Below are 55,315 nucleotides of genomic sequence, written 5' to 3'. Positions count from 1 at the left end.
TCGCGTCACGGGCGATGTAGCTGAAGCTGGTGGTGAACGTCGCGCTCACCGTGGCCGGTGGCGTATAGGTGATCACGTTGCCGTCGGTACTGACCGTACCGCGCCCGGCCGGGGTCGGCTGGGTGACGCTGGCGATGGTCAGCGGCAGGTTGCCTTCCGGGTCGGTGTCGTTGGCCAGCGCGTTGATGGTCAGTGGCACGCCGAGGGTGGCAACGCTGTCGGCCACTGCAGTCGGAGGTTGGTTCGGCGCGACATTGACGGTTACCGTGGCCGGTGTCGAGTTCAGTCCCTTGGCGTCCTGGGCGCGGTAGCTGAAGGTCGCCACCACGGGCGAGGTTGCACCGCTCGGCGGGGTGTAGGTCACCGAAGTGCTGCCGTTGAGCACCACGCCGCCCAGGCCGGTGCCAGGCTGGGTGAGGTCGGTGATGCTCAGCGGCACGTTGCCGTCCGGGTCGCTGTCGTTGGCCAGCAGGTTGAGGGTGATCGGCACCCCGACACTGGTGCTGGCGCTGTCGGCCTGGGCCACGGGAGCCTGGTTCTCGGTTGGTACCGGGGCGTTGCCGACCACCACCACCGGCTCCACATCGACACCGCCATGGGCCGACTTGACGGTGATGCTGGCGGGTGGCTGGGCCAGGTCGTTGACCGTCAGGCTCTGCTGCACGCCGGACTTGGACATGCGCCCGAAGCCCTGTACCAGCAGGTCGGGCACCACCACTTCATCACTGGAGTGGGCCTCGACCAGCAGGCGCTTGGCGCTCCAGTCGTAGCGCGCGGTGGCAACCTTGACCACGTCGCTGAGCTTGCTCGACAGCGCTGTCGGGCGCGTGGTGCCGGCCGGGCTGCTGGCAGTGACCACCACCACTGACGGCGGCACGGCCTGGCTCAGTTGCTGGCTGAAGAACAGCCCGTTGTTGTCGGCGAGCATGCTGAACTGGCACGGTGACGGCGGCGAGCCGATCAGTGCCAGGCCGTTGCGCAGGCACAGGCTGGCGCTGTTCGGCGCCTTGGCGAAGACCTCGACGCGGGTGCCGGCGGCGTTGCGCTGGTAGGTGGCGCGCTCCAGCGTCACCGGGGTCTGCTGGCGCTGGTCGAGAACCTTGCCCGAGACGCTGAAGACGTTGGTCTGGATGGTACCCGCCGGGCCCTGGATGCGCACGAAGTTGGTGTTGTTCGGGCTGCCGGTCACCGCCTCGGTGATGTTCGGGTCGCCGACGAAGGTCTCGGTGGCGCCGGTGTCCGGGTTGACCTCGGTGTAGGGGCCGCCGACGCCGCGCAGGAACGGGCCGAGATTACCGTTCAGGGCGCCGCTGAAGTTGCCCGGCGCGCCGATGCCGATGTCGCGGGTTATGTTGATCGCCCGCCGGCCGGCGGTGGTCACGTTGACCGTCTCGACGCCGAACGGGTGGGTGATGGTGTAGGTGCCGGTACGCGGCACCGAGGCGCGGATGCGGATGCGGGCGAAGCTCTGCTGGTCGCCGTTGACCGGGTTCTCGGCGGCGAAGGCCGCCTCGAGGCCTGCGACATAGACTTCCAGCTCGTAGCCGCTGTTGCCCACCTGCGGGATCTGGGTCTCGGCCAGGAACCAGAACATCTCCGGCGGCCAGTTGTCCGGGAACACCAGCGGCAGGGCATCGTCGTAGACCCCGGGCTCGGGCAGCAGGGTGCACATGTAGGCCGGGGCGCCTGGCGCGCCCGGTGCCCGCGAGCTGGTGGCGCGTGACTGGCACAGCTCCAGGGCGAGGTTGTTGGCGTCCTTGTACCACATCGGGTAGCCCCCGGTGGCGAAGGTGTAGGGGCCGGGATCGACCTCGCTCAGCGCTGCCCAGGCCGCGCTGCTGACGGTGAGGGTGAAACCAGCGGCGCACAGCGCCCGACGCGACCAAGTATTCATGCGGCCTCCTTGAAGGCGGTGTCTGTTCATGGCACCAGCACCACGTCTTCGTTGTCGCTGCCGCCGTGGCTGCTGGTGACTTGCACCTGCGCCGGCGGGATGGGTGACAGCCCGGTGGTCAGGGACTTGACCGCGCCGTTGCCGCTCAGGTTGCCGATCAGCGTGCCGTTGCTGGTGCGGGCGGTGAGGGCGGGCGGGCTGGTCTCGTCGCTGCTGCTGGCGACCAGGGTCAGCTGGCCGCTGGCCAGGCTGTATTCGGCGCGGCTGATGATCACCAGGTCGGTGAGCGGCATGGCGGCGCTGGTCGGCGTGCTGGTGGCGATGGCCAGGCTGTTGTCGGCGGTCACCTGCAGGGTCAGCGGCAGGGTCGGGTTGAGCGCAGATTGGGCGTACCAGGCGCCGGTGCCGTTGGCCTCGCCCAGGGGCAGGGCCGGTGTCTGACTGGTCAGGGTGACCGTGGCCGGCGCCGGCGGCGCCATGACGAACACATCCTGCTGGGCCCGCAGGTCGCCGTTGACGGTGTGCCGTGAGTAGGTGCTGCGCTGCGGGATCAGCGGTGTCGGGCGGTTGACCGTGGACAGCTTGCCGGAGACGGCGAACAGCTCGGTGCGCAGGTCGATGCCGTTGGGGCCTTCGATGCGCACGAAGTTGGTGTTGAAGGGGCTGCCGGTGACCGGCTCTTCCAGGTTCGGGTCGCCGATGTAGCGTTCGCTGGCGCCAGTGCCCGGGTTGGTTTCGGTGTAGGGCCCGTTGACGCTGCGCAGGAACGGCCCGACGTCGCCCTTGAGCGCGCCGCTGTAGTCACCGGGGGAGCCGATGCCGATGTCGCGGGTCATGTTGATCGCCCGGCGCCCGCCCGCTGGCACGTCGAAGACCTCGACGCCGTAGGGGTGGGTGATCGTGTAGGTACCGGCCACCGGCACATCGACGCGAATGCGCACCCGGGCGAAGCTGACCTGGTCACCGTCCACCGGCTCTTCGGCGGCGAAGGCAGCCTCGATGGCCGAGCCAAAGCTCAGGTCGATACCGCGGGCGGCATCGACGATGGCGGCGTCGGCGGTGAACCAGAAGGCCTCGTCGGGGAAGTTGCTGGGGAAGACGATCGGCTGGGTGTCGTCGAACACGCCGGGGGTGGGCAACAGCGTGCACATGTACGAAGGCGCGCCGGGGGCACCGGCGACTCGCGAGCTCACCGCCTTGGACAGGCACAGGTCGAGCACCCGGCCGTGGCTGTCCTGGTACCAGGCGGGGAACTTGCCGGTGGGCAGGGTGTAGGGGCCGCTGTCGACCGCGTACAGCGCAGCCTGGGCCGGTAGCTGGAGCAGGCCGGCGAAGATCGCCACGGCCAGCGGGTGGGGAATCGGTCGGTGCATGAGTTGCTTCCTCCTGCAAACGGGCCCATGGGTTGGGGCGTCTGGGGAGGGATCGGCAACTGTTGTGCCAGGTTTTTCAGGGGGCGGTTGAAGGGCTCTGGGGTAGGGGTTTCAGCGTTTCTGGCAGGTGTTCGGCTAGGTATGGCGGGTGGGCGGGGGGACCCAGGATTGGGGAATGGGGCAGGGCTTTCAGGGGTTCGCCGATAGCCTTGCAGCGCTTATGAGATCGAGCGCCGTCCGCGCGGCGCTCGATCTCATAAGCGCTGAAAATTCCCCGGCATACACCTCCCAGCGCGTACCTGATGACTACCAACGATTTCTGACGCACACTGCCGAAAAATCCGATGCCCATTGCCCCGCCTGAGCGGGGCACCCCTGGAGCACGCAATGGCGCGACAACTTCCAACAACAACCGCCAACGATCCACTGCAGCAATCCCGTCTGGTCCGCCTGAAACTGGCCAGCGAAGGCGAACTGCCCTCCGGCATGCTGCGTGACGAAATCGATGCCTCCTGGCGCCGCAGCCTCGGCCATGGCCTTGACTGCCTGCAGGGCGAGCAGGTGGGCCTGGGCATTCGCCATGGCCTGGACCTGCGCGCGCTGCTGGAGCACAACCGCCTGCTGATCGACGCGGTCACCCCCGAACTGGACTACCTGGTCAAGCGCCAAGGCAAGAGCGGCATCGTCATCCTCGGTGATGCCCAGGCCAACGTGCTGGCCATCGAGGGCCAGAAGCACGTGCTCGCCCGCGAAGGCCTGCGTGACCTGCACCCGGGCAGTTGCTGGAGTGAGGCCCTGCGCGGCACCAACGCCATCGGCACGGCGGTGGTCGAGGGCCAGCCGACCCTGATCAACTGCGGCGAACACTATCTCGACCGGCTCAGCCCGTTCTCCTGCACCTCGGTGCCGCTGCGCGATCCGCGTGGCGAGGTGATCGGCGTGCTCGACGTGACCCGCGAAGGCGTCATGGCCCAGCCCCAGGATAGCCTCTCCACGTTGCTGCTCGCCGCCGGCAATATCGAAAGCCGGTTGTTCGGGCTGTATCACCCCGAGCACCTGGTGCTGGCCTTCCACAGCCGCCCGCAGTACCTGGCCAGCGCCTGGCAGGGCCTGCTGGCGCTGAGCCTGGAAGGCGAGGTGCTGGCGGCCAACGACAATGCCTGCCAATTGCTGCAGATGCCGCGCCAGGCGCTGCTTGGTCGGCGCAGCAGCGACCTGCTGGGCGAGCGCTCGCCGGCATTCATCGCCCGCCTGTGGCAGGGCGGTGTCAGCAGCGTGCAGACCGCCAAGGGTGAATTCTTCTTCCGCGCCTTGCAACTGCCACGGCATGGCCGCATCAGTGGTCCGGCGCCCAACACCAAACCGGCCGAGCCGGCCAAGGCCCAGGCCCTGGAGGCCCTGGCCGGCGGCGATGCACGCCTGGCCCGTGCCTTGCGCATGGCCCGCCAGGGCCTGGCCAATGGCTTGCCGGTGCTGCTGCTGGGAGAAACCGGTACCGGCAAGGAAGTCGCCGCCCGCGCCTTGCACCAGGCCGGAACGCGGGCCGACAAGCCGTTCGTGGCGGTCAACTGCGCGGCGATTCCCGAGGGCCTGATCGAGTCCGAGCTGTTCGGCTACCGTGAGGGCGCGTTCACCGGCTCGCGCCGCGGCGGCATGGTCGGGCGGCTGATGCAGGCCCATGGCGGCACGCTGTTCCTCGACGAGATCGGCGACATGCCCCTGGCCTTGCAGGCCCGTCTGCTGCGCGTCCTGCAGGAGCGTCGGGTAGCGCCGCTGGGCGCTGGCGACGAGCAGGACATCGACGTGGCGCTGATCTGCGCTACCCACCGCGATCTCAAGCGACTGGTCGCCGACCAGCAGTTTCGCGAAGACCTCTACTACCGGGTCAACGGCGTATCCCTGCGCCTGCCGGCACTGCGCGAGCGCGACGACCTGGCGACGCTCATCCAGGGCCTGCTGGACAAGTCCGGGGCCAGGGGCGTAAGCCTCGATGCGCCCTTGGTGGCGCTGCTGGAGAACTTCGACTGGCCGGGCAACATCCGCCAGCTGGAGATGGTGGTGCGTACTGCCCTGGCGATGCGCGAGGAGGGCGAGCAGGTGCTGACCCTCGACCATCTCACCGACTGCCTGCTCGATGAACTGGCCAGCGGCGCCGCGCCGTCCGGCAGCCTGCGCGACAACGAGCTGGAGCTGATCCGCGCCGCCCTGGCCCGCCATCAGGGCAACGTCTCGGCGGCGGCCGAGGCCCTGGGCATCAGCCGCGCGACGCTGTATCGCAAGCTCAAGCAGTTGCGTGGTTGAGCCATGGGCGGACTGTTTTCCCGATTGATCGAATCCAGTGACCCGGCGCTGATGCGTCAGGCGCTGGCCTGGCTGTATGGCTTCGTGCGTCCACACCGTGGCGCCATTGGCGCGCTGCTGGCGCTGTCCCTGGGCGCCTCGCTGCTGGCCCTGGCGCAACCCTGGCTGGTCAAGACGCTGATCGACGAGGGGCTGCTGGCCAAGGACTACCAGACCCTCTGGCACATGGCGGCGATCATGATTGTCGCCGGCCTGCTCGGTACCGTGCTGGCCGGGGTCAACCGCTACCTGCACACACGGCTGTCCGGGCGCATCCTGTTCGCCCTGCGCGATGACCTGTACCGCCATTTGCAACGGCTGTCGCCGACGTTCTATGGGCAGCGGCGCACCGGCGACATCTTGTCGCGGTTGGACGGCGATGTCGCCGAGATCCAGCGCTTTGCCGTGGATTCGCTGTTCTCGGCGGTGTCGGCGCTGATCGGCCTGGTCGGCGCCGTGGCCTTGATGCTCATGCTGTCCTGGCAGCTGTCGCTGCTGCTGGCGCTGTTGATCCCGCTCCAGGTGCTGTGGCTGCGCTGGATGCGGCGCAAGGTCGAGCGCGAGGTGCGCAGCCTGCGCGAGCGCTCGGCGGACGTGTCGTCGTTCCTGGTCGAGACGCTGCCGGCGATGAAGTTCATCCAGGCCGCCGGCCAGCAGCAGCGCGAGGCCGAACGTCTCGACCGGCTGGGCCAGGGCTACATGGGGCAGTTGCTCAAGGTACAGGTCACCGAGTTCTTCACCCAGGCGCTACCCGGCACCCTGACCTCCTGGTGCCGGGCATGCGCGTTCCTGGTCGGCGGCTGGTGGGTGATCCAGGGGACCTGGCAACTGGGCGCGCTGATCGCGTTTTCCACCTACATGGGCATGGCAGTCGGCCCGGTGCAGAGCCTGCTGGGCCTGTACGTGGCGGTGCAGCGGATGGCCGTGAGCCTGGGGCGGGTGATGGAACTCAAACAAGAGGCGGTCGCGGTGCGCGAGGCGGATGATCCCAAGCCCATGCCGCAGGGGGCCGGCGAGCTGCGCCTGGACCGGGTGTGCTTCGCTCACGACGGCCGCCAGGGCTGGGTGCTGGACAAGGTCGATGCCTGCCTGCCGCCCGGGGCCAAGGTTGCCATCAGCGGCGCCTCCGGTGTCGGCAAGTCGACGCTGATCGACCTGCTGCAACGCTTCTACGACCCCGATGACGGGCGCATCCTGCTCGATGGCGTCGACCTGCGCGAGCTCGACCTGCAGGCCCTGCGGCGACGCATCGCCGTGGTCAGCCAGGACATCGTCCTGTTTCGCGGCACCCTGGCGCAGAACCTGGCCTACAGCACGCCCCAGGCCAGCCGTGACGACCTGGAGCGAGTGGTGCGCCTGACCCGCCTGGACAGTCTGGTGCAGAGCCTGCCGCTGGGGCTCGACGGCCTGCTGGGCGAGCGCGGCCAGCAGCTGTCCGGCGGGCAGAAGCAACGCATCGCCATCGCCCGGGCGCTACTGCAGCAACCGACAATCCTGGTGCTGGACGAAGCTACTTCGGCGGTGGACGAAGCCACCGAGCGCGAGGTGATCGCCGCCATCGACCAGTTGTTCGCCGGGCGCACGCGGATCCTCATCAGTCACCGCGCCTCGACCCTCGCCGACGCCGACCTGCACCTTGAGCTGCACGGCGGGCAGTTGCGCAGCAAGGAGCCCGTCGACCATGGCCGCTGAACCGTGGATTGGCGTGATCGACAGCGGCTGCTCGCCGGAGCAGGCGGCCGGCCTGCTGGATGCGCGACGTTTCTGGCTCGAAGAGGGCAGGTTGCGCGAGGGTGACTCGCTGCCGGACGCCTTGGGCCATGGCAGCGCCGTGCTGGCGCGGCTGCGCGCCGAGTCCGGTGCCCAGCCCGTGCTGCTGGCCCAGGTGTTCGCCGGGCAGGGCAGTACCAGTGCCTTGCAGGTGGCGGCTGGCCTGTTGTGGCTGGTGGAAGCCGGCGCGAGCGTGGTCAACCTCAGCCTGGGTCTGCGCCAGGACCGCCCGGTGTTGCGCCAGGCCTGCGCCGAGGCCGTGGCCGCCGGGGTGCTGCTGTGCGCCTCGAGCCCGGCGCGGGGCGAGCCGGTTTACCCGGCCAGCTACCCTGGGGTCATCCGCGTGACCGGTGATGCCCGCTGCGCTCCCGGGCAGTGGTCGTGGCTGGACACGGCCCAGGCCGACTTCGGCGCGGCGGTCGGCAGCGATGGCGGGGCAGGCGCCAGCCTGGCCTGCGCCGCGTTCAGTGGCCGGGTGGCGGCCCTGCTGCGCGATGAGCCCGGCATGACCCGGGAGGCGCTGTTGCGGTGGCTGAAGCATCACGCGGCGTTCGCCGGCCCTGAGCGCAAGGGGCCGATCGATGCCTGAAGCAAGCATCCTGGTACTCGGCGCCGGGCCTGCCGGCGCGGCCACGGCCCTGGGGCTGCGGCGGATGGGCTACCCCGTCACGGTGGTGTCCGACTGGCGCCGCTTCGCCGCGGTGGAAGGCGTGTCGCAGCGGGTGCTGGAGGGCCTGCGTCATGCAGGCCTGGGCGCCGCCCTGGCCGAGGCCACCACGCCGGCCACGCGCCAGGTGCACTGGAACGGCGAGCGGCTGCAACCGAACCAGGAGTGCCTGCTCGATCGCCATCGTTTCGACCAGGCCCTGCGCGACGACTTGCGCCGCGCCGGTGTCGAGCTGGTCGAAGGGCGTGTGCGCGAGGTGGAGCGGGGGCAGGGGTACCGGATACATCTGGACGACGGTCGCACCCTGCACGGCGAGTTCCTGGTCGAGGCCCGTGGTCGTCAGGCCCCGTTGAGTGAAGGTCGCCTGCGCGGGCCGGAGACCGTCAGCCTGCTCAACCTCTGGCAGGCCGCGCCCGGCACGCCGGTGTCGGCGGTGGAGAGCCTGGACGACGGCTGGGCCTGGATGGCGCGGCTGGCCGATGGCCGCTGTTACTGGCAGGTGACGCTGGACGCGACGACGGCGCAGTTGCCGGGCAAGGCGGCCTTGCCTGAATACTGTGCCGAGCGTCGGCGTGGTTCGGCGTTGGTGGCGCAACTGTTCGGTGAGCGGGCCTTCGCCCCTGCGCAGGTGCATGCGCGCAGCAGCACGGCGATCCTGGCCGGCAACTGCGCGGGCCCGGACTGGCTGCGGGTTGGCGATGCCGCGATGGCGGTCGACCCGCTGTCGGGCAATGGTATCTTCCAGTCGTTGTCCTCGGCGCTCCAGGCGCCCGTGGTGATCAATACCCTGTTGCAACGACCCGGGCAGGCGGACTTGGCGCAGCGCTTCCATCAGACACGGGTCGAGCAGCTGTTCCTGCGTTTCGCCCGGATCGGCCGGGATTTCTACGCGCAGGAAACGCAGCGCGTGGCCCAGCCGTTCTGGGCCCGCCGCCGGGGTTGGCCGGATGCCCAGCCGCTGCACGCGGCGGCGGACTGGCAGGCGGTGCGGGTGGAACGACGCCCAGTGTTGCGCGAAGGCTGGGTGGAGGAGGCCGAGGTGGTGGTGACGGCGGACCAGCCGTTGGGCGTGTGGCACCTGCAGGGTATCGAGCTGGCGCCGGTAGTGCGGGGGTTGCAGGCCGGCATCGGCCTGGAGCGCCTGGTGAAAAAGGCGCTCCAGCCGATGGTCGAGCGCTGGTTACGCGAACAGGGCCATTGACTCAGAAGAACGTCCCGACCACCAGTTGCAGGTAGGTTCCGCTCTCCCGCCCACCCACCTGCACGCCGCCATCCTGCGCACTGCGCTGTGGGGTATAGAACCCCACCAGCGGGCTGATCAGCCAGTGCTCGTTGATCATCCATTCGACATACAGGTCCACCTCGCGCCCACCCAGGTTGCCCTGGTCGGTCTTGAGCGTGTCGAAGTCGAAGTACAGCGCCCCCACGGTCAGGCCCTCCCGCGGCGTGGCCTTGAGCGCCACATGGTGCACCTGGGTGTTGCTGTTGAAGGGACCGGCGTAGTTGGCCGCCACCTCGCCCTGGAACCAGGTGCCGTAGCCACGGCTCAGGCCATAGAACAGCGGGTCGAAATGCTCCGAGAAGCGGCTGTAGCGGTAGGTGGCGGTGGGCGACCAGGGCAGTGCGGAGAAGGTCCAGTTGCCTTCCAGGTACCAGGCGTTCTCGCGTCCGTCACTGCGGTCCTGGGTGACGTATTCGGCGGCCAGTTCGAGGTCTTTGACCCCCAGGTTGCCGCGCCCACGCAGGCTCACCGTGTCCATGCCGTCGCGGTGTTCCAGGCCGAGGATCTCGGCGTAGCGGCGGTCGACATCCAGGCCGTGGATCCAGCTCAGGCCCACGGTGCCTGCATCGGCGACATGTTCGAAGTTGGCCACCGCCATGGAGGTGTCGGCCTGGAACGGGTTGTCTGATTTGAGCCACATCAGGTCGCCACGCCAGCCTTGCTTGCCCCCCAGGCGCAGCACGGCGGTGCGGTCGAAGGCCTTGCGCGCCGCCAGGTAGTAGGCGCCGCCCCGGTCGAAATCGGCGCCCAGGTCGACATTGCCGGCATTGACCGGGTCGCCCTGGATCAGGAAGCCGTCACCGAGGGTGATGACCTGGCGCCCCCCGGAGACATCGATGCCATCCTCACCGAGGGCCGGGAACAGGCTGCCCGAGCGCCAGCCGAGGTAGGCGTCCTCGATACCGGTGCGACGTTCGTTGCCCAGGGTGAAGCCGGCGGCGTCGCCATCGCCCCAGGTGGCCGAGCTGAGCAGGCTGAAGGCACCGTACAGCGTGCCGCTGTCGGCCAGGGCGTGGCTGGCGCTCAGGCCGTATTTGACGTAGCCCTCGCGCCAGTTGCTGCTGCCGGGCTGGCGGTTGCCGAACTGGTCGAAGCTTTCGTCGCTGTGGAATACCCCGAACAGGGCTTCGAGGTTGGCGTCCAGGGTGGTGCCGGCGTTGTTGTAGAGTTCGTGGGCCTGGGTGAGGGGAGAGGCCAGCAGCAGGGCCAATGTGCAGGCGAGCTTGTGCGTCATGGTGTGCTCCATGTTTTTATTGTGTGTTCTGTAAGGTCTGTACCGGCCTCTTCGCGGGTAAACCCGCGAAGAGGCCGGTACAGGAAGACTCAGAGCTTGATCAACACCGACTTCAGCTCGGTGTAGTGCTCGATCGCCGCCGCGCCCATCTCGCGGCCGACGCCGGAGAGCTTGTAGCCGCCGAACGGCAGCGCCGGGTCCAGCGCGCTGTGGCAGTTCACCCATACCGACCCGGACTTGATCCGCGGGATCATCCGGTGCACCGCGGCCAGGTCGTTGGACCAGATGCTCGCGCCCAGCCCGTAGGGGTTGTCGTTGGCCATGCGCACCACCTCATCGAGGTCGTCGAACGGCATGGCTACCAGTACAGGGCCGAAGATTTCCTCCTGCACCAGCCGGTGGCGTTGGTCGACATCGACGATCACCGTTGGTTTGACGAAGTAGCCCGGGCCGAAGCCTTCGCCGCCGCAGGCGATGGTCGCGCCCAGTTCGCGGCCCAGGTCGATGTAGCCGGTGACCCGGTCCTGCTGCTTGGCCGAGATCAGTGGCCCCATCTGCACGGTCGGGTCCAGGCCGTTGCCCAGTTTCATGGCGTTGGCGATGCCGGCGATATCCGCCACCACATTGTCGAAGTGCTTGCGGTGCACGTACAGGCGGGAACCGGCGCAGCACACCTGGCCCTGGTTGAAGAAAATCGCCGTGGCGGCGCCGGCGGCGGCTTCCTGCAGGTTGGCGTCGGGCAGGACGATGGTCGGCGACTTGCCGCCCAGCTCCAGGGTGACGCGGGTCATGTTGTCCATGGCCGCCTTGCCGATCAGCTTGCCGACCTCGGTGGAGCCGGTGAAGGTCAGCTTGTCCACGCCCGGGTGGCGGCTCAGGGCGGCGCCGGCGTTCAGCCCGGTGCCGGTGATCACGTTGAACACGCCGTCCGGGTAACCGGCTTCGCTCACCAGCTCGGCGAGCTTCAGCGCGGTCAGCGGGGTTTCGTCGGCAGGCTTGAGGACCACGGTGCAGCCGGTGGCCAGGGCCGGACCGAGCTTCCAGCAGGCCAGCAGCAGCGGGAAGTTCCAGGCGACGATGGCACCGACCACGCCGACCGCTTCGCGGCGAATGAAAGCATGGAACTCATCGTCGGGCATCAGCGGCAGTGAGGGCTCGACCGTGCTGCCTTCGAGCTTGGTGGCCCAGCCGGCCATGTAGCGCAAAAAATCGATGGCCAACTGCACATCCATTACCTGGGCCACCGCGGCGCTTTTGCCGTTGTTCAGGCATTCCAGCTCGGCCAGTTCCCGGGCATCGCGCTGCATCAGGTCGGCCAGGCGCCACAGCAGGTTCTGCCGCTCGCGCGGGCGTGTTCGGCTCCAGGCCGAATTGTCGAAGGCCAGGCGCGCGGCCTGCACGGCGCGGTCTACGTCCTGGGCCTCGGCTGCGGGCACCTCGCCGAGGATCTCGCCGGTGGCCGGGTTGCGCAAGGTCATGGTGCGGCCGCTGACGGCGTCCTGCCAGTCGGCGCCGATGCGCATCCTGAGCTTGCGTGCGAGGAAGTCGCGGGTGGCGGGTAGGATCGGCAGTTCGGAATGCATGGGCGGTGCCTCTTGTCAGGGTTGTGACCAGGGTCGGGGCAATGGGCGTGCCAAAGGACTCGGGTGGCGGGCAAGGCCCGGCTAGCGGTGGTTTTTGCCGGATTGGGAGTGAATAGAATCAGGGTTGATCTGTTGCATATTGAGATCGGGTGAGACGTCATGCGATACACATGGTTATGCGTTCGGCTCGAGGGTGCTGGGGGCGCAAAGCAGCCCCAGGATTGCCAGCCACGGCGGATGTCTCAAGGTGAAACACCCAGTCGCGAAATGGGACGTTCACCTACAACCCCAGACGCAGGCCCATTCCCGCAAAACATAGGCAACTCACTGATCCAAAACATTTTTGCTACAACTGGCATGCTTCCTGTATCGCAACTGTCACATGCACACCGCTGTATCCAAGCGTGCGAATAACGATAAGAACAACACCGTGGAGGTCTGACCTTGAAGACGACTCGACTCCGGCGGCAGGCGGGCACACTGGCGCTGGTCGCCACCGCACTGCTGTCCGCCCAGGCCATGGCGGCCGAGCAGGGCCCGAGCCTGTTGCAGAACAAGTGCATGGGTTGCCATATCCCCGAAGGCAACGACAGCTACAGTCGCATCAGTCACCAGCGCAAGACCCCGGAAGGCTGGCTGATGAGCATCGCCCGCATGCAGGTGATGCATGGCCTTTCGATCAGCGACGACGAGCGCCGCACCCTGGTCAAGTACCTGGCCGACAAGCAGGGCCTGGCGCCCAGCGAGACCGAGGGCGTGCGCTACGCCATGGAGCGCAGGCTGAACACCGTCGAACACTTCGACGATCAGCTCAGCCAGATGTGCGGCCGCTGCCACTCCGGTGCCCGGGTCGCCCTGCAGCGGCGACCGGCCAAGGAATGGGAGCACCTGGTCAACTTCCACCTCGGCCAGTGGCCGTCCCTCGAGTACCAGGCCCAGGCCCGCGACCGCGACTGGCTGGACATCGCCCTCAAGCAGATGGTGCCGGACCTGGCCAAGCGCTTCCCCCTCGACAACCCGGCCTGGGCCGAGTGGCTCAAGGCACGGCCCGAGTCCAAGGTCCTGGCCGGGCAATGGGCGTTCAGCGGCCACATGCTGGCCAAGGGCGACGTGCGCGGGGTGATGACGGTCAGCGCCGAGCAGGGCGATACGTTCAAGGTCGAGCTCAAAGGCGCCTATGCCGATGGCACGCCGTTCAACGGCAGCGGCTCGGCGATCCTCTACAACGGCTATGAATGGCGCGGCAACGTCAAGGTCGGCGAAGCCAACCTGCGCCAGGTGTTCGCCGCCATCGACGGCCAGATGAAGGGCCGCATGTTCGAGGCCGAGCACGACGAGCGCGGCCTGGACTTCAGTGCCTCGAAAGCCGGTCAGGGTCGCCTGCTGGCAGTGCAGCCGGCCTTCATCAAGGCCGGTGCCGAGAGCGAGATCACCCTGGTGGGCAGCGACCTGGCCGGCAACCCGGACCTGGGCGCGGGTGTCGAGGTGACCGAGGTGCTGGAGTCGACGCCGACGCTGATCCGGGTCAAGGCGCGTGCCGCCAAGGACGCCGCGAGCGGCCAGCGCGAAGTGGCAGTGGGCGCGCTCAAGGGCGTGCAACTGGCGGTGTACGACAAGGTCGAGGAGGTCAAGGTGGTGCCGGCGTTCTCCATTGCCCGTATCGGTGAGAACGGCGCCGCGGTGCCCAAGGTCCAGGGCCGCTTCGAGGCCGAGGCCTGGGGCAGGGACGCCGGCGGCCAGCCGCTGCGCATCGGCTACCTGCCGGCCAGCTGGAAGGTCGAGCCGTTCAACAAGCGCGCGGTCGAGGACGAGGACGTCAGGTTTGCCGGGCAGATGCAGGCCGATGGCGTGTTCGTGCCGGGTGGGGCAGGGCCCAATCCCGCGCGCAAGATGATGACCAACAACGCCGGCAACCTGAAGGTGATCGCCACCCTCGCCGACGGCGGCCAGCAGGGCGAGGGTCACCTGATCGTCACCGTGCAACGCTGGAACAATCCGCCGCTGCCATAGGCATCAACTGACGCATCGAATCCCGGGAGGTCGCCATGGGCGCACTACTGAACCTGGTCGAACGCAACCTGCACGAAGTGCAGGTGGATGCCGACCGCATGCTGTTTCATATCCCCAGCAGTTCGCTGTTCGCCGCCGACGCGGTGACCGGCGGCATCATCGACACCTTGCGCCGCCAGGGCTGCTCCGCCGAGGAGCTGATGCAACGTCTCGGCCAGCAGTTTTCCGGGCAGGACATCGAGGAAACCCTGCGCGAGCTGATCGCCCTTGAAGTGGTCAGCGACGGCTCGCCGCTGACCCCGGAGATCGCCCTGAAGCAGGTCGAGCGTACGGCGCTGAACACTGTGGTGCTCAACGTCAACACCGGCTGCAACCTGAGCTGCACCTACTGCTACAAGGAAGACCTCGACAAGCCGTCGGCCGGGCGCAAGATGAACACGGCCACCGCCGAGGCCTCGGTGGAGATGCTGCTCAAGGAGTCGCCCGACGAGCAGCGCTACAGCGTGGTGTTCTTCGGCGGCGAACCGCTGTCCAACCGGGCGCTGATCGAGCACATGGTGACCTACTGCGAGCGGCGTTTCGCCGAGGCGGGCAAGCAGGTCGAGTTCATCATGACCACCAATGCCACCTTGCTGACCGAGGAAATCGTCGACTGGCTCGACGCCCACCGTTTCGGTTTGTCGGTCAGCATCGACGGGCCCAAGACCGTACACGACCGCAACCGCATCACCGTGGGCGGGCAGGGCACCTACGACGTGGTACGGCGCAAGGCCGACATGCTGCTGTCGCGCTACCGCAGCCGGCCGGTGGGGGCGCGGGTCACCCTGACCCGTGGCATCACCGACATCGAGACCATCTGGAACCACCTGTTCAACGAACTGGGCTTCGCCGAGGTCGGTTTCGCCCCGGTGACCTCCGGCGACATGGCCGACTTCAACCTCACAGGCGAGGAGCTGGTGCAGGTGTTCGCCAACATGAAGGCCCTGGGCCGGCGCTACCTGGAGGCGGCGCTGGAGCACCGCAACATCGGTTTCTCCAACCTGCATCAGCTGATCACCGATATCCACGAGGGCCACAAGAAGGCCCTGCCGTGCGGGGCCGGGTTGAAGATGCTGGCGGTCGACCACGAGGGCGAGCTGAACCTGTGCCACCGTTTCACCGGCTCCAGCTTGCCGACCTTCGGCAACGTGCATCAAGGCGTGAAGCAGGCGCAGCTCAATGATTTTCTCTCGCAGCGTCTGGACCGCAGCGGCACCGGCTGCGACAGCTGCCGCATCCGCAACCTGTGCTCCGGCGGCTGCTACCACGAGAGCTACGCCCGCTACGGCGATCCGCAGCACCCGACCTACCACTACTGCGAGCTGATGCGCGACTGGGTCGACTTTGGCATCGAGGTCTACAGCCGCATCATGGCCGCCAACCCGGCCTTCATCGATCACTACATCACTCCCAGGAAGGCGCACTGACATGAAGCACCTCAAACCGCTGAACAACAAGGCGCGCATTCTTGAACAGGCCGCCGCCGAAGACCGCGTCGACGAAGTGCTGGCCATGAGCGCGGTGGCCGGCTGCACCGCCACCACCGACCCGGGCTGGGAGGTGGATGCCTTCGGCGGCGTCAGCTCGCTGTGCCAGCCGATGGAGGCCGACCTGTACGGTTGCTCCGACCCTTGCTGGTGGCCGGCCCAGGTGCCGGACATGATGAGCACCTACCAGGACTGGAACGCCCAGGCGAGCAACTCCGCCGAAGACTGGCGCAACCTCGGCACCGTATTCCCGAAAGACAAATAGAACGACAAGGGGAAACCGCATGAAAGCTGGATTCTGCGCGCAGCTCGCGCTCACCGTCGCCGCCACGGCCTGCGCCTGGGCGGCCCAGGCCGACGAGGCAAAGGCCTTGAAGGCTGGCCATGAATACCTGATCGCCACCAACTACCCGAACAACCTGCACGTGGTCGAGGTGGCCAGCGACACGCTGTACAAGACCTGCCGCATGCCCGATTCGTTCGGCCCCGGCACGGCGATGATGGCGCCGGACAACCGCACCGCCTATGTGCTGAACAACCATTTCGCCGACATCTACGGCATCGACCTGGACAGCTGCAAGACCACCTTCCACGCCAACCTCTCCAGCGTGCCGGGCGAGGTCGGCAAGGCCATGTACTCCTTCGCCATCAGCCCCGACGGCAAGGAGGTCTACGCCACGGTCAACCCCAGCCAGCGCCTGAATGACCACTACGTGGTCAAGCCGCCGCGCCTGGAGGTGTTCCGCACCCGCGATGGCCTCGACGCCAAGCCCGTGCGCTCGTTCCCGATGCCGCGCCAGGTGTACCTGATGCGCGCCGCTGACGACGGCAGCCTGTACGTGGCCGGGCCGGACATCTACAAGCTCGACGTCAAGACCGGCAAGTACAGCGTCGCGCTGCCACTGCGCAGCTGGAACCGCCCGGGCTACAGCGCCCCCGATGTGCTGTACTTCTGGCCGCACCAGAGTTCGCGGCATGAGTTCTCGATGCTCTACACCATTGCGAAGTTCAAGGATGCCAAGCAGGACCCGGCCACCGCCGAGCCGCTGTACGGCTACCTGAGCATCGACCTGAAGACCGGCAAGGCCCACACCCAGGAGTTCGCCGAGCTGACCGAGCTGTACTTCACCGGCCTGCGCTCGCCGAAGGATCCGAACCAGATGTACGGCGTGCTCAACCGCCTGGCCCGCTACGACATCCAGCAGAAGAAACTGGTCAAGGCCGCCAACCTCGACCATACCTACTACTGCGTGACCTTCGACAAGGCCGGCGACAAGCTCTACCTGGGCGGCACCTTCAACGACCTGGCGGTGTTCGATCCGAATACGCTGGAGAAGGTGAAGAACATCAAGCTGCCTGGTGGCGACATGTCGACCACCACGCCGCAGGTGTTCGTTCGCTAGCGCCATCGCGGGGCAAGCCCGCTCCCACGCCGGCCACACTGGACCGGTGGGAGCGGGCTTGCCCCGCGATAGGGCCATGTCAGGAAAAACAAAGACAAGAGACAGCCCATGCCCCAGCCCAGCCATACCCAAGGCTCAAAAGCCACTCCATTGCTTACCCACTGCATCGGCGACGTCTTCGACGCCACGGTCGCCCGCTTCGCCGACCGCGAAGCCCTGGTGGTTCGCCACCAGCACCTGCGCTACACCTGGCGACAACTGGCAGAGGCCGTCGACCAGCACGCCCGCGCCCTGATGGCCATGGGCCTGCAGGCCGGCGATCGCCTGGGCATCTGGGCACCCAACTGCGCCGAGTGGTGCATCACCCAGTTCGCCAGCGCCAAGATCGGCGCGATTCTGGTCAACATAAACCCGGCCTACCGCACCAGCGAGCTAGAGTACGCCCTGGGCCAGTCGGCCTGCCAATGGGTGATCTGCGCCGACGCCTTCAAGACCTCCGACTACCACGCCATGCTGCTGGACCTGGCGCCCGAGCTCGGCGCCTGCCGGCCGGGCGAGTTGCACAGCGCGCGCCTGCCCGAGCTGCGTGGGGTCATCAGCCTGGCCGCCACGCCCCCCAATGGCTTCCTGGCCTGGTCGGCATTGCAGGCCCGCGCCGGCGAAATCGACGCCGGGCAGTTGGCCGTACGCCAGGCCAGCCTGCACCGGCATGAGCCGATCAACATCCAGTACACCTCCGGCACCACCGGTTTCCCCAAGGGCGCCACCCTCAGTCACCACAACATCCTCAACAACGGCTACATGGTCGGCGAAAGCCTCGGGCTGACCGAGCACGACCGGCTGGTGGTGCCGGTGCCGCTGTACCACTGCTTCGGCATGGTCATGGCCAACCTCGGCTGCATGACCCACGGCAGCACCCTGATCTACCCCAACGACGCCTTCGATCCGCTGCTGACCTTGCAGGCAGTGGCCGAGGAGCGCGCCACCGCGCTATACGGTGTGCCGACCATGTTCATCGCCGAGCTCGACCACCCACGCCGCCACGAGTTCGACCTGAGCAGCCTGCGCACCGGCATCATGGCCGGCGCCACCTGCCCGATCGAGGTGATGCGCCGGGTGATCGACGAGATGCATATGGGCGAGGTGCAGATCGCCTACGGCATGACCGAGACCAGCCCGGTTTCGTTGCAGACCGGTGCCGCCGACGATCTGGAGCGTCGGGTGACCAGCGTCGGCCGCACCCAGCCGTGGCTGGAGAACAAGGTGATCGACAGCACAGGTGGCACCCTGGCACGCGGCGAAATCGGCGAGCTGTGCACCCGCGGCTACAGCGTAATGCTCGGCTACTGGAACAACCCCAAGGCCACCGCCGAGAGCATCGATGCCGATGGCTGGATGCGCACCGGCGACCTGGCGGTGATGGACGATGAAGGCTATGTGCGTATCGTTGGCCGCAGCAAGGACATGATCATCCGCGGTGGCGAGAACATCTACCCGCGGGAGCTTGAGGAGTTCTTCTTCACCCACCCGGCGGTGGCCGACGTGCAGGTCATCGGCATTCCCTGCAGCCGCTATGGCGAGGAGATCGTCGCCTGGGTCCGTCTTCACCCGGGTCAGGCGCTGGGCGAGGACGCGCTGCGAGACTGGGCACGGGCGCGCATCGCGCATTTCAAGGTGCCGCGGCATTTTCGCTTCGTCGACGCGTTCCCGATGACCGTGACCGGCAAGGTACAGAAGTTCAGGATGCGTGAGATCAGCATCGAGGAATTGGCGGGCGGCACCGATCAATAGCCGTCAGCCCTGTGGCCGGGCGCCGTTCAGGAACAGCTGCTCGACCGTCCGCGCGCTGTCGGCGCTCGCGGCGCGGCCACGGTGCTCGGCATCGACCATGCCGTAGACCAGGGTCATGAACGTTTCGGTGAACACCGCCGCGCTGATATCGATGCGCAGCACGCCCAACTGCTGGGCGCGCAGGAAGAACGCGTCCATGGCCTGGATATAGGCCTGCCAGCGCAGGTCCTCGGCGTCGTTGAGCAAGGTGTCGGGGCGGTACTGGAACATCAGGAACATCAGCAACTCGCGGTGCTTGAGGTGTTCGGCGATCAGGTGACGAATACCGGCCAGCGGTTCGATGCGTTCCAGGTCGGCTTCGAGGATGACCTGGTTGAGCACCTGCTCGCCATGGTCCTCGAGCAGCTTCACCAGGTTGTCGCGGGTGCCGCAGAAACGGTGCAGGGTCGCCTTGCTGACCCCGGCGGTTTCCGCCAGCTCCTTGAGGGTGGCGCGGGGGTGGACGACAATGGCCTGGGCCAGGGCTTTGAGCAGGCGCTCTTCCTGGAGGGTTCTACGCATGTGGGACCTCGAGTCCGGATTCGGCGACGAAATATCCACAATTGTATCATATGAGACGAATAAATCTCATTGAGCGCATGATGACCGACATTACGCGATCCCACAGGGATCGCGTATGGCCTGAGGCAATGGCCGGGCTCAAACCGTGTAATGCTTCAACTCACGCGCAATCAGCATGCGTTGGATCTCGCTGGAACCCTCGTAGATCTGGGTAATGCGCGCATCGCGATAGTACTTCTCCACCGGGTAGTCTTCCAGGTAGCCGTACCCGCCATGCACCTGGATCGCCATCGAGCAGACCCGCTCGGCCATCTCCGAGGCGAACAGCTTGGCCTGGGAGGCCTCCGACAGGCAAGGCTTGCCGGCGCTGCGCAGGCGCGCGGCATGCAGGATCAGCAGGCGAGCTGCGTTGACCTGCACCTGCATGTCGGCCAGCAGGTTGGCGATGCTCTGGTGCTCGTTGATCGGCTTGCCGAACTGGATGCGCTCGCGGGAGTAGGTCAGCGCCGCCTCGAACGCCGCGCGGGCAATGCCCAGGGCCTGGGCGGCGATGCCGATGCGCCCGCCTTCGAGGTTGGACAGGGCGATGGCCAGCCCCTTGCCGCGCTCGCCCAGCAGGTTGGCGGCCGGGATGCGGCAGTCGTCCAGGGTCACCGCGCAGGTGTCGGAGGCGCGGATGCCCATCTTGTGCTCGCTGCGGTCGACCTTGAAGCCTGGGTTGTCAGTGGGTACCAGGAAGGCCGAAAGGCCTTTCTTGCCCAGTTCCGGGTCGGTCACGGCAAAGACGATGGCCAGTTTGGCGCGGCGGGCGTTGCTGACGAACTGCTTGGCGCCGTTGATCACCCACTGGCCATCGACCAGTTCGGCGCGGGTGCGCAGGTTGTGGGCCTCGGAGCCGGCCTGCGGCTCGGTCAGGCAGAAGCAGCCGATCGCCTCGCCGCTGGCCAGTTGCGGCAGCCAGGCCTGCTGCTGCTCGGGCGTGCCGTAGGCCAGCAGCGGGCCGCAACCCACCGAGTTGTGGATGCTCATCATCGCCCCGGTGGCGCCATCGGCGGCGGAGATTTCCTCCACCGCCAGGGCGTAGGCCACATAGTCGGTGTAGCTGCCACCGAACTGCTCCGGGGCGACCATGCCGAGCAGGCCCAGTTCGCCCATCTTGCGCACCACGTCATCGTCGATCCAGCCGGCCTTTTCCCAGGCCTGGGCATGGGGCGCGATCTCGCCGCGGGCGAAATCGCGGGCCATGTCGCGGATCATGATCTGCTCTTCGCTCAGTTCCAGGTCTTGCATCTGTGTACTCCCGGGCTCACAGGCCTTCGAAGAATTGGTCGACCTGCTGGGTGGTGAGGCCGGCCAGGGTCGGCGGATTCCAGCGGGGTTGCTTGTCCTTGTCGACGATCAGGGCGCGCACGCCTTCGATGATGTCGCCATGGGCGAACCACTGGCGGTCGATGTGCAGTTCCATGGCGAAGCAGTCTTCCAGGGCCAGGTGGCGGCCGCGACGCAGCAGTTCCAGAGTCACGGCCATGGCCAACGGCGAGCGCGTTTCCAGCAGGTCGGCGGTGTCCAGCGCCCACTGGCGACTGTCGCCGATGGTCACGGCGCGCAACTGCTCGATGATGCTCGGCAGGTCGGGCAGGGCGAAGAAGTGGTCTATCACCGGGCGCAGTTGCGCCAGTGGCGCGTCCGCCAAGGTCTGGGTGCCCAACCCGGCGAGCAAGCCTTGCAGGTCCTTGAGCGGGTTGGCGCCGAACGCCAGGCGGTCGAGCCTGTCATCGAGGACCGCGAGCTTCTCACTGTCGACATACCAGTCGGCCAGGCCGCAGTACAAGGCATCGGCCGCCTTGATCTGGCTGCCGCTGACGCCCAGGTAGATACCCAGCTCGCCCGGTACCCGGGGCAGGAAGTAGCTGCCGCCGACATCAGGGAAGTAGCCGATGCCCACCTCGGGCATGCCCAGGCGGCTGCGTTCGGTAACGATGCGCAGGTCGCAACCCTGTGCCAGGCCCATCCCGCCGCCGAGGGTGAAACCGTCCATCAGCACCAGCACCGGCTTGCGGTAGCGGTGGATGCACAGATCCAGGGCGTATTCCTCGACGAAGAAGTCCTCGTGGAGTTTCTCGCCGGCCTTGTAGCTGTCGTGCAGCGAGCGGATATCGCCACCGGCGCAGAAGCCCTTGGGCCCCTCGCCACGCAGCATCACGGCGTGCACCTGCGGATCCTGGGCCCACTGGTCGAGGTGGCGCTGCAGGCTGCGCACCATGTCCAGGGTCAGGGCGTTGAGGCCGGCGGGGCGGTTGAGGGTGAGGTGGCCAATGTGGTTGCGGACCTCGGCCAGTACCTGATCCGTTGCCGAGGGTTGAGCATGCGCGGTCATCGCGGTCTCCCTGCTTTGTTATTGATTTTCCAAGTGAAGTCCTGGAATGCGCGGGCGGATCGAACGATCCTGTCATGCAAAATTACCTCGCACAATTGGCAAATCTGCAGGGCTAGCCTGCATTTTTGCCCTGGCACGCTTGCGGACGTGAGCTCACTTTAGCGCTATGGCGCCGAAGCACCTGATATTTCTACCAGCTGTGAGGCAGTGAAAGGTATGCCATATTGGATTTCTTGTCTTGCCGGGAGGGTTGATACGTTGCTTAAAATCAGGCGTTTCATCTGTCTATCACCATCCGATCGGCAGCGATCCATTTTGTTCACGTCTTCGGCCTCGTACAGCTATGCGCCCTTTGGCAGCCGAGGACAGCAAGCCACAGCTCACCGCCTGGGGTACACCGGAACTCTCAGTGAGGCGTTTACTGAGCATTATCTGTTGGGTAATGGCTACCGAGGATTCAACCCTTTGCTGATGCGTTTCAATTCGCCTGATAGCTGGAGTCCTTTCGGCAAAGCCGGAGTCAATGCATACGCGTATTGTTTGAATGATCCGATGAACGCCAGTGATCCATCGGGGCATATCAAGCACAGCACAGGTTGGGGGCGCTTGCGCCAGTCGCTCAAGTTCTCCCTGGGGGCCTGGCACCTTCAACAGCGTCCTGACACATTGGCATCGCGAGCTGTGCGAGTACTTGAAAAGCAAGGCAGAATCTTGCCAGCTGAAAGTGCGCAGATGGTCGCGGGGGACATCTCGGGTGCTGGCACTGTCTATAGCCATATCGGTAGTCGTCCTCCGAGTTTTTCTGCATATAGTTATCAGCCAGTGTTGAGACGGGGCGTATCCGATCCTCTTGATGTAAGGAACATGACGCGCTTGTACCCTGCCGAACTTGGGCAGTATGTCAAAACTGTCCCTGGCGCTCGTGAACGGATTTCTATCTACTCCAAGGGACAGGCAGAGTTGTACCTGCGAACCGTTCATGCAAATCCTGATGATTTTGAACCTAACCTGCTGCAAGGTATGCTGCCCGAACACCTCGCAGCTGCGGATAACGCACTACTGATGGACGATATGGCGGTTGACCTCAGCCGGGTACTTAGCGTCTTTCGGGGAGCATCGGGTTAGCTCAACCTATTGTCGTCGTGTATCTCTTGCTCCCTCGCAGAGCTTTAGCCTCATCAATTCATGCTGGTAATCCACCGAGTTCCTCACCCCGAAGGGTGATAGCCGCCCCGTCCCCCCCATGAAACAATCCCGCCCAGCACTCACCCTGGCGGGGACAATAACAATGAGCAACGCCCAGCTGAATTCGCCCGACTGGTATGCGCAGATGGCCCGCGTGGTCGACGCCATCGGCACACCCGTTTTCGTCGAGGCATTGTTCGCCGCCCTCAACCAACTGGCGCCGTGCCAGGCCATCACGGTGTTCCTGTACCCACGCAAAGGTCTGCCCTCGGCACTGTTCGCCAAGGACGACGAGGGGCCCTGGCTGCCCGAAGGCAACGTGCAGAAGTACCTCGAAGGCTACTACCTGTTGTGCCCGTTCTACCGCGCCTGCATGGACGGGGTGGCCGCCGGCTGCTATCGCCTGAGCGATGTCGCCCCCGATCATTTCAAGCGCAGCGAGTACTACACCTCGTTCTACCAGCATGCCCACCTGGAGGACGAACTCAACTACCTGGTGCCGCTGGACGCCCAGCTGTCCATCGCCGTGGCCCTGGGCAGCACCCGGCGCCTGGGCAGCCGCCAGGTGGCCGAGCTCAAGTGCGTCGCCGCCTGGGTGGTGGCGGTGGTGCGCCGACACTGGGGGCAGCTGGATGCCGAGGCCCTGGGCGGACGCTTCGAGAGCGCGCTGGGGCGGCAGATCAACGCCGCGCTGAACAATTTCGGCTCCTCCCTGCTCACCGAGCGCGAATGTCATGTCGCCCAGTACCTGCTGCGCGGCCATTCCACGCGCTCGCTGGCCGAGCGCCTGGGGATCAGCGAGGACACCGTCAAGACCCATCGCAAGAACCTCTACGCCAAGCTCGACATCGCCACCCAGGCCGAGCTGTTCTCGCTGTTCATTGCCTCGCTGGCCCAGGCCCAGGAAGGCTTGAGCAAGGACCCGCTGGAAAGCTACCTGCGACGGCGCTGAACCACCGTTTTACCTCATCCAGACAACGACAATCACCGGCCCCGCGTGTGGCCGGAGGGGAGACCTGCGTGCATACGAAAAGCGATTGGCAGCAGCGCGCTGCACGGCAAAGCTTCATCACCACCGCGTTGATCGACGGCCGCCCGGTGGCGGCCCGCGACGGCGTCACCTTCGCCGCCGTCAATCCGGCGACCGGGCGTTGCCTGGCCCAGGTCGCCGCCTGCGCCGACGACGAGATCGACCAAGCGGTGCGTGCCGCCCGCCGAGCCTTCGAGCACGGCCCCTGGGCACGCATGGCACCGGCCGAGCGCAAGCGCGTGCTGTTGCGCCTGGCCGAGCTGATGCTGGCCCACCGTGAGGAGCTGGCGCTGCTCGATTCGCTGAACATGGGCAAGCCGGTGATGGACGCCTACAACATCGACGTCCCCGGCGCAGCCCACGTCTTCGCCTGGTACGGCGAGGCGCTGGACAAGCTCTACGACCAGGTCGCGCCGACCGCGGCCAGCGCCGTGGCAATGATCAGCCGCGAGGCGCTGGGCGTCATCGGCGCGGTGGTGCCGTGGAACTTCCCGCTGGACATGGCCGCCTGGAAGGTTGCCCCAGCGTTGGCCGCAGGCAACAGCGTGGTGCTCAAGCCCGCCGAGCAGTCGCCGTTCTCGGCCCTGCGCCTTGCCGAGCTTGCATTGCAGGCCGGGCTGCCAGAGGGTGTGCTCAACGTGGTACCAGGCCTGGGCGAGACCGCGGGCCGCGCCCTGGGCCTGCACCCGGACGTGGACTGCCTGGTGTTCACCGGCTCGACCCAGGTGGGCAAGTACTTCATGCAGTACTCGGCGCAGTCCAACCTCAAGCAGGTGTGGCTCGAATGCGGCGGCAAGAGCCCGAATCTGGTGTTCGACGACTGCCGCGACCTCGATCTGGCGGCGCAGAAGGCGGCGTTCGGCATCTTCTTCAACCAGGGCGAGGTGTGTTCGGCCAACTCGCGGCTGTATGTGCAGCGCTCGATCCATGACGAGTTCGTCGAGCGCCTGCTTCGCCAGGCCCGTGAATGGTTGCCGGGCGACCCGCTGGACCCGGCCAGCCGCGCCGGCTCCATCGTCGATGCCGGGCAGACCGCGCGCATCGAGGCGGCCATCGCCCAGGGCCGGGCCGAGGGCGCGCGCCTGCTGTGCGGCGGCGAGCGGCTGAGCGTCAACGGCTCGCAGAACTTCATCACGCCGACGATCTTCACCGACGTGCGCCAGGACATGGCCCTGGCCCGCGAGGAGATCTTTGGCCCGGTGCTGGCGGTCAGTGCTTTCGACGACGAGGAGCAGGCCATCGCCCTGGCCAACGACAGCGTCTACGGCCTGGCCGCATCGGTCTGGAGCGACGACCTCAACCGCGCCCACCGCGTGGCCCGGCGGCTGAAGGCCGGCACGGTGTCGGTCAACACCGTCGATGCCCTGGATGTGACCGTTCCCTTCGGCGGCGGGCGCCAGTCCGGCTTTGGCCGCGACCTCTCGCTGCATTCGTTCGACAAGTACACCCAGCTCAAGACCACCTGGATCCAGCTGCGCTGACATTCACCCGAGGAGCACAACAATGAACGCACCTTTCTCGCCCAAACGCGACACCCGCGACTACCAGGCCAGCGACGCCGCCCACCACATCCACGCCTTCCTCGACCAGAAGGCGCTCAACGCCGAGGGCCCACGGGTCATCACCCGCGGTGAAGGCCTGTACCTGTGGGACAACGACGGCCGCCGCTATCTGGACGGCATGTCCGGCCTGTGGTGCACCCAGCTCGGCTATGGCCGCAAGGACCTGACCGCTGCCGCCGCCGCGCAGATGGACCAGCTGGCGTACTACAACATGTTCTTCCACACCACCCACCCGGCGGTGATCGAACTGTCCGAGCTGTTGTTCAGCCTGTTGCCGGGTCACTACAGCCACGCCATCTATACCAACTCCGGCTCCGAGGCCAACGAGGTGCTGATCCGCACCGTGCGCCGCTACTGGCAGGTGGTCGGCCAGCCGAGCAAGAAGATCATGATCGGCCGCTGGAACGGCTACCACGGCTCGACCCTGGCGGCCACGGCGTTGGGCGGGATGAAGTTCATGCATGAAATGGGCGGGCTGATCCCGGACGTTGCGCATATCGACGAGCCTTACTGGTTCGCCGCGGGTGGCGAGCTGACCCCGGCCGAGTTTGGCCGCCGCTGCGCCCTGCAGTTGGAGGAGAAGATCCTCGAACTGGGCGCCGAGAACGTCGCCGGTTTCATCGCCGAGCCGTTCCAGGGCGCCGGCGGCATGATCTTCCCGCCCGAGAGCTATTGGCCGGAGATCCAGCGCATCTGCCGCCAGTACGATGTGCTGCTGTGCGCCGACGAGGTGATCGGCGGTTTCGGTCGTACCGGCGAGTGGTTCGCCCACCAGCACTTCGGTTTCGAGCCCGACACCCTGTCCATCGCCAAGGGCCTGACCAGCGGCTACGTGCCCATGGGCGGCCTGGTGCTGAGCAAGCGCATCGCCGAGGCGTTGGTGGAGCGGGGCGGGGTGTTCGCCCACGGCCTGACCTATTCCGGCCACCCGGTGGCGGCGGCGGTGGCGGTGGCCAACCTCAAGGCCTTGCGCGATGAAGGCATCGTGCGTCAGGTCAAGGACGACACCGGTCCGTACCTGCAGCGCATCCTGCGTGAGGTGTTCGCCGATCACCCGCTGATCGGCGAGGTGCAGGGCGCCGGACTGGTGGCGGCGCTGCAGTTCGTCGAGGACAAGGCCACGCGCAAGCGCTTCGCCAACGAGAACGACCTGGCCTGGCAGTGCCGCACCTTCGGTTTCGAGGAAGGAGTGATCATCCGTTCGACCCTGGGGCGGATGATCATGGCGCCGGCGCTGGTGGCCAGCCGAAGCGAGCTGGATGAGCTGGTGGACAAGACCCGGATCGCGGTGGATCGCGTGGCGGGGATGGTCGCCAGACGCTGAGTCTGGCTTGGGACCCGGGGGCGCAATGCGCCCCCGGGGTCGTCACGGGTCCTGCGGATCATGTCCCAGTGACTGCAGGAACAGCGAAAACAGCTCTGGCTGCGACGAGATGTCCAGCTTGGCGTACAGGTGCCGGCGATGGACCTTGATGGTCTCCGGCGAAATGGCCAGCCGCTCGGCCATGGCCTTGGATGAATACCCGCGCAGGATCAGTCGGGCGATTTCCAGCTCGCGCTCCGACAACACTTTCGCTCCAAACAGGCTCATGGCGTCGCGTACTTGGTGGGCCATGCCCGTCGCTGGCGCCGGGCGCAGGCTCAGCTGCAGCCAGTGCTGGGCCATCAGCGCGACCACCCACGGGCACACCATCGCCAGCAATCCATGACTGGCGCTGTCAAACCGCTCGCGGCGGCCCAGCGACAACGACAGGGCGCCACTTTCACCCAACTGCACAATGAACTGCACTTCGTCTTCCAGCACATGGTCGTGGAAGTACTTGAGGTAGTACTCGCTCTGGCGGAACTGGTCCGGCGCCACTTCCTCCAGGCGATGCAGACCATCGCCGATGCGCTCCTGGCAGGCCTGGTAGAACGGGTCGAGCTGGTACAGCCCGCTCAGGTACAAGGCCATGGCCTCGGGATTGCCTTCGCCCCGGGCATCGAAGATCTCCAGCGCGCGGGGCAGGCCGGCGCGCGGGTAGACCATCGCCAGCGCGTTGTCGAACGCCAGCCATTGCTGCAGCAACAGGATCAGCTGGCGCCAGAAGCGCGGCTGGCCGATCTGCTCGACGGTGCGGGCCAGGCCTGCGTGGGTACTGGCTTCGGTGAACAGGTTATGCATGCGGCGGCGCCATGAGAGTGAAGGAAGCGGGCTCGCCCGCGACAAGGCTCCCGCAGTGTTCAGAGCTTTTCACCTCGGCGTCAAGGGGCGTACCCCCTAAGGGTAATTGGCCCGGGCGTTCGCTCGGCCTACAGTCCAGCCCAGGTCCAGCGGCCGCGTGACCGGTTTTCCCCTCACAACCAATAACAACCAGAGGAAAAACGCCATGAGCTCCAGCGCAGCGCCCACGGGCGCGCTCCAGCAACGGCTGGGGGTGTTCGACGTGGTCGCCATCACCGTGTCGGCGGTGACCCCGGCCAGTTCCGTGTTCGTCATCGCCCCGTTCGCCATCCAGCAAGCCGGCAGCGGCGCCTTTCTTTCCTTCATCATGGCTGCGGCCCTGGCGCTGATGTTCGCCTGGTGCTACGCCGAACTGGGGCGTGCCCACAGCTCCGCCGGCGGTGAGTACGTGTACGCCAAGCGGGTGTTCGGTGGGCTGGCCGGCTACGCCACCTTCCTCACCGTGCTGGCCTCGATGCTGTTCATCCCGCCGGTGCTCGCCGCCGGTGCCGCCACCTACCTGAACAACGCCTTGGGTACCACGTTCGACACCCAGGCAGTGGCCCTGGTGATCGTGGTGTCGAGCTATGCGCTGGGCATCCTCAATATTCGCCTGAACGCCTGGATCACCGGGCTTTTCCTGTTCTGCGAGGTCGCCGCGTTGCTGGTTATCGTGACACTGGGTTTCGGCAACGCCAGCCAGCCAGTGGCGAGCTTGCTGCAACCGCAGATGCTCGAGCAGGGCAGCCTGGTCGTCGCACCCTGGGCGCTGGTGCTGGGGGCGGTGGGCATGGCCCTGTTCGCCTTCAACGGCTACGGTGGCGCGGTGTTGCTCGCCGAGGACATGAAGGACCGTGGCCGTACCGTGCACCGCGCAGTGCTGTGGTCGCTGGCGGTGGTTGTGGCGATCGAGGTGATTCCACTGGCGGCGCTGCTGATCGGCGCGCCGTCGCTGCAGGCGATGCTGGCCAGCGGTGATCCGATCGGCTACCTGCTGACCGCCCATGGCAACGAGACCCTGGCGCGACTGGTCAGCGCCGGTATCTTCCTCTCGGTGTTCAACGCCATCGTCGCCATCGTCATCCAGGTCGGCCGGGTGGTCTACAGCAGCGGCCGCGATGCGATCTGGACGCCAACCCTCAATCGCGCCTTCACGCTGATCCATCCGCGCTGGGAGTCGCCGTGGCTGGCGACCCTGTTCCTGGCCGTCCCTTCGGCATTGCTGAGCCTGTCCGGCAGCCTGGAGCAACTGACTTCGTTCACCGTGCTGCTGTTGCTGTTGATTTACCTGGTGGTGGCGGCCTGCGCGCTGTGCAGCCGGGTACTGCGGCGCGACCGTGAGCACCCGTATCGCATGCCGCTGTGGCCGTTGCCGGCCCTGCTGGCGGTCAGCGGCGCCGGCTGGCTGCTGGTGACCTTGCTGCGCGAGGCGTCGCTGCGCGACCTGTCGATCATTCTCGGGCTGCTGGCCGTGTCGATGGTGCTGTACAGCACCCACGGCCGCCTCAGCCCGACTTTCCAGAAATTGTGAGCATCCAAGGAGTACACATGCGTGCGCGTCAACTGGGCATCACCCTCGGCCACGGCACCCCGGGCCCGTTCAATGCCATCACCGACGTACCGGGAGTACGGGTCGGCCACAGCACCCTGGTCGACGAACAACGCCCGGTGCCGATCCGCACCGGGGTGACCCTGATCGAGCCACGCGTGGGTGCGGCCCGCCAGCAACCGTGCTTTGCCGGTTGCCATGTGCTCAACGGCAACGGCGACGCCACGGGGCTGGAGTGGATCCGCGAGGCCGGGCTGCTGACCACGCCGATTGCCATCACCAACACCCACAGCGTCGGCGTCGTGCGCGACGCGCTGATCGCCGCCGAGCGCGAGCGCCTGCCGGACGACGCGGTGTACTGGTGCATGCCAGTGGTGATGGAAACCTATGATGGCCTGCTCAATGACATCTGGGGGCAGCACGTGACGCCGGCGCAGGTGCGCGAGGCGCAGCAGGCCGCGGAGTCCGGCCCGGTGCAGGAAGGCCCGGTGGGTGGTGGTACGGGAATGATCTGTCATGAGTTCAAGGGCGGTATCGGCACGGCCTCGCGGCGCCTGGCAGATGACCAGGGGGGCTGGACCGTCGGCGTCCTGGTCCAGGCCAACCATGGCCAGCGGCGCGAGCTGCGGGTCGACGGCTATCCGGTCGGGCGTCAGCTGGGTCACCTGCCGTCGCCCTTCGCCGAGGCCGAGGCGGGCACCCCGGGTATGGGTTCGATCGTGGTGGTGATCGCCACCGACGCGCCCTTGCTGCCGCACCAGTGCCAGCGCCTGGCGCAGCGGGCGTCGATCGGTATCGCCCGTACCGGCGGCGGTACCGAGGACTCCAGCGGCGATATCTTCCTGGCGTTTTCCACCGGCAACCAGGACCTGCCCGCAGCGGACTATGCGCGCAAAGGGCTGGCGCAGTGCACGGCGGTGCGCATGCTCAACAACGACCATATCTCGGCGCTGTTCATGGCGGCGGCGGAGGCGGTGGAGGAGGCGATCGTCAACGCCTTGCTGGCGGGGCGGACGATGCAGGGCAAGGGCGGGCTGGTGGTGCCGGCGCTGGAGGGAGACACGCTGTTGACGGCGTTGCACGAGGCGGGGTGGAAGCCTCGCAACTAGCGTTATGACCATCGCGGGGCAAGCCCGCTTCCACAGATCCTGTGCCGGCTGGCTACAGACGTGGGAGCGGGCTTGCCCCGCGATGAGGTTGTCTGCTGTCTAGCGGGCTCCAGCCAACACGGCACTTCCACCTCGCGAAACCCGCAACGCCACCAGGCTGCCGACCACGATCAACCCCGCCAGCGCATACAGCGCCGCGTCGGTCGAACCGGTCTGGTCCTTGATGAAGCCCACCAGGTAAGGGCTGAGGAATCCCGCCATTTGCCCCACCGAGTTGATGATCGCCAGGCCCGCCACCGCGGTGCCTGCAGTCAGCAGTGCAGTCGGCATCGGCCAGAACATCGGCAGGCCGGTCAGCGCGCCCATGGTGGCGATGGACAGGCCGAGGATGGCGATGGTCGGGCTGCCGGCGAAGTTCACCGCGATCAGCAGGCCCAGGGCGCCCATCAGCATCGGCACCACAAGGTGCCAGCGGCGTTCGTTGCGCAGGTCCGCCGATCGTCCGACCAGGATCATGAACACCCCGGCCAGCAGGTAGGGAATGGCGCTCAGCCAGCCAATCAGCAGCGGGCTGTCAAAGCCCATGTTCTTGATGATCGACGGCAGCCAGAAGTTGATGGCGTAGACGCCGCTCTGGATGCAGAAGTAGACGAAGCCGAAGGTCCAGATCAGCGGGTTGCTCAGCACCGACAGCACGCTGTCGCCGCGGGTGGCCGGCTTGCTGGCGGCGTCGGCCTTCAGGTCCGCCTCGATCAGCTGGCGCTCGGCCGGGCTCAGCCAGCGGGCGCTCTGGTAACCGTCACTGAGCAGTACGATCGCCAGCGCGCCGAGTACCACGGTGGGCAGCCCCTGAATCAGGAACATCCACTGCCAGCCGGCCAGGCCATGCTGGCCGGCGGCGAAGTGGTCGAGGATCCAGCCGGAGAACGGTCCGCCGAGCAGGCCGGACACCGGGATCGCCGACATGAACAGCGCCATGATGCGGCCGCGGCGGTCGGCCGGGAACCAGCGCGAGAGATACAGCACCACGCCGGGGAAGAAGCCCGCCTCGGCGGCGCCGGTGAGCAGACGCAGGGCATAGAACTCGGTGGGGGTGGTGACGAACAGCAGGCAGGTGGACAGGCTGCCCCAGGCGATCATCATCAGCGCGATCCAGCGCCGCGGGCCGAAGCGGTTGAGCGCCAGGTTGCTGGGCAGGCCGCAGAGCACGTAGCCGATGAAGAAGATGCCGGCGCCGAGGCCGTACACGGTTTCGCTGAACTTCAGCGCGTCGAGCATCTGCAACTTGGCGAAGCCGACGTTGACGCGGTCCAGGTAGTTGAACAGGTAGCAGATGAAAATGAACGGGATCAGCCGCAGGGTAATGCGCCGGTACAGCGCGTTGCGGGTGCTCTCGATGCCTTGGTCAGGGGCGGGGCTGTGTGCCATGATCGGGTTCTCTGTTGTTATGGTTGTCACCGCGTCGCCTGTGCCGGCGCTCGCCTTGAGCAGTCTCGGGGAGTGTAGCGCGGCTGTCTTTGTGCTTTTGCACAGCCTCAGGTGCAGGCTGCTGTGCCGCCGACCAAAGTCGAAGGACCCTTGCAATGTTCGAGCTGGACCACGACCTGGCCCAGGACATCGTCAATCGGGCGATGGCCATCCTGCCGTGCAACGTCAACGTGATGGACAGCCAGGGCCTGATTCTCGGCAGTGGCGAGCCCGAGCGCATCAATACCCGCCACGAAGGCGCGCAACTGGTGCTGGCCAACGGTCGTATCGTTGAACTGGATACGGACGCGGCCAAGTGCCTCAAAGGCGTGCAGCCCGGTGTCAACCTGCCGCTGATGCTCGATGGCCGGCTGATCGGCGTGCTGGGACTGACCGGTGATCCGCAGCAACTGCGCACCTACGGCGAGCTGGTGCGCATGACCGCCGAGATGTTGCTGGCCCAGCGTCACCTGCAGGTGGAGCAGCAATGGCGTCGCCAGCGCTGCGACGACCTGCTGGCGCTGTTGCTGGGTGGCAGCGGTGATTCACCTCGCCTGGTCGACGAGGCCCAGCAACTGGGGCTCAAGCCCAACCTGCCACGAATTCCCTGTCTGTTCGAACTGCGCGCCGGGCCGCCGGCCGAAGCGCTGTCGGCCTGGCTGATGAACCGTTACCCGGACAGCTGGTGTGTCAGTCCTGCGCGCCAGTCGTTGCTGTGGTGCCGTCCGGCGGGCGTGGTGCTGGACGAGCCGCGCCTGTTCGAGCGCCTGCAGCGCCATGGCTGGGACGTGGAACGCCTGGCGCTGGGCAGTCCGGCGCAGAGCCTTGAGCAGTTGCGCCGTGGCTATCGACGGGTGCGCGACCTGCTGGCCTATGGCCGAGAAGTGCTGCCTGACGAACGCCTGCTGAGCCTGGCCCGCTATCGCCTGCCGGCGTTGCTCTGGCGGCATCGCAACGACGATGCGCTGGATGAACTGCTCGAACCGTTGCAACGCATCCGCGCCAAGGATGCCAGCGGCCAGTTGCTGCTCACCTTGCGCGCCTGGTGCGCCCATGATGGTCAGAGCCAAGCCTGTGCCGAGGCGCTGGGGATCCATCGCAACAGCCTGCGTTATCGACTGGAGCGGATTGCCGAGTTGGGGGAGGTGGATCCGTTGCGGATGGAGGGGATGTTGAGTCTGTATCTGGGACTGCAGCTGTTGCCGGCAAAGGGGTTGTAGCGTCGCGAACAGGCATCCGCCCAAACAACGCCCTTGTGTTTTGTGCATCCGACCGAGGCCGCTCTGGCGCACACCTGTCAGCATGCACGGCAACAGGACAGGAGAATCCCCATGAAGATCGTCATCGCCCCCGACTCGTTCAAGGACAGCCTCGACGCCGCCGGCGTCGCCCGCGCCATCGCCGCCGGCCTGGCCGAGGTCTGGCCGGCGTCCGAGCGCATCGAATGCCCGATGGCCGATGGCGGTGAAGGCACCATGGAGGCGATTGTCGCCGCCAGCCAGGGCGAGTTGCGCCGCCAGGTGGTGCGCGGCCCGTTGGGCGAGCCGGTCGAGGCGGGCTGGGGCTGGCTGGCCGCGAGCCGCACGGCGGTGATCGAGATGGCCCAGGCCAGTGGCATCCAGCTGGTGCCCAACGGCCAGCGCGACGCCTGCCGCAGCAGCACCTGGGGCACCGGTGAGCTGGTGGCCGCGGCGCTGGCGGCCGGTGCCTCGCGCATCGTCCTGGCCATCGGCGGCAGCGCCACCAACGATGGCGGCAGCGGCATGCTGCGCGCGCTGGGCCTGCGACTGCTGGATGCACAGGGCGCGCCCTTGGCCGAGGGCGGACTGGCCCTGGCGCAACTGGCGCGAATCGATGCCAGCGATCTGGATCCGCGCCTGGCGCAGGTGCGGGTGGACGTCGCCGCCGATGTCGACAACCCGCTGTGCGGCGCCAACGGCGCTTCGGCGATCTTCGGCCCGCAGAAGGGTGCCAGTCCCGAGCAGGTGCAGGCCCTGGACCTGGCCCTGGCGCATTTCGCCGATCATTGCGCGGCGCTGCTGGGCAAGGATGTGCGTGACCAGCCGGGCAGCGGCGCGGCCGGGGGCATGGGGTTCGCCGCCAAGGCGTTCATGGGCGCGCGGTTCCGCCCGGGCGTCGAGGTCGTTGCCGAGCTGGCCGGCCTGGATGAGCTGGTGCAGGGCGCGGACCTGGTGATCACCGGCGAAGGCCGTTTCGATGCCCAGACCCTGCGCGGCAAGACGCCGCTCGGCGTGGCGCGGGTGGCCAAGCGCCACGGCGTGCCGGTGGTGGTGCTGGCGGGGACCCTGGGGGCCGGCTACGAGCAGTTGTACGCACAGGGCATCGATGCCGCCTTTGCCTTGGCCAGTGGGCCGATGAGCCTGGAACAGGCCTGCGCCGAGGCAAAGACGTTATTGAAGGCGCGGGCCGGGGATGTGGCGCGGTTGTGGCAGGTGGCGCGCCAGCGCTGATTCTCAAGTCCTGCGGTAACCCTGAACAACGTCATGGCTGCTGTGCCTGCTGCCCCATTTTCTCCAACCCCCGCATAGTCCGCGTGCGTCACCGGCACCAAGCCGGTGACAACCCTCAGGCCTCGGCATACATCCACCGCATCAGCGAATGCCGGCCACTGATTCCCAACTTGATTGCGGCGCGGCGCAGGTAACTCTCCACTGTATTGACCTTCAGCAGCAAGTGCTGCGCCTGCTGTGGCGCCGTACGCCCGGCTAGCAGCCCTTTGCATACCTGCATCTCGCGTTCCGAGAGGCTGATTCCGGTTTGACGCAGTCGTTCAAGGAACCGTTGACCCAGGCTGTCCAGATCCGCCAGCCCGACGGTGGCGGGCTGCAACGCATTGATGTGCTTCTCGAGCATAGGCAGCAACAAGGGCGAAATATCTTCCAACCGGCTGCGTTCGATGGCAGAAAAACCATTGCGCGTGCCCGCCCGCAGCACGGTGATTTCGTAGCGGTAGCCATCCTTGCGTCGGGTCAGGTGCAAGCGCGACGAATCGTCGAAGCCCTCACCGGGATCGCCGGCACTGAATACCGTCTCGTTGATCAGTGTCGTGTCAGGCTGGCTGGCGCACGCCGGGTCGATTCGCAGTTGACGGATATGCGTCGCGTCAATGGTCAGGTGGGTCTGGATCAGGTCGTGCAGGTGCCTGGGAAAGTGGCGGCTACCGGTACTGGATATGGCTTTGCCGATCTGCGGAAACAGCAGGTGCGAATTCATCGTGTCATCCATGATATGCGGTGGAACGGGGGCCCGCGCGCGCCAGTGACCAGCATCCTTGACTGCCGGCGGGGCCATTGGAGCTGCTTGCTATGCTAGTACAACGATTGAGTGACGATTAAATGAAGTGGCAATAATGGCATAACAATATCATTGTCGGTGCCAGTCATCCGCCGCGCCGCGCAGTCGGGTATCATGCGGGTCCTTTCAATCACGAGGCCCGCTCCATGTTCCTGAGCCCCGAACAGACCGACGAATTCCGCTCTTTCGCCGAGCAGCTGGCCGATGCCGCCGCGGAGGCGATCAAGCCTTACTTTCGCGCCAGCCTGGACGTCGAGGACAAGGGTGGGCGCCTTTACGATCCGGTGACCGTCGCCGACAAGGCCGCCGAAGAAGCGATGCGCCGATTGATCCAGTCTCGTTATCCGGACCATGGCATCCTGGGTGAGGAGCAGGGCACGGCAATGGGCAGCAGCCCGTTGACCTGGGTGCTTGACCCGATCGATGGTACCCGCGCCTTCATTACCGGTCTGCCATTGTGGGGCACCCTGATCGCCCTCAATGATGGCGCGCGCCCTGTGGTCGGCGTGATGAACCAGCCGTTCACGGGCGAGCGCTTCGTCGGCACCCCCCAAGGTGCCTGGCGTGGGCAGACGCCGCTCAAGACCCGTGGCTGTGCTGACTTGAACTCGGCCACGCTGATGTGCACCACCCCCGACATGTTCGATACCCCGGCGCGCAAGGCGGCTTTCGAGGCCGTGGCCGGCAAGGCTCGCCTCATGCGCTACGGCGGTGATTGCTACGCCTATTGCATGTTGGCGTCGGGCTTTGTCGATGTGATTGTCGAGGCGAGCCTGCAGCCGTATGACGTGCAGGCCTTGATGCCGATCATCGAAGGCGCGGGCGGGGTGATCTCCGCCTGGGATGGCGGTTCGGCCCAGAACGGCGGTTGCGTGGTGGCTTGCGGCGATCCAGCACTGCATGCGCAGGTGGTGGAAATGCTGCGTCACGCCATGTGACCCTCGCCAGCGCGCAGGCCTTCGGACGGTTTGCGCGCGTTTCTGGTTACCTTGGTCGATCGTGCGGGAGAATCGCCACCTTGGACTCACTTACCCAAGCCGTGCTCGGCGCAGCCTTGCAAGGCACCGTGTTGGGTCGACTGCAAGGCCGCCGCGCATTGCTCTACGGCGCCGCTCTGGGCACCGTACCCGATCTGGATGTGGTGATCCGCTACGCCGATCCGGTGTCGCAGATGACTTTTCATCGCGGCTTTTCCCACTCGATCTTTGTCCTGACTGGGCTGGCCCTGGTGCTGGCCTGGCTGGTTGCCTGGCGCTGGCCGGACAAGGGTTACACCCGGCCCCGGCTGTTCCTGGCTTTCTGGCTGGCACTGGTCACCCATCCCATTCTCGACGCTTTCACCGTCTACGGCACCCAGTTGTTCTGGCCACTGCACCTGACGCCGCAGAGCTGGGCCGCCGTGTTCATCATCGACCCGGTGTACACCGTGCCGTTGCTGCTGGCGGTCGGCTATACGGCGATCAAGGGGCTGCAGGGCAGGGCGACCTCGCTGCTGGCGCTGGCGTTGGCGTGCAGTACCGCGTACCTGGGGTTCGGCCTGGCTGGGCGCATGGCCGCCGAGCAGCGCTTCGAGCTGGCCTTGCGGGCACAAGGCGTCACCCCCGGCGAGGTCCGTGCGGTGCCTATAGCCTTCAACAGCCTGATCTGGCGGACACTGGCGAAAACACCGGAGGGTGACTACTACGAAGGTGTGAGCAGCTGGTTTGATCGCGAGTCTCCAGAGATGCTGCGCCAGTCGCGCAACCTGGAGGTGGCCAGGGTGCTTCGCGGTTCGGCGTTGCACGAGCGGCTGCGCTGGTTCACCGACGACTGGCTGCGCTACGACATCATTGGTGATTCGCTGGTGGTCACCGATCTGCGCATGGGCATGCCGGGCAGCTACAGTTTCCGCTTCGAAATGGCCCGGCGCGACCCCTCCGGGCGGTGGGTGGTCACCCAGCCCAGAGGGTGGATCGGGGGCGGCGCCGCAGCCCTGTTCGATGGCGGCAGGCTGGCCTTGATCTGGCGGCGGATCCTCGACCAGCAACCACCGCTGCCCCTGGCGGCCTGGGCGGCGCCGGGTTCAGGGCATTTGTGATACCCAAAAAAAGCCCGCCATGGCGGCGGGCAACAAGAGGCGTAGGGAGCAACGCACAACAAACTTCGGGTCAGGTGGTGAGCGTCTGGCCAAGCAAACGGTCGGCCAGGGTTTCAGCGGCGCGGCGACTGGTCAACGGGCCGCTGATGGTTTCGCCGTTGCGCAGCAGGTACCAGCAGGCCAGCAGGCCTTGTTGGCGCAGACTGCCGGGTACCGCGCTGCCGACAACGGACATGATCTGGATCGGGGCCATGATGGATCTCCTCTCGAACATGGCTCCACCTTACGCAGATGCCCTCAGGGTTAGAAATCAATGTCCTCGATAGTGGTCATTGCTTTTATCAACGATGGCGCCTACCAGCGCGGTGGACCGTAGTACACCGGCGGTGGGCCGTAGTAGCGACGGTACACCGGTGGCGGTGCCGGTACGTAGCGTTCGACCACGTAAGGCTGGTAGTAGACCGGTGGTGGTGGCGCCTGCACGTAGACCGGGGGCGGTGGATAGTAGGCCGGTGGTTGCTGGACATAGACGGTACGCGGAGCACTGGAGACGGCCGCCCCGAAAATCGCACCGGCCACGGCAGCACCGACGACCGGCCCAGGGCCGTACCAGCCGCCACCGTGGGCGGATGCCTGCCCGCTGACGGCCAGCGCGCCGACCAGCAGGGCGATTCCGGGGATGAAACGGTTCATGGTCGATCCTCACAAGACAACCCCACGTTCGGGGCTCGATTACTATGACCCCATCTTTGCGCAACTGCTGCCAGGGCAAGGGTAAAGGTTGTGTAAGGGGCGACCGGCGGCAGGGTCTGCTACGCTGGCGCAATCGTTTCAGCCATGACAGAGGATCCGCGATGAGCCATTCACCGAGCCGGGACACGGTGCTGTGCATCTCCCTGGCCGGGCGCCCCGGAACGTTCGGCGTGCGCTTTCACAACCATCTCTACCGCCAGCTCGGGCTGGATTACTACTACAAGGCCATGACCACCCAAGACCTGCCTGCTGCCGTTGCCGGCATCCGTGCACTGGGCATTCGTGGCTGCGGCGTGTCGATGCCGTACAAGGAGGCTTGCCTGGCGCTGGTGGACGAGGTCGATCCGTCCGCCGCGGCCATCGCCTCGGCGAACACGCTGGTCAACACCGACGGCCATCTAAAGGCCTACAACACCGACTACCTGGCGGTGCGCCAACTGCTGGCCCGACACCAGGTCGATCCATCCACCGCGTTCGCCCTGCGTGGCAGTGGCGGCATGGCCAAGGCAGTGGCCAGTGCGTTGCGGGATGCAGGATTCCGTGACGGCACTATCGTTGCCCGCAACGAGCAGGCCGGGCGGCAGTTGGCGGATGTCTGCGGGTATCGATGGCTGCCGGAGCTGGGCGACCGGTGTCCGCCGATGCTGGTCAATGTCACACCGATCGGCATGGCCGGAGGGCCGGATGCCGAGCGACTGGCGTTTGCCGAAGCCGCCATCGAGGCGGCGCAGCGGGTGTTCGACGTAGTGGCCATGCCTGCGCGTACCCCGCTGATCCGCGCCGCCGAGGCGCTTGGCACGCCAGTGATCACCGGGCTCGATGTTATCGCCTTGCAGGCGCTGGAGCAGTTCGTGCTGTATACCGGGGTGCGGCCGACACCGGAGCAAATGCAAGCCGCCGTGGCGTTTGCCCGGGAAAGTTGACGCCAGACGTCCCTGTTACAGGGCGCCGTTAACGCGCCGTATCGCCGGCGTGCCGGCGATACGGCCGGGGCAGGTCACAGAATTCAGAACACTTTCCGGCCAGTCTCGTCCAACTGCTGGTCAACCAGCGCCCTGCCATGGGCCAGGGACACATGCTGGGCATTTTCCAGGTCGGCGAAGAACTTCATCGGCATCGAGATTCGCCGGCTGCAGTGGCCCGCAGGATCGGTGATCACGCAACCGGCCGCATAGGGCAGGGGCGAGTCGGGGTGAGGCATCACGCTGGCGGTGATGGTGTGGTCGCGGTATTCACAGTGAAGGGTTTGCATCGTCCTTACCTCGCTGTGGCTGGGAACAGGCGCTCCTTCTAGATACCACAGCGAGGGGCCGGGAGTTCCCGGCCCGACGAGCGCGACCGACGATCAGGCCTTGAGTTCGGTCGGCTGGATGATCTCGACCCAGTAGCCGTCCGGGTCCTTGACGAAAGCCAGGTGCTTCATGCGGCCATCGCTCAGGCGCTTCTGGAACGGCACGTCCAGGGCTTCGAAGCGGGCGCAGGCGGCGACCACGTCGGGTACCGAGATGCAGATGTGCCCGAAGCCGCGTGGGTCGGTGTTGCCATCGTGGTAGGCGAACTCTGGGTCGTTTTCGGTGCCGTGGTTGTGGGTCAGCTCGAGCACGCCGGGGATCGACTTCATCCACTGGTGGCGTTCGGCGTCATCGGCCGGGATGGCTTTCTGGTCAACCAGGGCCAGGAAGTACAGGCTGAAAGCCGCTTCCGGGAAGTCACGCTTGTCCACCAGGCTGAAACCCAGCACGCGGGTGTAGAAGTCCAGGGACTTCTCGATGTCCTTGACCCGCAGCATGGTGTGGTTGAACACGAAGTGGGCGGTGGCGGTGTCCGGCTGGGCGGTGACGCCGGGCAGGGTTTGCAGATCGTGCAGGCTCATGGGTACTCCTGGATCAGGGCCTAAAACAGGCGGACCATGATACGGAAGTCCATCGCCAGCGCAAATGAAAGCGCCCCGCACGTGTGCGGGGCGCTGGAATTAGAGGCCCGCATGTGCGGGCGCGTGATGGGGTCGCTAGTCCTTTAGCTGGTTCGATACTGGGCCTGCGCATGTGAAAAAAGTGTGAAGCAGGTGTCGAGGTTTCATCACCGCACCCAACTTTCCACCGTCTGCGCCCCGTACTGTTCCTTCCAGGCTTTCAGCCCCCGATGGTTGCCGCCCTTGGTCTCGATCCGCTCGCCGGTATGCGGGTTCTGGTAGACCTTCACCACCCGTGGCCGACGCTGCTGCTTGATCGGCGCCGGGGCGCGGCTCGCGGCCTTCGGATCGAGGATGGCGATGATGTCGCGCAGGTTCTTGTCATAGCTTTTCATCAGGCCGACTAGTTTCTGCTCGAATTCGATTTCGCGTTTAAGGCCGGCATCCTTTTTCAGCGCTTCCAGTTGTGCCATCTGTTCCTTGAGCGCTTTTTCGGCAGCACGAAACTCTGCAAGTCTGGACACTGTCATCACTCCTGTAAGTCTGCCGTGGCGGGACGTGACGAACATGAAAACAGACTGAACGCCGGCCACGTGGATGGGTAAAGCTGTTCGCTAAGCGAGAGTATAGTAGTCGCTTGCGAGTGGGTAAACTGCAAACTTTCAATCAATTAGCCGGGAACTTTGCCGGTTTTTTACGCGCTATTCGAAATCACCCTGGCAGCGGCGTTAGACCATGGTCCCATGGCGCAGGCTAGAGCCTTTGGCGGAAAATTATGGATGATGGTCGACATGTATTCGTTCATCGCGTAGTGCCGGTGCAGATGACTGCCCGGATGGTTTTTCGCCCTTCTTTTGGATGTTCCCTCGCATGTTTGCCCCTTTCCCCCTCGCCCCCGGGCGCCGAGTTGCCGGCCTGTTCTTCCTGTGTGCCGGTGTCAACGCCCAGGCCGCCGGTTTTCTTGAAGACAGCAGTGCCAAGGTCGAAGCACGCAATGTCTATTTCAACCGGGACTTCCGTGATGGCCACAGCAGTTCCAAACAGGGTGCGTCGAAACGCGAAGAATGGGCGCAGGGGTTTATTCTGAATGTCCAGTCCGGTTATACCCAGGGGCCGGTCGGCTTCGGGGTGGATGCCTTGGGCATGGTCGGTTTCAAACTCGACTCCAGCCCCGCCGACAGCAACAGCGGCCTGTTGCCGTCTTCCGGTCACGACCCGCGCCACTCTGCCGACCAGTACGCCAAGATGGGTGTCGCCGGCAAGGTGAAAGTGTCCAATACCGTGCTCAAGTACGGATCGATGATGCCGGACGTGCCGTTGCTCAAGTACAACGACGGCCGCCTGCTGCCGACCATGTTCCACGGTGCCTGGCTGACCTCCGAGGAGGTGCGCGACCTCAAGTTCACCCTGGCGCGCCTGAACCAGTACACCGCGCGGGACTCCACCGACCGCCAGGATATCCGCGTGCACTGCAAGAACAAGCGCTATGCCTGTGACATCGAGGCCGACCACTTCGACCTGGCCGGTGTCGACTACCGCGTCAACGAGCGTGTCAGCGCCCAGTACCAGGTTTCCAAGCTTGAGGACATCTACCGCCAGCACTTCCTCGGCCTGGTCGCCAGCCAGCCACTGGAGGTCGGCACGCTGTCGGCCGACCTGCGCCTGATCAAGAGCGACGACATCGGCAACGCCCGCGCCGGGCACATCGACCACCGCGCCTTCAGCGGCATGCTCGGCTACAGCCTCGGTGGCCACAAGCTCAGCGCCGGCTGGCAGCGCATGTATGGCGACAGCGCCATGCCGTACCTCGACGGCAGCAACCCGTACCTGGTCAACTACGCCCAGGTAAACGACTTCGCCGCCGCCCAGGAACGCTCCTGGCAGGTGCGCTACGACTACGACTTCAAGGCCCTGGGCGTGCCCGGCCTGACCTTCTTCACCCGCTATATCAACGGCGACAACGTCAAGGTTCCCGGCAGCAATGCCGAAGGCAAGGAATGGGAACGCGACAGCGAGCTGAAGTACCAGGTGCAGTCCGGCACCTTCAAGGACGTCAGCGTGCGCTTGCGCAACTCCACCTACCGCAGCAACTACGAGAAATGGGCGCGCGACATGGACGAGACCCGGGTCATCGTCAGCTACAACTTCTCGATCTTCTGAGCCGCTTTGCCAAAGGGCCGGTGGTCGGTCGACAATGACCACTGGCAACCAGGCAGGGCAGGCGATGAAACAGCTTCTACTGATCGGCATCGGGCCGGGCGATCCGCGCCAGGTCACCTATGAGGCGGTGGAGGCCCTGCGCCGCGCCACGGTGTTCTTCGTCCTCGACAAGGGGGCTGACAAGGACGAACTGGTGCGCCTGCGCCGGGCCATTATCGAGCGCTACCGGCCCGAGGGCGGCTACCGCCTGGTGCAGGTCGAGGACCCCCGTCGGGACGGTCAGGCGCCGGACTATGTCGGTGCCGTGCAGGACTGGCACGTCCAGCGCGCCGCGTTGTACGCCCGCCTGATCGAGGATGAACTGGGCGCCGCCGACACCGGTGCCTTCCTGCTGTGGGGCGAGCCCGGGTTGTACGACAGCACCCTGCGCATCCTCGACCTGGTGCGCGAGCGAGGCGTGGCGCTGGCCTTGCAGGTGATTCCCGGCATCAGCAGCATCCAGGCCCTGGCCGCCCGCCACCAGATCCCCCTCAACCGCATCGGCGAGCCGCTGACCGTGTTGCCGGGGCGACGCCTGGGCGAACAGGCGCGGATCGACAACGTGCTGGTGATGCTCGACGGCCAGTGCGCCTTTGCCGACCTGGACGACCCGCAATTGGTGATCTATTGGGGCGCCTACCTGGGCACGCCGGACGAGTTGCTGGTCAGCGGGCCGTTGCTGGCGGTGAAGGCACGCATCATCCAGTTGCGCGAGGAGGCGCGGCGGCGCAAGGGGTGGATCATGGATACCTATCTGTTGCGCAGGGAGGGGTAGTGGTGTCCATGCTGTAATTTCGTCGGGCCAACAAGGCGGACCAGGCATTGGTACAGGATTGATTGGCCCGAAACAGATGCAGGAGCGGCCTTGCGTCGCGCGGGCGGCGCTCGATCTTGTAGGCGCTACAACTCTATCGCCAGAAACCCAGCAGACTCCGCCAACCCCCTCAAGGCCGCTGTGGCACCACGGAACTGCCAAAACTGTTACCCATGCGCGTCGAGGTCGCCGCCGGCGTCGCCAGCCCCATCTGGTTCGGCGCCCTGCGCTGCATCTGCCGCGCCGGATCCAGTTGCTCGCGCAGCCCCTTGGCGGCGCGCGGGTCAGTGCCTTGCAGCTGCTGGGTCAGGCAGTCATAAGCCAGTGCCCGTGATTGGCCGACCTGCACGTCGATACAGCCCTGGCCGTCCTTGGGCGGTTCGGCGTACGCCGGCAGGGCACAGGCCAGCAGCAGGGGCAGGGTGGTCAGGGGCAGGCGGGCCATGGCGGGTCTCCGGGCAATCGTTCTTCGGCGCAGTCTAGCCCCTGCAGGCCGCCGTCGGGGTGAAGCTTTGGTTGCCGCTGGCTGTCACCACAGCGTCATACACAGGCCCCAGGATGACGTTTCCCCGGCGACGGCGGCCAGCAAGGAGGCCCGGACAGCTGTGCGTGCATTGCTCGTGGCCGGCGTGCTGATGCTGGCCGGGTTGCTGGCGGCTCCCGGTCTGCGCGGCCAGCCGTTGCTGACCCTGGATATCCCGGCGCAGGCGCTGGACCGGGCGCTGGACAGCTTCGGCCAACAGAGTGGCCTGGCCGTGCTGGTCGACCAGGCCTTGCTCGCCGGTCAGCGCTCCAGCCCGGTCGTGGGCCGTTATTCGGCGCGCGAAGGCCTGCAGCGACTGCTGCAGGGCACCGGTCTGCAGGCGAGCTACAGCGACGGCGGCTTCACCCTGCAACCGTTGCGCCTGCGCGGCACACCCGCGCGCGGTCGCGCCGGTGGCTTGTCACCGGGCAGTTATGCGCTGGCGCTGCAACACGCGGTCGAACGCGCCCTGTGCGCCTCGCCACTGACCCGGCCGGGCGCTTACCGGGCGGCCTTGCAGGTGTGGATCGATGTCAACGGCCAGCTGGTGCAGAGCCGCCTGCTGGCCTCGACCGGCGATTTCACCCGCGACGCAGCGCTCGTCGAGCGCCTGCGCACGGTGCGCCTGGAACAGGCGCCGCCGACATCCCTGGCGCAGCCGCTGACCCTGCTGCTGCGTCCGGAACCTATGGATTGCCCACTTTCGCAAGGAGCTGCGGCGGCATGAACAAACCTCGGGACAGTGCGCTGGTCAAGCTGTTTCTGACCTCCTACGACGCCTTCAGGGTACGCCTGAGGCGTCGACTCGGTTCTGATGACCTGGCCAACGACGTGCTGCAGGAAACCTACCTGCGGGTTGACCGCATGGACGCGACGCACGACCTGCAACGCCCTGGCGCCTACCTGTACCGCATGGCACTGAACGTCGCCGCCGACCGCCGCGAGGCCGACGCCCGGCTGCTCACCGGCGCCGAGATCGAGGCGTTGCTGCAGGTGGCCGAGGACCAGGACCCGGCGCGCATCGTCGGCGGCCAGCGCGAGATCCAGAACCTGCTGGGCGCCCTCTACGAACTGCCGGCCCGGCGCCGGCGGATCTTCATCGCCGCTCGCCTGGAGGAGGCGTCGCACCTGGAAATCTCCCAGCGCTTCGGCATCTCCACGCGCACGGTGGAAAAGGAACTCAAGGCGGCGCTGGGGCATTGCGCGATGCGCCTGGATAGAAAAGTGTTTCAGCGGTTCGGTCCCGGCGCGGGAAAACCGTCTTGAACGATAGTCGACCTCTTCATGTGAGCCCCATGTCCCAGATTCCGCCCGATCCCGACTTGCAGCGCCAGGCCCAGGACTGGCTGTTGCGGCTGACGTCCGGCCAGGCCACCCAGGCCGATGCCCGGGCCCTGCGCCAGTGGTGCGCGCGCAGCCCGGCGCATGCCCAGGCCTTTGCCCAAGCACGCCAACTCTGGCATTTGCTCGGCCCTGCGGCACGGGAGGCGGGGCAGGGTGCGCCGTTGCTCGGCCGCCGGGCGTTGCTGGGTGGCGCGCTGGCGGCGTCGGTGGCGCTGGTGGTCTGGCGCGGCGGCCTGCTCGAGGCGGCCGTGGCGCCAGCACCGGCGTTTGCCACCGAGGTCGGCGAGCAACAACGGGTGGAGCTGGCGCCGGGGATCAAGCTTGAGCTGAACGTGCGTACCCGGGTCAGCCGCGAACTTGAGGGTATCGCACTGCTGGCCGGCGAAATCGAGGTGCAGGCCGGCCAGCCCTTGCAGGTGCGGGCGCAGGATGGGGTGATCAGCACCGAGCAGGCCCGGTTCAACGTGCGTGAGGACGATGAAGGTGTCTGCGTGACTTGCCTGGGGGGTGAGTTGCGCGTGGCCGTCCAGGGGCGCGTCGAGGTGCTGCCGGCGGGCCGTCAGTTGCGCTATGGCGCCCAAGGCATCGGTGTGCCCGAGCCGTTCGATCCGGGCCAGGTGATGGCCTGGCGCGAGCGCATGCTGGTATTTCGCGATGCGCCATTGGCCCGGGTGATCGATGAGATCAACCGCTACCGTCCTGGTCGCCTGGTGTTGCTCAACCCCACGCTAGGGCGCCGACGGGTGCAGGCGCGGTTCAGTTTCGACCAGTTGCGCCAGGCCGCCGAACTGATCCGTGTCGCCTATGGTGCCCGCTGTCTGGAGCTGCCGGGCGGCGTGGTGCTGGTCAGTTGAACGGCCCCAATACCTGGCGATAACGCTCCTCGCCCTGAGGGCCGCGGCGGGTAAGTCGCACCTCAAGACCAATGGGGTTGTCGTCGGCCTCGCTGGCCGGTGCGCGCCAGCCGCCCTTGGCTTGCCAGCTGCGCAGGTCGAAGGCGCTTACGTTATCCAGCACCGCCACCGCGGCCTTGGGCGCGGGCAGCGCAAAGCGCTCGCGCAGCGGCGCGGCGGCGCGATACAAGGTGCCGCCACGCACGTACCAGCGCACCCGTTGCAGACCGCTGCCAGAGACGGCGCCGGAGCGCACCAGCTCAAGCCGGTCGGCACGGGCGCGCACCGCGGGCAGCAACGGCTTGCCAGGCGGTTCGCGGCCGGGCAGGGTCGGCTCGACCAGCTCGACGGTGGCGCGCAGGGCCAGGTCGCGTTCCAGTTGCTGGAACACCCTCAGGATCGCCTGTTGGTCTTCGCTGGCCTCACGCACATGCCGGTCGGCGCGGCTGACGCTGTCCAGCCCGCGCCAGGCGATCAGGCTGACCACCGCCATCAGCAGGATGGCGATCATCACTTCGATCAGGGTGAAGCCCGCCTGCCGGTTCATGGCTGGCTGACCCGCACCTGGCCGGCGGCGTTGCGCGCCAGCTCCACCCGCAGCGCGCCGCTGCGCAGGCGCAGGGTCAGTGGCGTGCCGATCCACTCGCCATCGAGCCATACCGCGCCGCGGGGCTTGCTTTGCACCTTGACCGCCTCGGCCTGCCAGCTGCGCGGCTTGAGTGGGCCGTCAGCAAGCACCTGGCCGTCGGCGCGGATGAAGCGGTAGCCGTCGCGGTCGCTGTGCCAGCGCAGCGGCTGGCCATCGGCCTGGGCTTCGCTCTGCGCCAGTTCCAGCAGGCGCGCAAGGCGCTCGGCGTCGGCGCGCAGGTGCTTGCCCGGGTCGGGGCGGATGTTCAGGCTGATGGCGGCGCTGGCGATACCGACGATCACCAGCACCACCATCAGTTCGATCAGGGTGAAACCACGTTGTCCGTTCACGGGGCGCTCCTTGTCCTGCCAGGTAGCTTGCCCGTGCAAGATGATCGCCGTGTGAAACAAAACCGTGAGAATCGCCCGGTATGCTCGGGCACAGGCACACAAGGAGCGCGTGACCATGCGTATTGTCCATCCCAACCTTTCCCTCGGCCCATTGTTGCAGGGGCTGGGGTTGCTGGCCCTGATCGCCGGCCTTGTGACCTGGACCAGCCTGTTGCTGCAGCCCTCGCCGGGCGTAGCCTCGCTGCAGCCTGCCGAGGCCCTGACACCCAGTGAAACACCGGCCGGGCGTTGGTTCGCCGACCTGCCGTTGCAGGCGCAGATCCAGGTCAGTGGGGTGATGGCCGGCAGCCAGGGCGCGGTGGCCATCGTCAGCATCGACGGCGGCCCGGCGCGTGCCGTGCGCAGTGGCGAGGAACTGGCCCGCGGCGTGCGCCTGGTGGCCATCGAAGGCCGCGGCCTGGTGATCGAGCGCGGCGGCCAGCGCAGCCGCGTCGAGGTGCCGGTATTGGCGCAGGCGTCGTTCTGGGGGCAGGCGCCTCAGCCTTCGGCGAACTGACGCAGGCGCTCGCCGTCGAGGCGGTAGCGGATCCACTCGTCCTGCGGCTCGGCGCCCAGCGAGCGGTAGAAACCGATGGCTGGCTCGTTCCAATCCAGCACGCTCCATTCCAGGCGACCGCAGCCATTCTCCACCGCCTCGCGGGCGATATACCGCAGCAGCTTGCGCCCGGCACCGTCGCCGCGCTGCTGAGGCGTGACGTAGAGATCCTCGAGGTAGATGCCGTTGCGCCCCAGCCAGGTGGAGTAGCTGTAGAAGTAGACGGCGAAACCGATGGCCTGGCCGTCGCGCTCGCAGACCAGGCTGCGCACCGTGCTGCTCGCGTCGAACAGGCTGTGCTCGATGTCGGCGAGGGTCGCCACGACTTCGTGGCGGGCGCGCTCGTAGTCGGCCAGTTCGGTGATGAAAGCCAGGATCTGGGCGGCGTCGCCGCGAACTGCGGGGCGGATGGTCACGGGCATGGTGGGCTTCCTTGTGATCGGTTGGGTACAAAGGTGATCGGTAGTGTCAGGGAAAACGAAGTGAGGCCGCCAGGTGCCTGGCGGATGATTTGCCGCGCCGATGATGTAGAAGCGGTCAGCAAACATGCATATGAATGGAACAGAAATTTGTATCTGCTCAATTTCGCGCAACTGTACCGGTCATTACCCCCAGCCCTCCGCTACTGTGGCCTTTCGATAATCAGAAAAGCCGGAAACCGCCGTCATGCTTGCCTCGCTCGATCTGCTCAGTGCGTTCGTCCTGTTCGCCTTCGTCTCTTCCATCACCCCCGGCCCGAACAACACCATGCTGCTGGCGTCGGGGGTCAACTTCGGCGTGCGCCGCACCATTCCCCACGCGTTGGGCATCAGTGTCGGTTTCATGGTGATGGTGCTGGCGGTCGGCCTTGGGCTGGGCGAGGTGTTCAAGGCCTGGCCGGCGCTGTACAGCATCCTGCGCTACGCAGGTGCGGCGTACCTGTTGTACCTGGCCTGGAAGATCGCCACGTCCGGTCCGATGTCCGGCGACAGTGGCGGCAGCCGCAAGCCGCTCGGGTTCTGGGGCGCCGCTGCGTTCCAATGGGTCAACCCGAAGGCCTGGGTGATGGCGGTCGGGGCGATCACCACCTATACGCCGGCCCAGGGCTACGTGTTCAACGTGATTGTCATTGCCGCCGTGTTCGCCCTGGTGAACCTGCCGAGCGTCGGTATCTGGGTGATGTTCGGCAGCGCCTTGCGCAACCTGCTGCGCAATCCGCGCGCGGTGGTGCTGTTCAATGTCCTGATGGCCGTGCTGCTGGTGATTTCACTGTATCCGCTGCTGTTTGTAGAATCGGCGTTTTCCTAGAGCCGATGAGTGCCGTCGATGGAGTTGATTCCCTGGTCCCATGAATGCGCCGAAGGCTTTACCCTGCGTGGATGGCGAACCCCCGCCAGCGGCAAGCCGCTGCTGCACTTTTTGCATGGCAACGGTTTCTGCAGCCTGGTTTACCAACCTATGCTCATGCGCCTGGGTGAACACTTCGACCTGTGGTTGAGCGATGTGCAAGGCCATGGCGACAGTGATCACGGCGGCGCCTTTTGCGGTTGGAATCGCAGCGCGGCGCTGGCGGTAGAGGCGTTCGAGACCGGGCGCGGCGAGTATGGAGATGTTCCACGTTACGCCCTGGGCCACAGTTTCGGCGGCGTGCTCACTGGCCTGATCCTGGCCAGCGAGCCGCAGTTGTTCCAACGCGCCGTGTTGCTCGACCCGGTGCTGTTCAGCCGACGCATGATCGGAGTGATGGGCGCCGCCGCCATGGTCGGCCTGCACCGGCGCCACGCTCTGGCGCGCAAGGCCGCCACCCGCCGTAGCCACTGGCCCGATCGTGAGTCGGCGCAGGCCTCGCTGCAAGGGCGCGGGATCTTCAAGGGCTGGACCGATGCCGCCTTGCAGGCCTACGTGGAGCACGCCATCGGGGATTGTGGCGAAGGCGTGGTGCTCAAGTGCCGGCCCAGCCGCGAGGTGGAGATCTTCAGTTCGTTCCCCGAACGCATGTGGCAGCACCTGGGCCGTATCCAGACGCCGACGCGGATCCTGTACGGCGAGCAGACCTATCCGTTCGTGCCGCACTCGGTACAGCGCCTGGCGGGGCTCAATGCCCAGGTGAGCGGGCAGCAGGTGGCGGGCGGGCACTGCTTCATGCAGGAAGATCCGTCGATGGCCGCGGAGCAGGTGCTGGCGTTCCTGCAGGATTGAAGGCATTCCACAGCCAACGCAATCTCCTGAGCGGCCTTACCGAGGCGTCGGACCGGTCGGAAAGGGCCGCGAAGCGGCCCCAGGGCTTCAGCGTTGACGCATCAATCGCTGGGGCTGCTGCGCAGCCCATCCGAACGGTCCGACGCCTCGGCAAGGCCGCTCACAGGTTCCGCACGCAGGATTAGCGTTGATTGATCTGCTGTCCATTTCACGACGATTGCTTGCCGATTCACGAGCGAACGACAATCACAGTTTCCGTACCCTGGCGCTCCCCCCATCGGATGGAGCCCAGCATGAACCAGGCGGTCAGCCCAGATCCCCAGCACACCCTCGAGCAAACCCAGATCCGGCGCCGCCAGCGCCTGCTGCGCTTCGGCCTGGCCGGGGGCGTAGGTCTGCTGTTGGCGGCCTATGGCGGCTACTGGTGGCTCGATGGTCGTTTCCTGGAGCAGACCGACGACGCCTACGTGCGCGCCGACTGGGCACCGATCAGCGCTCGGGTCAGTGGTTATGTGGCTGAGGTGGCGGTGGCGGAAAACGCCGCGGTCAAGACCGGCGACCTGCTGGTGCGCCTGGACGAACGGGACTTTCGCGATCGCCTGCGCAAGGCCGAGGCGCACCTGGCGGTGAGCGAGGCGGCGTTGCAGGTGCAGCGCATGCGCCTGCGCGCCTTCGCTGCCGAGCAGGACGAGCAGGCCCATGCCATCGCCCGTGCCGACGCCGAGCGTGGTGGCAGTCGCGGCGAGGCGCAGCGGGCCGAGGCCGACTGGCAGCGCTACCAGCACCTGGCGCAATGGCAGGCGGCCAGCGTGCAGCGCATGGAGCAGGCCCGCGCTACTCGTATCCAGGCCCAGGCCATGCAGCGCGCGGCCGACGCCGAACTGGCGCGCCAGCATGCACGCAAGGCGATGCTGGAGCAGCAGGGCAAGCAACTGGAGGCTGAGTTGCTGCAACGCCAGGCCGACCTCGACCAGGCCCGCGCCGAGGCTGACCTGGCCCGCAGCGCCCTGGCCGACACCGAGATCCGTGCGCCGTTCGACGGCGTGGTCGGCCAGCGCAAGGTACGCCAGCAGCAGTACGTCACCCCCGGCCTGCCGCTGCTGGCGGTGGTGCCGGTGGCACAGGCGTACGTGGTGGCCAACTTCAAGGAAACCCAGTTGGCGCAGATGCGTCCCGGCCAGCCGGTGACGCTTGAGGTGGACACCTTCGGCCAGCACTGGCGCGGTACGGTGGACAGCGTCTCCCCGGGTTCCGGCGCGGTGTTCGCGCTGCTGCCGCCGGACAACGCCACCGGCAACTTCACCAAGATCGTCCAGCGCTTTCCAGTCCGTATCCACCTCGACCCGGCGGGTGACGACGGCCCACGGCTGCTGCCCGGCATGTCGGTGATCGCCACCGTCGACACCCGGCAGGCCCGCCATGAGCGCTGAAGAAAAGGTCTCCCTGCGCGCCTGGGTGGCGGTGATCGGCGGCCTGTTCGGCTGCTTCATGGCTGGCATGAACGTCCATGTCACCAGTGCCGCCCTGCCCGAGATCGAGGGCGCGCTGGGGGCCAGCTTCGAGGAGGGCTCGTGGATCTCCACCGCCTACCTGGTGGCCGAGATCAGCATGATCCCGCTGACCGCCTGGCTGGTGCAGGTGTTTTCCCTGCGCCGGGTGATGCTGGTGGGCTCGGCTGTGTTCCTGGTCAGCTCGGTGAGCTGCGCCATGGCCGGCAGCCTGGAGGCGATGATCAGCCTGCGGGTGATCCAGGGCGCCTCCGGTGCGGTGCTGATACCGCTGTCGATGCAATTGATCATCACCGAGCTGCCGGCCAGCCGCCTGGCGCTGGGCATGGCGCTGTTCAGCCTGTCCAACAGCGTGGCCCAGGCTGCCGGGCCGTCGATCGGCGGCTGGCTCACCGACATGTACTCCTGGCGCTGGATCTTCCTGCTGCAGTTGCCGCCGGGCGTGGCCCTGCTGGCGGCGGTAGCCTGGTCGATCAAGGGTCAGGCCGGGGATCGCAGTGCCTTGCGCCAGGCCGACTGGCTGGGCATCGCCGCCATGGCGCTGGGGCTGGGTGCGTTGCAAGTGGTGCTGGAGGAGGGGGGGCGCAAGGACTGGTTCGAGTCGCGCTTCATCGTCGGTTTCAGCCTCGTCGCGATGATCGCCCTGGCGTTGTTCATCCAGCGCCAACTGTGGGGCACACGGCCGTTCATCAACCTGCGCCTGCTGGGCAGCTACAATTTCGGTGTATCAAGCCTGGCCATGGCGGTGTTCGGCGCAGCCACTTTCGGCCTGGTGTTCCTGGTGCCCAACTACCTGTCGCTGGTGCAGGGCTACAGCGCCAGCGAGATCGGCAAGAGCCTGATCGCCTACGGCATGGTCCAGCTGCTGCTGGCGCCGTTGCTGCCCCGGCTGATGCGTTGGCTCAATGCCAAGCTGCTGGTGGCCAGCGGCTTCGCCATCATGGCCCTGGGTTGTTGGCTGGGCTCGACGCTGACGGTGGATTCGGGCAGCAACGTGATCATCCCTTCGACTGTGGTGCGCGGCATCGGCCAGCCGTTAATCATGGTGGCGCTGTCGGTGCTGGCAGTGAAGGGCCTGGACAAGGCCCAGGCCGGCTCGGCCTCGGCGCTGATCTCGATGCTGCGCAACCTGGGTGGCGCTTTGGGCACGGCGTTGCTGACGCAACTGGTGTCGCAGCGCGAGCGTTTTCATTCGGTGCGGGTGGGCGAAGGGCTGACGCTGTTCGACGGCGCGCTGCAGCAGCGCCTGCCCGATGGCATGGTCGATCCGCAGTCGCCACAGGTGATGCAGACCCTGGCGCTGATCGACCAGAGCGTGCGCGAGCAGGCCTACCTGATGGCCTATTCGGATGCGTTCTATCTGTCGTGCGTGGCGTTGCTCGGTTGCGCGCTGGCGTCCCTGCTGCTGCGCAGTCGCTAGCCATCACGGCTGGCGTTCGGCCACGGCGCGCAGGGTCTTCAGGGTAACCATCGGCGCATCCACCACGAAGCGATTGGCCAGCCAGCCCGGCACATCGCCGGCCGGGTCGGCGCGTAGTTGGTAGGTGACCTCGGTCTCGCGCTCGCCCAGCGGACGCATGACCCATTCGCCGCTGAGCCGGCGCACCCGGATCAGCCCGGGCGCAGCCGGCACCCGTCCGGGCTCGGCGCTCAGGTGACGGACCAAGGTGTCGCTGTCGAGGCGCTCGGTGCGCACCTTGAGCACCATGTCGCGGGGCTTGGCCGGCCAGGGCAGGGCGGTGGTGAGGTAGACCCAGGTGGTGTCGCCGTCCACCTCCAGCAGGCGCATGTCGGCGCAGGCGTACAGCCATTTACAGGCCACCCGCAGGTTCTCCTGCAGGTCGGTGAGGGTGCGCAGGCTGGCCTTGATCCGGGTGATGCCGCGGAACTGCTGGTAGGCCGAACCCTCAACGCTGCTCAGGTAGACATCGATGCCGTCTTCCTGGTGGGCGAGTTGCCAGTCGTCTGCCCACGGCAAGGTGCCCGGCAGCAGGAGCAGCAGGACAAACAGAGGGCGCAGGAGGGGCATGGCGGGGACGCCGAAGGAGGAAGGTCCGATCAGTATGGATCAAGACCGGCAGGAGCGGGCGTGCCCGCTCCTGCATTGCATCAACGCTGCGGATTGAGCGTCAGGTGCACGTGACGGTTGACGTCCTTGTACAGCAGGTAGCTGAACGGGCCTGGGCCGCCGGAATAGCAGGCCTGCGGGCAGAAGGCGCGCAGCCACATGAAGTCGCCGGCCTCGACCTCGACCCAGTCCTGGTTCAGGCGGTACACCGCCTTACCTTCCAGCACGTACAGGCCGTGTTCCATGACATGGGTCTCGGCGAACGGAATCACCCCGCCCGGCTGGAAGGTCACGATGTTCACGTGCATGTCGTGGCGCATGTCGGCCATGTCGACGAAGCGGGTGGTGACCCAGCGGCCTTCGGTGCCAGGCATCTCGATGACGGTGGCGTTGTCGCGGTGGGTGACGAACGACTCGGGAACCGGTAGGCCCTCGACCTTCTGGTAGTGCTTGCGCAGCCAGTGGAAGGTGACATTGGCCTTGCTGTTGTTGCGCAGGCTCCAGTCGGCGCCCGGGGCCAGGAACGCGTAGCCGCCCGGCACCAGGGTGTGGTGCTTGCCTTCGACGGTGATGTCGATTTCACCCTCGACCACGAACAGCACCGCTTCGGCGTTCGGGTCCAGCTCAGGACGCTCGCTGCCGCCTTCGGGGGCCACTTCGACGATGTACTGGGAGAAGGTTTCAGCGAAACCGGTCAGCGGGCGGGCGATGACCCACATGCGCATCTTGTCCCAGAACGGCAGGTGGCTGGTGACGATGTCACGCATCACGCCCTTGGGGATGACGGCATAGGCTTCGGTGAACATGGCACGGTCAGTCAGCAGCTCGGTCTGAGCCGGGTGCCCACCGTGGGGGGCGAAGTAGGAAGGTTTCGACATGAACGGTCTCGACTTGTTGTTCTCTCCCCATGCCTTGGACCACACCGGCCGGTGCGTGCAGGGGATGCACCGACAGCATAGGGGCGGGCCGGCGCCATCTACAAATTAAATGTTGGAATACCCGGTATCCAGTTGCTGAATGTCATGACAGCATTCTCATGGCGCCGGTGTAGGAAGTTTCCCAGGGTTTACGGCCATGACATTTTTTTCACATCGCCTTGCTAGCATCGCCAGCACTTCCACGGAGCTGAATCGATGATACCTGTCCTGCGCAAACGTGCTGTTCGCCTCGCCCTGGCCGGTACCGGAGGGCTGCTGGCCTGTACCCTGGGTTTTTTCGGCTGGCAGTCCTTCTACCCGGTGCAGGCCGCCGAGGGCTGGGACGTTCAGGTGCTGCACAATTCGGTGACCCGGGCCGCCTCGTTGCTGCCCCAGGCCGACGGCAGCTTGCTGGTCAGTCGCGAGCTCAACGGTGGCAAGGGCAGCATCATGCGCATCACTGCCGAGGGTGACCGGATGGTGGTGCTCGATGGCCTGTCCAAGCCCGACGGTATGGTTGCTGTCGAGGGTGGATGGGCGTTCAGCCAGGAGGTAGGCGGGGCTCCGGTCAGCCTGTCGCGCGATGGCAGGGTCAGCCAGCTGTTCTCGGGCAACAATGTGCAGGGGTTGTATAACGATGGCCAGCATCTTTATGCCATTGAGGACCGCAAGGGTGATGGCCGATTGATGCGATACGACTGGCGCAGCGGTGAGGTCGATGTGCTGCGTGCGGGGTTGACCGAGACCGAAGGGCTGACCCGTTGTACCGATGGACGGTTGCTGTATACCGAGAAGGCTACCGGCAAGATTCGTGCGTTCAATGCCGAAGGCGCTGATCCGGTGGTGGTTGAGGGGCTGCGTAACCCGACGTTCCTGCTTTGCGATCAGCGTGGATTGTGGATCAGCGAGGATTCCACTCATCGGGCGCGGTTGGTGCGGATTGATGGTGATGGTGCTCGGCATACGATTCTCAGCTATCTGAAGGCGCCTCAGGCTATTGTTCCGGATGGCAAGGGGGGGTATTTGCTGGCTGAAGGAGGACGGGATCGGGTGTTGCGGTTGACGCCGCCGGTCGAGGCCAGTACGGCTCAGGTCGACGCGTTGCCTCGAGGGCCTGAGGCCTGAGGCCTGACCTGGCGTTGTTGTTGTTGTTGTTGTTGTTGTTGTTGTTGTTGTTGTTGTTGGGTGGTTTTGATAGTTGTATGCGCATTCATTTGCGATGTTGACGCTTATTCACCTTTCCGCCCTTACGGCGGGTTACTTAATGAGATGGTCACCCCGGCACCCTGCGAGGCGTACGCTTTCGCAGGGTGCTTTTACTTCGG

At 66.3% G+C, this 55,315-nt stretch carries 52 protein-coding genes (1 of these 52 cut by a window edge); 31 read left to right on the top strand and 21 right to left on the bottom strand.

The window, feature by feature from the left end; all coding sequences use genetic code 11:
* Nucleotides 1-1,894, bottom strand: partial view of an Ig-like domain-containing protein gene (locus AC25ND_RS25090; protein ID WP_028692099.1) — the 5' portion only. Its footprint begins 341 nt before the window's first position; 1,894 of the gene's 2,235 nt are visible here — the first part of the coding sequence; it begins with the start codon at nucleotides 1,892-1,894; the stop codon falls past the left edge of the window.
* Between the two features lie 26 nt (nucleotides 1,895-1,920).
* Nucleotides 1,921-3,267, bottom strand: a complete 1,347-nt coding sequence (locus tag AC25ND_RS25085) for a hypothetical protein (RefSeq protein WP_307945636.1) — start codon at nucleotides 3,265-3,267, stop codon at nucleotides 1,921-1,923.
* Between the two features lie 387 nt (nucleotides 3,268-3,654).
* Between AC25ND_RS25085 and AC25ND_RS25080 the strand changes: the two genes are divergently transcribed.
* Genes AC25ND_RS25080 through qhpG form a run of 4 tightly spaced genes read left to right on the top strand, consistent with a single transcriptional unit; the run spans nucleotide 3,655 to nucleotide 9,245 of the window.
* Complete coding sequence (locus tag AC25ND_RS25080) at nucleotides 3,655-5,568, top strand: sigma-54-dependent Fis family transcriptional regulator (protein WP_062363339.1); 1,914 nt, start codon at nucleotides 3,655-3,657, stop codon at nucleotides 5,566-5,568.
* A gap of 3 nt (nucleotides 5,569-5,571) precedes the next feature.
* A complete protein-coding gene (locus AC25ND_RS25075) occupies nucleotides 5,572-7,299 on the top strand; it encodes an ABC transporter ATP-binding protein (protein ID WP_236248685.1) in 1,728 nt (575 codons plus the stop codon).
* Entirely contained in the window at nucleotides 7,289-7,966 is a 678-nt protein-coding gene (gene qhpE, locus AC25ND_RS25070) for a subtilisin-like serine protease QhpE (RefSeq protein WP_028692094.1), read from the top strand. Before AC25ND_RS25075 ends, qhpE begins: the two co-directional genes overlap by 11 nt.
* Nucleotides 7,959-9,245, top strand: coding sequence for a flavin-dependent monooxygenase QhpG (gene qhpG, locus AC25ND_RS25065; protein ID WP_280092745.1), 1,287 nt, complete (start codon nucleotides 7,959-7,961; stop codon nucleotides 9,243-9,245). Before qhpE ends, qhpG begins: the two co-directional genes overlap by 8 nt.
* A gap of 1 nt (nucleotide 9,246) precedes the next feature.
* Here qhpG and AC25ND_RS25060 read toward each other — a convergent pair whose 3' ends face one another.
* Together AC25ND_RS25060 and AC25ND_RS25055 are read right to left on the bottom strand one after the other, a co-directional pair.
* A complete protein-coding gene (locus tag AC25ND_RS25060) occupies nucleotides 9,247-10,560 on the bottom strand; it encodes an alginate export family protein (protein WP_236248687.1) in 1,314 nt (437 codons plus the stop codon).
* 89 nt (nucleotides 10,561-10,649) lie between these two features.
* Nucleotides 10,650-12,143 carry an aldehyde dehydrogenase family protein gene (locus AC25ND_RS25055; RefSeq protein WP_028692091.1) on the bottom strand — a complete coding sequence of 498 codons (1,494 nt, stop codon included), beginning with the start codon at nucleotides 12,141-12,143 and terminating at the stop codon, nucleotides 10,650-10,652.
* A 444-nt stretch (nucleotides 12,144-12,587) separates the two neighbouring features.
* Here AC25ND_RS25055 and peaA point away from each other — a divergent pair, with 444 nt between their 5' ends.
* From peaA to AC25ND_RS25030, 5 genes are all read left to right on the top strand, one after another.
* Complete coding sequence (peaA, locus tag AC25ND_RS25050; RefSeq protein ID WP_486976637.1) at nucleotides 12,588-14,153, top strand: quinohemoprotein amine dehydrogenase subunit alpha; 1,566 nt, start codon at nucleotides 12,588-12,590, stop codon at nucleotides 14,151-14,153.
* Nucleotides 14,154-14,188: 35 nt separating this feature from the next.
* The gene (peaB, locus tag AC25ND_RS25045) at nucleotides 14,189-15,619 is read left to right on the top strand and encodes a quinohemoprotein amine dehydrogenase maturation protein (RefSeq protein WP_062363353.1); all 1,431 of its coding nucleotides are present in this window, start codon (nucleotides 14,189-14,191) and stop codon (nucleotides 15,617-15,619) included.
* 1 nt (nucleotide 15,620) lies between these two features.
* Nucleotides 15,621-15,944, top strand: coding sequence for a quinohemoprotein amine dehydrogenase subunit gamma (gene qhpC / locus AC25ND_RS25040; protein WP_028692088.1), 324 nt, complete (start codon nucleotides 15,621-15,623; stop codon nucleotides 15,942-15,944).
* 19 nt (nucleotides 15,945-15,963) lie between these two features.
* A complete protein-coding gene (peaD, locus tag AC25ND_RS25035; RefSeq protein WP_062363356.1) occupies nucleotides 15,964-17,082 on the top strand; it encodes a quinohemoprotein amine dehydrogenase subunit beta in 1,119 nt (372 codons plus the stop codon).
* Between the two features lie 108 nt (nucleotides 17,083-17,190).
* Nucleotides 17,191-18,873: an AMP-binding protein gene (locus AC25ND_RS25030; RefSeq protein ID WP_062363359.1), complete on the top strand. Its 1,683-nt coding sequence runs from the start codon at nucleotides 17,191-17,193 to the stop codon at nucleotides 18,871-18,873.
* Between the two features lie 3 nt (nucleotides 18,874-18,876).
* Here the strand turns inward: AC25ND_RS25030 and AC25ND_RS25025 are convergent, their stop codons facing one another.
* The 3 genes from AC25ND_RS25025 to AC25ND_RS25015 all read right to left on the bottom strand — a co-directional run bounded on the left by AC25ND_RS25025 (nucleotide 18,877) and on the right by AC25ND_RS25015 (nucleotide 21,811).
* Entirely contained in the window at nucleotides 18,877-19,434 is a 558-nt protein-coding gene (locus tag AC25ND_RS25025; protein WP_028692085.1) for a TetR/AcrR family transcriptional regulator, read from the bottom strand.
* A 138-nt stretch (nucleotides 19,435-19,572) separates the two neighbouring features.
* Nucleotides 19,573-20,724, bottom strand: coding sequence for an acyl-CoA dehydrogenase family protein (locus tag AC25ND_RS25020; protein ID WP_062363361.1), 1,152 nt, complete (start codon nucleotides 20,722-20,724; stop codon nucleotides 19,573-19,575).
* A 16-nt stretch (nucleotides 20,725-20,740) separates the two neighbouring features.
* Nucleotides 20,741-21,811 (bottom strand): enoyl-CoA hydratase/isomerase family protein, encoded by a 1,071-nt coding sequence (locus AC25ND_RS25015; RefSeq protein WP_062363364.1) that lies wholly within the window; start codon nucleotides 21,809-21,811, stop codon nucleotides 20,741-20,743.
* A gap of 216 nt (nucleotides 21,812-22,027) precedes the next feature.
* Between AC25ND_RS25015 and AC25ND_RS25010 the strand changes: the two genes are divergently transcribed.
* The 4 genes from AC25ND_RS25010 (at nucleotide 22,028) to AC25ND_RS24995 (ending at nucleotide 26,912) form a co-directional block, all read left to right on the top strand.
* Nucleotides 22,028-22,936: an RHS repeat-associated core domain-containing protein gene (locus AC25ND_RS25010; RefSeq protein WP_082750489.1), complete on the top strand. Its 909-nt coding sequence runs from the start codon at nucleotides 22,028-22,030 to the stop codon at nucleotides 22,934-22,936.
* A gap of 163 nt (nucleotides 22,937-23,099) precedes the next feature.
* Nucleotides 23,100-23,948: a helix-turn-helix transcriptional regulator gene (locus AC25ND_RS25005; RefSeq protein ID WP_062363367.1), complete on the top strand. Its 849-nt coding sequence runs from the start codon at nucleotides 23,100-23,102 to the stop codon at nucleotides 23,946-23,948.
* Nucleotides 23,949-24,016: 68 nt separating this feature from the next.
* Nucleotides 24,017-25,507, top strand: a complete 1,491-nt coding sequence (locus tag AC25ND_RS25000) for an aldehyde dehydrogenase (RefSeq protein WP_062363370.1) — start codon at nucleotides 24,017-24,019, stop codon at nucleotides 25,505-25,507.
* Nucleotides 25,508-25,529: 22 nt separating this feature from the next.
* On the top strand, nucleotides 25,530-26,912 hold the full coding sequence (locus tag AC25ND_RS24995) for an aspartate aminotransferase family protein (protein WP_062363373.1): 1,383 nt from the start codon (nucleotides 25,530-25,532) through the stop codon (nucleotides 26,910-26,912).
* A gap of 42 nt (nucleotides 26,913-26,954) precedes the next feature.
* On the opposite strand, the gene AC25ND_RS24990 is transcribed toward AC25ND_RS24995, so the two are convergent.
* Complete coding sequence (locus AC25ND_RS24990) at nucleotides 26,955-27,752, bottom strand: helix-turn-helix transcriptional regulator (RefSeq protein ID WP_062363376.1); 798 nt, start codon at nucleotides 27,750-27,752, stop codon at nucleotides 26,955-26,957.
* A 205-nt stretch (nucleotides 27,753-27,957) separates the two neighbouring features.
* On the opposite strand from AC25ND_RS24990, the gene AC25ND_RS24985 reads away from it, so the two are divergent.
* Together AC25ND_RS24985 and AC25ND_RS24980 are read left to right on the top strand one after the other, a co-directional pair.
* A complete protein-coding gene (locus tag AC25ND_RS24985) occupies nucleotides 27,958-29,322 on the top strand; it encodes an APC family permease (protein WP_028692078.1) in 1,365 nt (454 codons plus the stop codon).
* Nucleotides 29,323-29,339: 17 nt separating this feature from the next.
* A complete protein-coding gene (locus tag AC25ND_RS24980; protein ID WP_062363378.1) occupies nucleotides 29,340-30,449 on the top strand; it encodes a DmpA family aminopeptidase in 1,110 nt (369 codons plus the stop codon).
* Nucleotides 30,450-30,548: 99 nt separating this feature from the next.
* On the opposite strand, the gene AC25ND_RS24975 is transcribed toward AC25ND_RS24980, so the two are convergent.
* Nucleotides 30,549-31,877 carry an MFS transporter gene (locus AC25ND_RS24975; protein WP_028692076.1) on the bottom strand — a complete coding sequence of 443 codons (1,329 nt, stop codon included), beginning with the start codon at nucleotides 31,875-31,877 and terminating at the stop codon, nucleotides 30,549-30,551.
* A 155-nt stretch (nucleotides 31,878-32,032) separates the two neighbouring features.
* Between AC25ND_RS24975 and AC25ND_RS24970 the strand changes: the two genes are divergently transcribed.
* Both AC25ND_RS24970 and AC25ND_RS24965 read left to right on the top strand, forming a co-directional pair.
* Nucleotides 32,033-33,136 carry a sugar diacid recognition domain-containing protein gene (locus tag AC25ND_RS24970; protein WP_028692075.1) on the top strand — a complete coding sequence of 368 codons (1,104 nt, stop codon included), beginning with the start codon at nucleotides 32,033-32,035 and terminating at the stop codon, nucleotides 33,134-33,136.
* 111 nt (nucleotides 33,137-33,247) lie between these two features.
* Entirely contained in the window at nucleotides 33,248-34,387 is a 1,140-nt protein-coding gene (locus AC25ND_RS24965; protein ID WP_028692074.1) for a glycerate kinase, read from the top strand.
* 115 nt (nucleotides 34,388-34,502) lie between these two features.
* Here AC25ND_RS24965 and AC25ND_RS24960 read toward each other — a convergent pair whose 3' ends face one another.
* Complete coding sequence (locus AC25ND_RS24960; protein ID WP_062363381.1) at nucleotides 34,503-35,150, bottom strand: helix-turn-helix transcriptional regulator; 648 nt, start codon at nucleotides 35,148-35,150, stop codon at nucleotides 34,503-34,505.
* A gap of 227 nt (nucleotides 35,151-35,377) precedes the next feature.
* Here AC25ND_RS24960 and hisN point away from each other — a divergent pair, with 227 nt between their 5' ends.
* Both hisN and AC25ND_RS24950 read left to right on the top strand, forming a co-directional pair.
* Nucleotides 35,378-36,169 (top strand): histidinol-phosphatase, encoded by a 792-nt coding sequence (gene hisN / locus AC25ND_RS24955; RefSeq protein ID WP_028692072.1) that lies wholly within the window; start codon nucleotides 35,378-35,380, stop codon nucleotides 36,167-36,169.
* An 80-nt stretch (nucleotides 36,170-36,249) separates the two neighbouring features.
* Complete coding sequence (locus tag AC25ND_RS24950) at nucleotides 36,250-37,308, top strand: metal-dependent hydrolase (protein WP_062363384.1); 1,059 nt, start codon at nucleotides 36,250-36,252, stop codon at nucleotides 37,306-37,308.
* Nucleotides 37,309-37,378: 70 nt separating this feature from the next.
* Here the strand turns inward: AC25ND_RS24950 and AC25ND_RS24945 are convergent, their stop codons facing one another.
* Together AC25ND_RS24945 and AC25ND_RS24940 are read right to left on the bottom strand one after the other, a co-directional pair.
* Nucleotides 37,379-37,561, bottom strand: a complete 183-nt coding sequence (locus AC25ND_RS24945) for a hypothetical protein (RefSeq protein ID WP_186597464.1) — start codon at nucleotides 37,559-37,561, stop codon at nucleotides 37,379-37,381.
* A 101-nt stretch (nucleotides 37,562-37,662) separates the two neighbouring features.
* Nucleotides 37,663-38,001: a hypothetical protein gene (locus AC25ND_RS24940; protein WP_028692219.1), complete on the bottom strand. Its 339-nt coding sequence runs from the start codon at nucleotides 37,999-38,001 to the stop codon at nucleotides 37,663-37,665.
* A gap of 161 nt (nucleotides 38,002-38,162) precedes the next feature.
* Here AC25ND_RS24940 and AC25ND_RS24935 point away from each other — a divergent pair, with 161 nt between their 5' ends.
* Nucleotides 38,163-38,984, top strand: coding sequence for a shikimate 5-dehydrogenase (locus AC25ND_RS24935; protein WP_062363390.1), 822 nt, complete (start codon nucleotides 38,163-38,165; stop codon nucleotides 38,982-38,984).
* 83 nt (nucleotides 38,985-39,067) lie between these two features.
* Here AC25ND_RS24935 and AC25ND_RS24930 read toward each other — a convergent pair whose 3' ends face one another.
* From AC25ND_RS24930 to AC25ND_RS24920, 3 genes are all read right to left on the bottom strand, one after another.
* Nucleotides 39,068-39,313, bottom strand: a complete 246-nt coding sequence (locus AC25ND_RS24930) for a hypothetical protein (RefSeq protein ID WP_028692221.1) — start codon at nucleotides 39,311-39,313, stop codon at nucleotides 39,068-39,070.
* Nucleotides 39,314-39,406: 93 nt separating this feature from the next.
* The gene (gene gloA / locus AC25ND_RS24925) at nucleotides 39,407-39,934 is read right to left on the bottom strand and encodes a lactoylglutathione lyase (RefSeq protein WP_028692222.1); all 528 of its coding nucleotides are present in this window, start codon (nucleotides 39,932-39,934) and stop codon (nucleotides 39,407-39,409) included.
* A 206-nt stretch (nucleotides 39,935-40,140) separates the two neighbouring features.
* Nucleotides 40,141-40,497 carry a histone-like nucleoid-structuring protein, MvaT/MvaU family gene (locus AC25ND_RS24920; RefSeq protein ID WP_028692223.1) on the bottom strand — a complete coding sequence of 119 codons (357 nt, stop codon included), beginning with the start codon at nucleotides 40,495-40,497 and terminating at the stop codon, nucleotides 40,141-40,143.
* Nucleotides 40,498-40,843: 346 nt separating this feature from the next.
* Here AC25ND_RS24920 and AC25ND_RS24915 point away from each other — a divergent pair, with 346 nt between their 5' ends.
* Both AC25ND_RS24915 and cobF read left to right on the top strand, forming a co-directional pair.
* Nucleotides 40,844-42,133, top strand: a complete 1,290-nt coding sequence (locus AC25ND_RS24915; RefSeq protein ID WP_028692224.1) for an OprD family porin — start codon at nucleotides 40,844-40,846, stop codon at nucleotides 42,131-42,133.
* A 64-nt stretch (nucleotides 42,134-42,197) separates the two neighbouring features.
* Entirely contained in the window at nucleotides 42,198-42,947 is a 750-nt protein-coding gene (gene cobF, locus AC25ND_RS24910; RefSeq protein WP_062363392.1) for a precorrin-6A synthase (deacetylating), read from the top strand.
* A gap of 169 nt (nucleotides 42,948-43,116) precedes the next feature.
* On the opposite strand, the gene AC25ND_RS24905 is transcribed toward cobF, so the two are convergent.
* The gene (locus tag AC25ND_RS24905) at nucleotides 43,117-43,431 is read right to left on the bottom strand and encodes a hypothetical protein (protein WP_028692226.1); all 315 of its coding nucleotides are present in this window, start codon (nucleotides 43,429-43,431) and stop codon (nucleotides 43,117-43,119) included.
* 160 nt (nucleotides 43,432-43,591) lie between these two features.
* Between AC25ND_RS24905 and AC25ND_RS24900 the strand changes: the two genes are divergently transcribed.
* The 3 genes from AC25ND_RS24900 to AC25ND_RS24890 are packed head-to-tail and all read left to right on the top strand — an operon-like array spanning nucleotide 43,592 to nucleotide 45,707.
* Nucleotides 43,592-44,236, top strand: a complete 645-nt coding sequence (locus AC25ND_RS24900; protein WP_241776350.1) for an STN domain-containing protein — start codon at nucleotides 43,592-43,594, stop codon at nucleotides 44,234-44,236.
* Nucleotides 44,233-44,775 carry an RNA polymerase sigma factor gene (locus AC25ND_RS24895; protein WP_028692228.1) on the top strand — a complete coding sequence of 181 codons (543 nt, stop codon included), beginning with the start codon at nucleotides 44,233-44,235 and terminating at the stop codon, nucleotides 44,773-44,775. The genes AC25ND_RS24900 and AC25ND_RS24895 overlap by 4 nt, the downstream gene beginning before the upstream one ends.
* A gap of 29 nt (nucleotides 44,776-44,804) precedes the next feature.
* On the top strand, nucleotides 44,805-45,707 hold the full coding sequence (locus tag AC25ND_RS24890) for a FecR family protein (RefSeq protein ID WP_062363397.1): 903 nt from the start codon (nucleotides 44,805-44,807) through the stop codon (nucleotides 45,705-45,707).
* On the opposite strand, the gene AC25ND_RS24885 is transcribed toward AC25ND_RS24890, so the two are convergent.
* Nucleotides 45,700-46,293 carry a type II secretion system protein GspJ gene (locus AC25ND_RS24885; protein ID WP_062363400.1) on the bottom strand — a complete coding sequence of 198 codons (594 nt, stop codon included), beginning with the start codon at nucleotides 46,291-46,293 and terminating at the stop codon, nucleotides 45,700-45,702. The genes AC25ND_RS24890 and AC25ND_RS24885 overlap by 8 nt on opposite strands.
* Entirely contained in the window at nucleotides 46,290-46,724 is a 435-nt protein-coding gene (gene gspH, locus AC25ND_RS24880; RefSeq protein ID WP_062363403.1) for a type II secretion system minor pseudopilin GspH, read from the bottom strand. Before gspH ends, AC25ND_RS24885 begins: the two co-directional genes overlap by 4 nt.
* A gap of 115 nt (nucleotides 46,725-46,839) precedes the next feature.
* On the opposite strand from gspH, the gene AC25ND_RS24875 reads away from it, so the two are divergent.
* On the top strand, nucleotides 46,840-47,280 hold the full coding sequence (locus AC25ND_RS24875; protein WP_062363405.1) for a general secretion pathway protein GspC: 441 nt from the start codon (nucleotides 46,840-46,842) through the stop codon (nucleotides 47,278-47,280).
* On the opposite strand, the gene AC25ND_RS24870 is transcribed toward AC25ND_RS24875, so the two are convergent.
* The gene (locus AC25ND_RS24870) at nucleotides 47,262-47,741 is read right to left on the bottom strand and encodes a GNAT family N-acetyltransferase (RefSeq protein ID WP_213883712.1); all 480 of its coding nucleotides are present in this window, start codon (nucleotides 47,739-47,741) and stop codon (nucleotides 47,262-47,264) included. The genes AC25ND_RS24875 and AC25ND_RS24870 overlap by 19 nt on opposite strands.
* Nucleotides 47,742-47,985: 244 nt before the next feature.
* On the opposite strand from AC25ND_RS24870, the gene AC25ND_RS24865 reads away from it, so the two are divergent.
* The 4 genes from AC25ND_RS24865 (at nucleotide 47,986) to AC25ND_RS24850 (ending at nucleotide 52,425) form a co-directional block, all read left to right on the top strand.
* Complete coding sequence (locus tag AC25ND_RS24865; RefSeq protein ID WP_028692234.1) at nucleotides 47,986-48,606, top strand: LysE family translocator; 621 nt, start codon at nucleotides 47,986-47,988, stop codon at nucleotides 48,604-48,606.
* Between the two features lie 18 nt (nucleotides 48,607-48,624).
* On the top strand, nucleotides 48,625-49,497 hold the full coding sequence (locus AC25ND_RS24860; protein WP_028692235.1) for an alpha/beta fold hydrolase: 873 nt from the start codon (nucleotides 48,625-48,627) through the stop codon (nucleotides 49,495-49,497).
* 293 nt (nucleotides 49,498-49,790) lie between these two features.
* Nucleotides 49,791-50,927: an HlyD family secretion protein gene (locus AC25ND_RS24855; protein ID WP_062363408.1), complete on the top strand. Its 1,137-nt coding sequence runs from the start codon at nucleotides 49,791-49,793 to the stop codon at nucleotides 50,925-50,927.
* Complete coding sequence (locus AC25ND_RS24850; protein ID WP_028692237.1) at nucleotides 50,917-52,425, top strand: MDR family MFS transporter; 1,509 nt, start codon at nucleotides 50,917-50,919, stop codon at nucleotides 52,423-52,425. The genes AC25ND_RS24855 and AC25ND_RS24850 overlap by 11 nt, the downstream gene beginning before the upstream one ends.
* A 3-nt stretch (nucleotides 52,426-52,428) precedes the next feature.
* Here AC25ND_RS24850 and AC25ND_RS24845 read toward each other — a convergent pair whose 3' ends face one another.
* Together AC25ND_RS24845 and AC25ND_RS24840 are read right to left on the bottom strand one after the other, a co-directional pair.
* On the bottom strand, nucleotides 52,429-53,034 hold the full coding sequence (locus AC25ND_RS24845; RefSeq protein ID WP_036986571.1) for an START domain-containing protein: 606 nt from the start codon (nucleotides 53,032-53,034) through the stop codon (nucleotides 52,429-52,431).
* A gap of 80 nt (nucleotides 53,035-53,114) precedes the next feature.
* Nucleotides 53,115-53,951: a bifunctional allantoicase/(S)-ureidoglycine aminohydrolase gene (locus AC25ND_RS24840; RefSeq protein WP_028692239.1), complete on the bottom strand. Its 837-nt coding sequence runs from the start codon at nucleotides 53,949-53,951 to the stop codon at nucleotides 53,115-53,117.
* Between the two features lie 255 nt (nucleotides 53,952-54,206).
* Between AC25ND_RS24840 and AC25ND_RS24835 the strand changes: the two genes are divergently transcribed.
* Nucleotides 54,207-55,115, top strand: a complete 909-nt coding sequence (locus AC25ND_RS24835) for an NHL repeat-containing protein (protein WP_186600661.1) — start codon at nucleotides 54,207-54,209, stop codon at nucleotides 55,113-55,115.
* The last annotated feature ends 200 nt before the right edge of the window (nucleotides 55,116-55,315 follow it).

This window comes from Pseudomonas sp. P110(2024) (assembly GCF_057480795.1).
Note: the sequence above shows the minus strand (reverse complement) of the source record. Positions and strands in the feature narration are given on the sequence as shown.

Coding starts and splice junctions, on each gene's coding strand:
- AC25ND_RS25085 (WP_307945636.1), bottom strand. CDS start 3,267: ATGCACCGACCGATTCCCCACCCGCTGGCCGTGGCGATCTTCGCCGGC.
- AC25ND_RS25080 (WP_062363339.1), top strand. CDS start 3,655: ATGGCGCGACAACTTCCAACAACAACCGCCAACGATCCACTGCAGCAA.
- AC25ND_RS25075 (WP_236248685.1), top strand. CDS start 5,572: ATGGGCGGACTGTTTTCCCGATTGATCGAATCCAGTGACCCGGCGCTG.
- qhpE (WP_028692094.1), top strand. CDS start 7,289: ATGGCCGCTGAACCGTGGATTGGCGTGATCGACAGCGGCTGCTCGCCG.
- qhpG (WP_280092745.1), top strand. CDS start 7,959: ATGCCTGAAGCAAGCATCCTGGTACTCGGCGCCGGGCCTGCCGGCGCG.
- AC25ND_RS25060 (WP_236248687.1), bottom strand. CDS start 10,560: ATGACGCACAAGCTCGCCTGCACATTGGCCCTGCTGCTGGCCTCTCCC.
- AC25ND_RS25055 (WP_028692091.1), bottom strand. CDS start 12,143: ATGCATTCCGAACTGCCGATCCTACCCGCCACCCGCGACTTCCTCGCA.
- peaB (WP_062363353.1), top strand. CDS start 14,189: ATGGGCGCACTACTGAACCTGGTCGAACGCAACCTGCACGAAGTGCAG.
- qhpC (WP_028692088.1), top strand. CDS start 15,621: ATGAAGCACCTCAAACCGCTGAACAACAAGGCGCGCATTCTTGAACAG.
- peaD (WP_062363356.1), top strand. CDS start 15,964: ATGAAAGCTGGATTCTGCGCGCAGCTCGCGCTCACCGTCGCCGCCACG.
- AC25ND_RS25030 (WP_062363359.1), top strand. CDS start 17,191: ATGCCCCAGCCCAGCCATACCCAAGGCTCAAAAGCCACTCCATTGCTT.
- AC25ND_RS25025 (WP_028692085.1), bottom strand. CDS start 19,434: ATGCGTAGAACCCTCCAGGAAGAGCGCCTGCTCAAAGCCCTGGCCCAG.
- AC25ND_RS25020 (WP_062363361.1), bottom strand. CDS start 20,724: ATGCAAGACCTGGAACTGAGCGAAGAGCAGATCATGATCCGCGACATG.
- AC25ND_RS25015 (WP_062363364.1), bottom strand. CDS start 21,811: ATGACCGCGCATGCTCAACCCTCGGCAACGGATCAGGTACTGGCCGAG.
- AC25ND_RS25010 (WP_082750489.1), top strand. CDS start 22,028: ATGCCATATTGGATTTCTTGTCTTGCCGGGAGGGTTGATACGTTGCTT.
- AC25ND_RS25005 (WP_062363367.1), top strand. CDS start 23,100: ATGAGCAACGCCCAGCTGAATTCGCCCGACTGGTATGCGCAGATGGCC.
- AC25ND_RS24995 (WP_062363373.1), top strand. CDS start 25,530: ATGAACGCACCTTTCTCGCCCAAACGCGACACCCGCGACTACCAGGCC.
- AC25ND_RS24990 (WP_062363376.1), bottom strand. CDS start 27,752: ATGCATAACCTGTTCACCGAAGCCAGTACCCACGCAGGCCTGGCCCGC.
- AC25ND_RS24985 (WP_028692078.1), top strand. CDS start 27,958: ATGAGCTCCAGCGCAGCGCCCACGGGCGCGCTCCAGCAACGGCTGGGG.
- AC25ND_RS24980 (WP_062363378.1), top strand. CDS start 29,340: ATGCGTGCGCGTCAACTGGGCATCACCCTCGGCCACGGCACCCCGGGC.
- AC25ND_RS24975 (WP_028692076.1), bottom strand. CDS start 31,877: ATGGCACACAGCCCCGCCCCTGACCAAGGCATCGAGAGCACCCGCAAC.
- AC25ND_RS24970 (WP_028692075.1), top strand. CDS start 32,033: ATGTTCGAGCTGGACCACGACCTGGCCCAGGACATCGTCAATCGGGCG.
- AC25ND_RS24965 (WP_028692074.1), top strand. CDS start 33,248: ATGAAGATCGTCATCGCCCCCGACTCGTTCAAGGACAGCCTCGACGCC.
- AC25ND_RS24960 (WP_062363381.1), bottom strand. CDS start 35,150: ATGAATTCGCACCTGCTGTTTCCGCAGATCGGCAAAGCCATATCCAGT.
- hisN (WP_028692072.1), top strand. CDS start 35,378: ATGTTCCTGAGCCCCGAACAGACCGACGAATTCCGCTCTTTCGCCGAG.
- AC25ND_RS24945 (WP_186597464.1), bottom strand. CDS start 37,561: ATGGCCCCGATCCAGATCATGTCCGTTGTCGGCAGCGCGGTACCCGGC.
- AC25ND_RS24940 (WP_028692219.1), bottom strand. CDS start 38,001: ATGAACCGTTTCATCCCCGGAATCGCCCTGCTGGTCGGCGCGCTGGCC.
- AC25ND_RS24935 (WP_062363390.1), top strand. CDS start 38,163: ATGAGCCATTCACCGAGCCGGGACACGGTGCTGTGCATCTCCCTGGCC.
- AC25ND_RS24930 (WP_028692221.1), bottom strand. CDS start 39,313: ATGCAAACCCTTCACTGTGAATACCGCGACCACACCATCACCGCCAGC.
- gloA (WP_028692222.1), bottom strand. CDS start 39,934: ATGAGCCTGCACGATCTGCAAACCCTGCCCGGCGTCACCGCCCAGCCG.
- AC25ND_RS24915 (WP_028692224.1), top strand. CDS start 40,844: ATGTTTGCCCCTTTCCCCCTCGCCCCCGGGCGCCGAGTTGCCGGCCTG.
- cobF (WP_062363392.1), top strand. CDS start 42,198: ATGAAACAGCTTCTACTGATCGGCATCGGGCCGGGCGATCCGCGCCAG.
- AC25ND_RS24905 (WP_028692226.1), bottom strand. CDS start 43,431: ATGGCCCGCCTGCCCCTGACCACCCTGCCCCTGCTGCTGGCCTGTGCC.
- AC25ND_RS24895 (WP_028692228.1), top strand. CDS start 44,233: ATGAACAAACCTCGGGACAGTGCGCTGGTCAAGCTGTTTCTGACCTCC.
- AC25ND_RS24890 (WP_062363397.1), top strand. CDS start 44,805: ATGTCCCAGATTCCGCCCGATCCCGACTTGCAGCGCCAGGCCCAGGAC.
- AC25ND_RS24885 (WP_062363400.1), bottom strand. CDS start 46,293: ATGAACCGGCAGGCGGGCTTCACCCTGATCGAAGTGATGATCGCCATC.
- AC25ND_RS24875 (WP_062363405.1), top strand. CDS start 46,840: ATGCGTATTGTCCATCCCAACCTTTCCCTCGGCCCATTGTTGCAGGGG.
- AC25ND_RS24870 (WP_213883712.1), bottom strand. CDS start 47,741: ATGCCCGTGACCATCCGCCCCGCAGTTCGCGGCGACGCCGCCCAGATC.
- AC25ND_RS24865 (WP_028692234.1), top strand. CDS start 47,986: ATGCTTGCCTCGCTCGATCTGCTCAGTGCGTTCGTCCTGTTCGCCTTC.
- AC25ND_RS24860 (WP_028692235.1), top strand. CDS start 48,625: ATGGAGTTGATTCCCTGGTCCCATGAATGCGCCGAAGGCTTTACCCTG.
- AC25ND_RS24855 (WP_062363408.1), top strand. CDS start 49,791: ATGAACCAGGCGGTCAGCCCAGATCCCCAGCACACCCTCGAGCAAACC.
- AC25ND_RS24850 (WP_028692237.1), top strand. CDS start 50,917: ATGAGCGCTGAAGAAAAGGTCTCCCTGCGCGCCTGGGTGGCGGTGATC.
- AC25ND_RS24845 (WP_036986571.1), bottom strand. CDS start 53,034: ATGCCCCTCCTGCGCCCTCTGTTTGTCCTGCTGCTCCTGCTGCCGGGC.
- AC25ND_RS24840 (WP_028692239.1), bottom strand. CDS start 53,951: ATGTCGAAACCTTCCTACTTCGCCCCCCACGGTGGGCACCCGGCTCAG.
- AC25ND_RS24835 (WP_186600661.1), top strand. CDS start 54,207: ATGATACCTGTCCTGCGCAAACGTGCTGTTCGCCTCGCCCTGGCCGGT.